At 64.4% G+C, this 57671-nt stretch carries 53 protein-coding genes, 1 tRNA gene and 1 pseudogene (1 of these 55 only partly in view); 41 read left to right on the top strand and 14 right to left on the bottom strand.

Annotated elements, in window-relative coordinates; genetic code table 11:
* Positions 1-33: 33 nt before the first annotated feature.
* Positions 34-735: an FKBP-type peptidyl-prolyl cis-trans isomerase N-terminal domain-containing protein gene (locus tag ABB29_RS11200; protein WP_057659019.1), complete on the bottom strand. Its 702-nt coding sequence runs from the start codon at positions 733-735 to the stop codon at positions 34-36.
* Positions 736-897: 162 nt separating this feature from the next.
* Between ABB29_RS11200 and ABB29_RS11205 the strand changes: the two genes are divergently transcribed.
* The 18 genes and pseudogenes from ABB29_RS11205 to ABB29_RS11280 all read left to right on the top strand — a co-directional run bounded on the left by ABB29_RS11205 (position 898) and on the right by ABB29_RS11280 (position 14751).
* On the top strand, positions 898-1677 hold the full coding sequence (locus ABB29_RS11205) for an enoyl-CoA hydratase/isomerase family protein (protein ID WP_057659021.1): 780 nt from the start codon (positions 898-900) through the stop codon (positions 1675-1677).
* 2 nt (positions 1678-1679) lie between these two features.
* Positions 1680-2099 (top strand): hypothetical protein, encoded by a 420-nt coding sequence (locus ABB29_RS11210; protein ID WP_083487819.1) that lies wholly within the window; start codon positions 1680-1682, stop codon positions 2097-2099.
* Positions 2100-2106: 7 nt separating this feature from the next.
* Positions 2107-2790 carry an endonuclease III gene (nth, locus tag ABB29_RS11215; protein ID WP_057659023.1) on the top strand — a complete coding sequence of 228 codons (684 nt, stop codon included), beginning with the start codon at positions 2107-2109 and terminating at the stop codon, positions 2788-2790.
* A gap of 88 nt (positions 2791-2878) precedes the next feature.
* The gene (locus tag ABB29_RS16150; RefSeq protein WP_425414767.1) at positions 2879-2959 is read left to right on the top strand and encodes a hypothetical protein; all 81 of its coding nucleotides are present in this window, start codon (positions 2879-2881) and stop codon (positions 2957-2959) included.
* A gap of 67 nt (positions 2960-3026) precedes the next feature.
* A pseudogene (locus ABB29_RS16155) lies at positions 3027-3128 on the top strand (endonuclease III); the annotation flags it as partial.
* 339 nt (positions 3129-3467) lie between these two features.
* Positions 3468-4634 carry an OprO/OprP family phosphate-selective porin gene (locus tag ABB29_RS11220; protein ID WP_057659025.1) on the top strand — a complete coding sequence of 389 codons (1167 nt, stop codon included), beginning with the start codon at positions 3468-3470 and terminating at the stop codon, positions 4632-4634.
* A gap of 203 nt (positions 4635-4837) precedes the next feature.
* Positions 4838-5881 carry a phosphate ABC transporter substrate-binding protein PstS gene (gene pstS, locus ABB29_RS11225; RefSeq protein WP_057659027.1) on the top strand — a complete coding sequence of 348 codons (1044 nt, stop codon included), beginning with the start codon at positions 4838-4840 and terminating at the stop codon, positions 5879-5881.
* A 182-nt stretch (positions 5882-6063) separates the two neighbouring features.
* Positions 6064-7161, top strand: coding sequence for a phosphate ABC transporter substrate-binding protein PstS (gene pstS / locus ABB29_RS11230; protein ID WP_057659029.1), 1098 nt, complete (start codon positions 6064-6066; stop codon positions 7159-7161).
* A gap of 84 nt (positions 7162-7245) precedes the next feature.
* Entirely contained in the window at positions 7246-8217 is a 972-nt protein-coding gene (gene pstC / locus ABB29_RS11235) for a phosphate ABC transporter permease subunit PstC (RefSeq protein WP_057659031.1), read from the top strand.
* On the top strand, positions 8217-9074 hold the full coding sequence (gene pstA, locus ABB29_RS11240; RefSeq protein ID WP_057659033.1) for a phosphate ABC transporter permease PstA: 858 nt from the start codon (positions 8217-8219) through the stop codon (positions 9072-9074). Before pstC ends, pstA begins: the two co-directional genes overlap by 1 nt.
* Complete coding sequence (gene pstB / locus ABB29_RS11245) at positions 9067-9885, top strand: phosphate ABC transporter ATP-binding protein PstB (protein WP_057659034.1); 819 nt, start codon at positions 9067-9069, stop codon at positions 9883-9885. Before pstA ends, pstB begins: the two co-directional genes overlap by 8 nt.
* A gap of 81 nt (positions 9886-9966) precedes the next feature.
* Complete coding sequence (gene phoU, locus ABB29_RS11250; protein ID WP_057659036.1) at positions 9967-10671, top strand: phosphate signaling complex protein PhoU; 705 nt, start codon at positions 9967-9969, stop codon at positions 10669-10671.
* 148 nt (positions 10672-10819) lie between these two features.
* Positions 10820-11332, top strand: coding sequence for an RNA polymerase sigma factor (locus tag ABB29_RS11255; RefSeq protein WP_057659038.1), 513 nt, complete (start codon positions 10820-10822; stop codon positions 11330-11332).
* Positions 11333-11406: 74 nt separating this feature from the next.
* Positions 11407-11799 carry an HvfA family oxazolone/thioamide-modified RiPP metallophore gene (locus ABB29_RS11260; protein WP_057659039.1) on the top strand — a complete coding sequence of 131 codons (393 nt, stop codon included), beginning with the start codon at positions 11407-11409 and terminating at the stop codon, positions 11797-11799.
* Between the two features lie 27 nt (positions 11800-11826).
* The gene (locus ABB29_RS11265) at positions 11827-12696 is read left to right on the top strand and encodes an HvfB family MNIO-type RiPP peptide maturase (protein WP_057659042.1); all 870 of its coding nucleotides are present in this window, start codon (positions 11827-11829) and stop codon (positions 12694-12696) included.
* Entirely contained in the window at positions 12680-13453 is a 774-nt protein-coding gene (locus tag ABB29_RS11270; protein WP_057659044.1) for an HvfC family RiPP maturation protein, read from the top strand. The genes ABB29_RS11265 and ABB29_RS11270 overlap by 17 nt, the downstream gene beginning before the upstream one ends.
* A gap of 101 nt (positions 13454-13554) precedes the next feature.
* Positions 13555-14184 carry a ribonuclease T gene (rnt, locus tag ABB29_RS11275; RefSeq protein WP_057659045.1) on the top strand — a complete coding sequence of 210 codons (630 nt, stop codon included), beginning with the start codon at positions 13555-13557 and terminating at the stop codon, positions 14182-14184.
* A 111-nt stretch (positions 14185-14295) separates the two neighbouring features.
* Positions 14296-14751 carry a hypothetical protein gene (locus tag ABB29_RS11280; RefSeq protein ID WP_057659049.1) on the top strand — a complete coding sequence of 152 codons (456 nt, stop codon included), beginning with the start codon at positions 14296-14298 and terminating at the stop codon, positions 14749-14751.
* 82 nt (positions 14752-14833) lie between these two features.
* Here ABB29_RS11280 and ABB29_RS11285 read toward each other — a convergent pair whose 3' ends face one another.
* The 3 genes from ABB29_RS11285 to rnr form a co-directional block, all read right to left on the bottom strand.
* Positions 14834-15964: a DmpA family aminopeptidase gene (locus ABB29_RS11285; RefSeq protein WP_211260730.1), complete on the bottom strand. Its 1131-nt coding sequence runs from the start codon at positions 15962-15964 to the stop codon at positions 14834-14836.
* Between the two features lie 95 nt (positions 15965-16059).
* On the bottom strand, positions 16060-16803 hold the full coding sequence (rlmB, locus tag ABB29_RS11290) for a 23S rRNA (guanosine(2251)-2'-O)-methyltransferase RlmB (protein ID WP_057659052.1): 744 nt from the start codon (positions 16801-16803) through the stop codon (positions 16060-16062).
* A 90-nt stretch (positions 16804-16893) separates the two neighbouring features.
* A complete protein-coding gene (gene rnr, locus ABB29_RS11295; protein ID WP_057659472.1) occupies positions 16894-19335 on the bottom strand; it encodes a ribonuclease R in 2442 nt (813 codons plus the stop codon).
* Positions 19336-19426: 91 nt separating this feature from the next.
* On the opposite strand from rnr, the gene ABB29_RS11300 reads away from it, so the two are divergent.
* From ABB29_RS11300 to kch, 3 genes are all read left to right on the top strand, one after another.
* Positions 19427-19513 (top strand) — tRNA-Leu (locus tag ABB29_RS11300).
* A gap of 142 nt (positions 19514-19655) precedes the next feature.
* On the top strand, positions 19656-21908 hold the full coding sequence (parC, locus tag ABB29_RS11305; protein WP_057659055.1) for a DNA topoisomerase IV subunit A: 2253 nt from the start codon (positions 19656-19658) through the stop codon (positions 21906-21908).
* A gap of 648 nt (positions 21909-22556) precedes the next feature.
* Complete coding sequence (kch, locus tag ABB29_RS11310; protein WP_157062610.1) at positions 22557-23771, top strand: voltage-gated potassium channel protein; 1215 nt, start codon at positions 22557-22559, stop codon at positions 23769-23771.
* Between the two features lie 65 nt (positions 23772-23836).
* Here kch and ABB29_RS11315 read toward each other — a convergent pair whose 3' ends face one another.
* Together ABB29_RS11315 and bfr are read right to left on the bottom strand one after the other, a co-directional pair.
* Positions 23837-24523, bottom strand: a complete 687-nt coding sequence (locus ABB29_RS11315) for a thiopurine S-methyltransferase (RefSeq protein WP_057659057.1) — start codon at positions 24521-24523, stop codon at positions 23837-23839.
* 168 nt (positions 24524-24691) lie between these two features.
* The gene (gene bfr, locus ABB29_RS11320) at positions 24692-25180 is read right to left on the bottom strand and encodes a bacterioferritin (protein ID WP_057659059.1); all 489 of its coding nucleotides are present in this window, start codon (positions 25178-25180) and stop codon (positions 24692-24694) included.
* A 170-nt stretch (positions 25181-25350) separates the two neighbouring features.
* Between bfr and ABB29_RS11325 the strand changes: the two genes are divergently transcribed.
* From ABB29_RS11325 to ABB29_RS11340, 4 genes are all read left to right on the top strand, one after another.
* A complete protein-coding gene (locus tag ABB29_RS11325) occupies positions 25351-27741 on the top strand; it encodes a penicillin acylase family protein (RefSeq protein ID WP_057659061.1) in 2391 nt (796 codons plus the stop codon).
* Between the two features lie 192 nt (positions 27742-27933).
* On the top strand, positions 27934-28539 hold the full coding sequence (locus ABB29_RS11330; RefSeq protein WP_057659063.1) for a sulfite oxidase-like oxidoreductase: 606 nt from the start codon (positions 27934-27936) through the stop codon (positions 28537-28539).
* 32 nt (positions 28540-28571) lie between these two features.
* Positions 28572-29024, top strand: a complete 453-nt coding sequence (locus ABB29_RS11335) for a hypothetical protein (RefSeq protein WP_057659064.1) — start codon at positions 28572-28574, stop codon at positions 29022-29024.
* A 3-nt stretch (positions 29025-29027) separates the two neighbouring features.
* Positions 29028-29792 (top strand): FAD-binding oxidoreductase, encoded by a 765-nt coding sequence (locus ABB29_RS11340; protein WP_057659066.1) that lies wholly within the window; start codon positions 29028-29030, stop codon positions 29790-29792.
* Between the two features lie 155 nt (positions 29793-29947).
* Here the strand turns inward: ABB29_RS11340 and asnB are convergent, their stop codons facing one another.
* From asnB to map, 6 genes are all read right to left on the bottom strand, one after another.
* Positions 29948-31642 carry an asparagine synthase B gene (asnB, locus tag ABB29_RS11345; RefSeq protein ID WP_057659067.1) on the bottom strand — a complete coding sequence of 565 codons (1695 nt, stop codon included), beginning with the start codon at positions 31640-31642 and terminating at the stop codon, positions 29948-29950.
* Positions 31643-31893: 251 nt separating this feature from the next.
* A complete protein-coding gene (gene dapE, locus ABB29_RS11350) occupies positions 31894-33021 on the bottom strand; it encodes a succinyl-diaminopimelate desuccinylase (RefSeq protein WP_057659070.1) in 1128 nt (375 codons plus the stop codon).
* Positions 33018-33377, bottom strand: a complete 360-nt coding sequence (locus tag ABB29_RS11355; RefSeq protein ID WP_057659071.1) for a Spx/MgsR family RNA polymerase-binding regulatory protein — start codon at positions 33375-33377, stop codon at positions 33018-33020. Before ABB29_RS11355 ends, dapE begins: the two co-directional genes overlap by 4 nt.
* 64 nt (positions 33378-33441) lie before the next feature.
* A complete protein-coding gene (gene dapD / locus ABB29_RS11360) occupies positions 33442-34380 on the bottom strand; it encodes a 2,3,4,5-tetrahydropyridine-2,6-dicarboxylate N-succinyltransferase (protein WP_245622623.1) in 939 nt (312 codons plus the stop codon).
* Entirely contained in the window at positions 34335-36977 is a 2643-nt protein-coding gene (glnD, locus tag ABB29_RS11365) for a [protein-PII] uridylyltransferase (RefSeq protein ID WP_057659075.1), read from the bottom strand. Before glnD ends, dapD begins: the two co-directional genes overlap by 46 nt.
* Positions 36978-36987: 10 nt before the next feature.
* Positions 36988-37782, bottom strand: coding sequence for a type I methionyl aminopeptidase (gene map / locus ABB29_RS11370; RefSeq protein WP_057659078.1), 795 nt, complete (start codon positions 37780-37782; stop codon positions 36988-36990).
* Positions 37783-38184: 402 nt separating this feature from the next.
* Between map and rpsB the strand changes: the two genes are divergently transcribed.
* From rpsB to rnhB, 16 genes are all read left to right on the top strand, one after another.
* On the top strand, positions 38185-38994 hold the full coding sequence (rpsB, locus tag ABB29_RS11375) for a 30S ribosomal protein S2 (RefSeq protein ID WP_057659079.1): 810 nt from the start codon (positions 38185-38187) through the stop codon (positions 38992-38994).
* Positions 38995-39130: 136 nt separating this feature from the next.
* Positions 39131-40009 carry a translation elongation factor Ts gene (gene tsf, locus ABB29_RS11380; protein WP_057659081.1) on the top strand — a complete coding sequence of 293 codons (879 nt, stop codon included), beginning with the start codon at positions 39131-39133 and terminating at the stop codon, positions 40007-40009.
* 167 nt (positions 40010-40176) lie between these two features.
* Positions 40177-41661, top strand: a complete 1485-nt coding sequence (locus ABB29_RS11385; RefSeq protein WP_057659083.1) for a sensor domain-containing diguanylate cyclase — start codon at positions 40177-40179, stop codon at positions 41659-41661.
* Between the two features lie 103 nt (positions 41662-41764).
* Positions 41765-42493, top strand: coding sequence for a UMP kinase (gene pyrH / locus ABB29_RS11390; protein WP_057659085.1), 729 nt, complete (start codon positions 41765-41767; stop codon positions 42491-42493).
* A gap of 133 nt (positions 42494-42626) precedes the next feature.
* Positions 42627-43544, top strand: a complete 918-nt coding sequence (locus tag ABB29_RS11395) for a cation diffusion facilitator family transporter (RefSeq protein WP_057659087.1) — start codon at positions 42627-42629, stop codon at positions 43542-43544.
* A gap of 276 nt (positions 43545-43820) precedes the next feature.
* Positions 43821-44378 carry a ribosome recycling factor gene (frr, locus tag ABB29_RS11400; protein WP_057659477.1) on the top strand — a complete coding sequence of 186 codons (558 nt, stop codon included), beginning with the start codon at positions 43821-43823 and terminating at the stop codon, positions 44376-44378.
* Positions 44379-44386: 8 nt separating this feature from the next.
* The gene (gene uppS / locus ABB29_RS11405; RefSeq protein ID WP_057659089.1) at positions 44387-45145 is read left to right on the top strand and encodes a polyprenyl diphosphate synthase; all 759 of its coding nucleotides are present in this window, start codon (positions 44387-44389) and stop codon (positions 45143-45145) included.
* Positions 45142-45981 carry a phosphatidate cytidylyltransferase gene (locus ABB29_RS11410; protein WP_057659092.1) on the top strand — a complete coding sequence of 280 codons (840 nt, stop codon included), beginning with the start codon at positions 45142-45144 and terminating at the stop codon, positions 45979-45981. Before uppS ends, ABB29_RS11410 begins: the two co-directional genes overlap by 4 nt.
* A gap of 1 nt (position 45982) precedes the next feature.
* The gene (locus tag ABB29_RS11415) at positions 45983-47185 is read left to right on the top strand and encodes a 1-deoxy-D-xylulose-5-phosphate reductoisomerase (RefSeq protein WP_057659094.1); all 1203 of its coding nucleotides are present in this window, start codon (positions 45983-45985) and stop codon (positions 47183-47185) included.
* Between the two features lie 67 nt (positions 47186-47252).
* Positions 47253-48614: an RIP metalloprotease RseP gene (rseP, locus tag ABB29_RS11420; protein ID WP_057659096.1), complete on the top strand. Its 1362-nt coding sequence runs from the start codon at positions 47253-47255 to the stop codon at positions 48612-48614.
* Positions 48615-48721: 107 nt separating this feature from the next.
* Positions 48722-51250, top strand: coding sequence for an outer membrane protein assembly factor BamA (bamA, locus tag ABB29_RS11425; protein WP_057659098.1), 2529 nt, complete (start codon positions 48722-48724; stop codon positions 51248-51250).
* A gap of 141 nt (positions 51251-51391) precedes the next feature.
* Positions 51392-52411, top strand: a complete 1020-nt coding sequence (lpxD, locus tag ABB29_RS11430; RefSeq protein ID WP_057659100.1) for a UDP-3-O-(3-hydroxymyristoyl)glucosamine N-acyltransferase — start codon at positions 51392-51394, stop codon at positions 52409-52411.
* Complete coding sequence (gene fabZ, locus ABB29_RS11435; RefSeq protein ID WP_057659102.1) at positions 52411-52875, top strand: 3-hydroxyacyl-ACP dehydratase FabZ; 465 nt, start codon at positions 52411-52413, stop codon at positions 52873-52875. Before lpxD ends, fabZ begins: the two co-directional genes overlap by 1 nt.
* The gene (lpxA, locus tag ABB29_RS11440; protein ID WP_057659105.1) at positions 52872-53660 is read left to right on the top strand and encodes an acyl-ACP--UDP-N-acetylglucosamine O-acyltransferase; all 789 of its coding nucleotides are present in this window, start codon (positions 52872-52874) and stop codon (positions 53658-53660) included. The genes fabZ and lpxA overlap by 4 nt, the downstream gene beginning before the upstream one ends.
* Positions 53657-54880, top strand: a complete 1224-nt coding sequence (gene lpxB, locus ABB29_RS11445; protein ID WP_083487823.1) for a lipid-A-disaccharide synthase — start codon at positions 53657-53659, stop codon at positions 54878-54880. The genes lpxA and lpxB overlap by 4 nt, the downstream gene beginning before the upstream one ends.
* 1 nt (position 54881) lies before the next feature.
* Positions 54882-55487: a ribonuclease HII gene (gene rnhB / locus ABB29_RS11450; protein ID WP_083487825.1), complete on the top strand. Its 606-nt coding sequence runs from the start codon at positions 54882-54884 to the stop codon at positions 55485-55487.
* 9 nt (positions 55488-55496) lie between these two features.
* On the opposite strand, the gene ABB29_RS11455 is transcribed toward rnhB, so the two are convergent.
* Positions 55497-55979: a hypothetical protein gene (locus ABB29_RS11455; RefSeq protein WP_057659108.1), complete on the bottom strand. Its 483-nt coding sequence runs from the start codon at positions 55977-55979 to the stop codon at positions 55497-55499.
* Position 55980: 1 nt separating this feature from the next.
* Positions 55981-57671 carry the 3' portion of a winged helix-turn-helix domain-containing protein gene (locus ABB29_RS11460; RefSeq protein ID WP_057659110.1) on the bottom strand. 535 nt of this gene lie beyond the right edge of the window, so 1691 of the gene's 2226 nt are visible here — the last part of the coding sequence; its start codon lies off the right edge, out of view; its stop codon occupies positions 55981-55983.

The following is a 57671-nucleotide window of genomic DNA, read 5'->3' on the forward strand; positions in this document are numbered from 1 at the left end:
GCCGGCGTTTGCTGGATACCACTGGCAGCGGGATTACTTGACGCTGACCAGCTTGATTTCAAACTGCACGGCCACGTTCGGCGGGAAGCCGGTACGCGGGTCGGCGCCATACGCCTTGTCCGGCGGCAGGGTCACTTCCCACTTGGTGCCGGCCGGCATCTGGGTCAGCACTTCACGCATGGTCGGCATTTCGACTTCGCTGACCTTGATGCTGGGGATGCTGGTGGCCGGACGGGCTTCGGCCGGACGCTGGCCGTACGGGAACGGACCGGCGACTTCCAGCTGCACGGTGCTGGCCATGGTCGGCTTGGCACCCTTGCCGCTTTCAATCACGCGGTACTGCACACCGCTGGGCAGGGTCTGCACGCCGGCCTTGGCCTTGTTGCTGGCCAGGAACTGGTTGCTCTTGGTCAGATTGTCGGCGGCAGCCTTGTCATAATCGGCCTTGGCTTTGGCAGCGCGTGATTTTTCGCGGGTCTGGAAAGCTTCCAGTGCCGGCTTCAGCTGTTCGGCGGTCAATGCCGGCTTCTGCTTGCCATAGGCATCCTGCAGGCCCTTGACGACCGTGTTGATGTCGATCTGTTCGCCACGGGCGGTCAGTTCTGCCAGGTTGTTGCCGTAGTCATAGCCAAAGTAATAGCTCAACTTGCCTTTCTCGGACGAGGTGTCCTGAGCCAAGGCGTTACCAGCCAAGGCGAATGCCGCTACTGCGACCGCTAACGAACGAAACTTCATCAAACATTCTCCGGGGGTGGTGACAAGGCGGGCTTCGCCTTGGGTGGACGCGTTAGGATAGCCGTCGGAGCGGCTTATCGCTACTCACTTGGGCAGCCTTATGACAAGCGGGCGACAGGCAAGTTCCCTTTACCAAAATTTCACAAAAGGTCATCACGCATCATGAATTCGCCCATCAGCACCCGCCAGCAGGACGCTGTCCTGGTCATCGAAGTCAACCGGCCGGACAAGCTCAACGCCCTCAACGCGCAGACCCTGGATGCGCTGAAAGCCGCGTTCGAGCAGGCCGCTGGCGACGACACGGTACGGGTCGTGGTGCTGACCGGTGCTGGCCCCAAGGCATTCGTGGCCGGCGCTGACATCAGCGAGATGGCCGATCTGAGCCCGGCCCAGGCGCGGGATTTTTCCCTGCGTGGGCAAAAGATGATGCGGGCGATGGAAACCATGCCCAAGCCGGTGATCGGCATGATTAATGGTTTTGCACTCGGCGGCGGGCTGGAACTGGCCATGGCATGTCACATTCGGGTGGCTGCCGACACCGCCAAACTGGGACAACCGGAGATAAACCTCGGCCTGATTCCCGGCTTTGGCGGCACCCAGCGCCTGCTGCGGCTGGCCGGACGGGCGGCAACGCTTGAACTCTGCCTGCTCGGCGCACCGATCAGCGCCGCACGTGCATTGGAACTGGGCATCGTCAACCGGGTCGTCGCCGCGGACCAGCTGGAAAGTGAGACGTTTGCCATTGCCGCGCAACTGGCGGCCTCGGCGCCGCTGGCCCTGCGCGGCATGCTGGATGCGATCAATATCGGTGGCGAATGTGCGATCGAGGAAGGCCTGCAGTTCGAATCCAGTCAGTTCGGGCTGATGTTCTCCACCGAAGACATGCGCGAAGGTACCCAGGCCTTCCTGCAACGCCGCAAGCCTACCTTCAGCGGCAAATAATCATGGGCGAAGGCCAACATCCGGTGGAATCCCGCTGCACCTGTGCCAGCCAGGCCGATGCATTGCAACGGTTGTTGCTGCGGGACGATGTCGATACCGCCATCGACGCCGGCCTGATGGCGTTCATGCCCTGCCCTGACTGCGCTTCAATAACGCCGGCGCCGACCCGCATGGTCCTGATCGCGGACGCCCAGCAGCGATTACGGCGCGCCTGGGACGCACGCGACCGCTACCTGGCCCGACAGCAACGACTGCAGCGTCGAGCCGCCGAGCGCGAAGCCAAGCGTCGCCAGCCTCCGGTAGCGGCCACGAACGTCGGCGATGCCGCGGGCAACCCGGCAGCCTCTGCGCTGCCTGCCGCCGCCGCGGCACTGCTGGCGCGGGCCAAGGCCAAGGCCGCGCAACGCAATTCCAGATCCTGATCCGCTCATGACCCAGACCACCGTCCCGACGCGCGCACCGCGCCGCAGCCGCGCCCTCAAGCGCGACGAAATCATCGAAATGTTCTCGCGCCTGCGCGAACTCAACCCGCATCCGAAAACCGAGCTTGAGTACAGCACGCCGTTTGAGCTGCTGATCGCGGTGCTGCTGTCGGCGCAGGCGACCGATGTCGGCGTCAACAAATCGACCCGGCGCCTGTATCCGGTTGCCAACACGCCGGCGGCAATACTGGAACTGGGCGAAGAAAAGCTGAAGTCGTATATTTCGACGATTGGCTTGTTCAACGCCAAGGCCGGCAACGTGATCAAGACCTGCCAGATCCTGGTTGACCAGTACGGCGGTGAAGTGCCGGCCAGCCGTGAGGCACTGGAAGCGTTGCCGGGGGTCGGCCGCAAGACCGCCAACGTGGTCCTCAACACCGCGTTCGGACAGCCGACGATGGCGGTGGACACGCATATCTTCCGTGTCTCCAACCGCACCGGGCTGGCACCAGGCAAGGACGTGCGCGCGGTCGAGGACAAGCTGGTGAAGGTGATCCCGGACGAGTTCATCCATGACGCGCATCATTGGTTGATTCTGCACGGTCGCTATGTCTGCAAGGCGCGCAAACCGGATTGTCCGCAGTGCTTGATCCGCGACCTGTGCCGGTACCCAGACAAAACCGCCACCTGAGGCGGCATGACCACTTGCCGTGGGCAAGGCCTTACCCAGGCGGCGCCGGCTGGCTATCGGGGGCCGGTTGATCCTGCACGGTCGTTATGTGTGCAAGGCACGCAAACCGGATTGTCCGCAGTGCGTGTTCCTTGACCTGTGCCGGTACCCATACAAAACCACCACCTGAGGCGGCATGACCACTTGCCGTGGGCACGGCCTTACCCAGGCGGCGCCGGCTGGCTATCGGGGGCCGGTTGATTCTGCACGGTCGTTATGTGTGCAAGGCACGCAAACCGGATTGTCCGCAGTGCGTTATCCGCGATCTGTGCCGGTACCCAGACAAAACCGCCACCTGAGGCGGCATGATCACTTGCCGTGGGCACGGCCTTGCCCAGGCGGCGCCGGCTGGCTATCGGGGGCCGGTTGATCCTGCACGGTCGCTATGTGTGCAAGGCGCGCAAACCGGATTGTCCGTAGTGCGTGATCCGCGACATCTGCCGCTATCCGGACAAGACCGCCGGTTAGCTGGCCACGCTTCTGCCGGCAAGTCGCGGTTACCCTGCTACGCACCGGGACGAACGGCCGGGACGTCTTTTTTCTGTCATCGCAACGAAATAAGACAGTTTTGTCACAATAACGCAATCTTCACGCCCTAGTCTGCGCAACATCTTCCCGCTGCGCCCAAAGGGCTACCCATGAAACTCCTGCACTGCACGCTCGCTCTCGCCGTCGCCACCATCATCGCCGCCCCCGCCGCCAAGGCGGAAGTGGCCATAGACGTGGTCGGCGGTTCCGAGGTCAGCTTCGAAGGCCTCGTCCAGGCCGACGGCTACTGGTACGACAACGACCAGTTGAACCTGGATGCCGATCCCGGTGACGGCGACGACACCGATTTCGGCCTGCGCCGCGCCGAACTGGTGCTCAAGGGCAAGGGCCCGGGCAACATCGAATGGGTGCTGGGTTACGATGCATCGACCAGCGGCAACAAGTTCCTCGACACCAACATCAAGTACAAGTTCGGTGGCGACAAGAACAACTACCTGGTGCTGGGCCAGTTCAAGCAGCCTAACAGCATGGAAGAGCTGTCGTCGACCAAGAACAACGACTTCATCTCCAAGGCGCTGATCACCAACCTGTACGGCACCGGTCGCCGCCTGGGCGCCAGCTACAACTATGGCAGCGACGATTGGCAGGTGACCGCCAGCTACTTCGGCCGCGAACTGACCCGCGATCTCAATCACGGCAGCGGCTACGGCCTGCGCGGTGGCTGGGCGCCGTTGAACGAGTCTGGAAAAATCTTCTACATGGGCCTGTCCTACGTCAATCGTGACGTCGACGGCGACACCATCCGCCTGCGCAGCCGTCCGGCATCGGACCTGTCGCAGCGCCTGATCGACACCAACATCCGCAATGCCGATCGCTTGTGGACCACCGGCCTGGAAAGCTTCTTCGTCAGCGGCCCGTTCAAGCTGCAGGCAGAGTACATGACCACCACCGTCGATCGCTACGAAACCGGCTTCGCCGATGAGCCGGGCGGTGACTACACCACCGACGGTTACTACGTCAGCGCGCTGTGGAACGTCACCGGCGAGACCTGGAGCAACAAGGCCGGCACCCCCGGCACCGCAGGCGCCGAAAATCCGGCCGGCGGCATGTGGCAGCTGGGCCTGCGCTACGACAGCGTCGATCTGAACGACGGTGTCGAGCAACCGGGCAAGATGGATATCGTCACCGCTGGCGTCAATTACTACTGGCGCCAGAACTTCAAGCTGATGCTCGACTATTCGATGATCAGCGGCACCCGCAACGGCGTCAACGATGACCCCAACGTCATCGGTGCACGCGCGCAGTTCTACTGGTAAGCCTACCGGGCGTGGCCACGGCCACGCCCTTGCTCCGCATCACTGCACCCGGCGCATGCGCCGGCTGTCGCGACGCTGTAACCGTACTGACATCGCAGGGTCATCAACGTGTCCTGCAATGACCGCATGGCGCCGTCCGGCTGCTTTCCCATCCATCCCGCTGCCACCCAGACTTCACGGAGACTCACGTGTCCCAACATCGCATGCCCCAGAACAGCACGCACCAGAACCGCCTGTTCAAATCCGTTCCGCGCCTGGCCGTCCTGGCCCTGGGCGTGGCCCTGTCGGTCAACGCCTTTGCCGCCGACGTCACCGGCGCCGGTGCGTCGTTCGTCTACCCGGTCATGACCAAGTGGTCGGCCGATTACGCCAAGGCCACCGGCAAGAAGGTCAACTACCAGTCGATCGGCTCCGGCGGCGGTATCGCCCAGATCAAGGCCGGCACGGTCGACTTCGGCTCTTCCGACGCACCGCTCAAGCCGGACGAGCTGGCCAAGTTCAACCTGGCCCAGTTCCCGTCGGTGATCGGCGGCGTGGTGCCGGTGATCAACGTCCCGGGCGTGGCTTCCGGCGCGCTGAAGCTGGATGGTGAAACCCTGGCCAACATCTTCCTCGGCAAGATCAAGAAGTGGAACGACCCGGCCATCGCCGCCAGCAACGGCGGGGTGACCCTGCCTGACATGAAGATCACCGTGGTCCACCGTTCGGATGGTTCCGGTACCACCTTCAACTTCGTCAACTACCTGTCCAAGGTCAGCGGCGAGTGGAAGAGCAGCGTTGGCGAAGGCACCAGCGTGCAGTGGCCGGTCGGCATCGGCGGCAAGGGCAACGAGGGCGTGGCCGCCTATGTCAAGCAGATCAAGGGTGGCATCGGCTACGTCGAACTGTCCTACGCGCTGCAGAACAAGATGGCCTATTCGCGGGTGAAGAACGCCGCCGGCAACTACGTGCTGCCCAGCGACCAGACCTTCTCCAACGCCGCCGCCAGCGCCGACTGGGCCAACGCCAAGGATTTCTACCTGGTGATGACCAACGCACCGGGCGCGGAGTCGTGGCCGATTACCGCCACCAACTTCATCCTGGTCAGCAAAGCGCCGAAGAACCCCACCAGCGCCAAGCAGGCGCGCGAGTTCTTCAAATGGGTTTACGCCAACGGTGACGAGCAGGCCAAGGCACTGGACTACGTGCCCCTGCCAGACTCGTTGGTGCAGAGCATCGAAAGCTACTGGAGCAGCCAGCTGAAGTGACCAAGATGGCCTGTGCGCCCTCCCCCGCGCAGGCCATCCGGCCCACCCTGCACTCCGGATACGGGCCCTCGGGCCCGTATTTTTTTTGTTTTATGACAATTGCAGGTCGCCACTGTCATCACCGTGTAACAAAAACATCATTTCATAGCCGGACCAAGAATCCATCTTCCCTGGAGCTTTCCATGCGTGTGTCCCAGCCGGTCCGTATCGCCGCCCTCGCCCTGTCCGCCGCGTTGTTCGTGGCCGCCTGCAAACCCTCCAGCGACGCACCGGCGGCCGCCACCGGCAACCAGCCGGCTGCCGCCAGTGCGGAAAGTGGCAGCCGCCAGGATGTGCAGATCACCGGCGCCGGCGCCTCGTTCATCTACCCGCTGATGACCCGCTGGTCCGGCGACTACAACGCCAGCACCGGGGCCAAGATCAACTACCAGTCGATCGGCTCCGGCGGCGGCATTGCCCAGATCAAGGCCGCCACTGTCGATTTCGGTTCCTCCGACAAGCCGCTGGCACCCGAAGAACTGGCCCAGGCCGGCCTGGGCCAGTTCCCGTCGGTGATTGGCGGCGTGGTCCCGGTCATCAACGTCGAGGGCCTGGAGCCGGGCCAGCTCAAGCTCAACGGCGCGCTGCTGGCGGACATCTTCCTCGGCAAGATCAAGAAATGGAACGACCCGGCGATTGCCGCGCTCAACGCCGGTGTGACCCTGCCGGATGATGAAATCCACACCGTGCACCGCTCCGATGGCTCGGGCACGACCTTCAACTTCGTCAACTACCTGTCCAAGGTCAGCCCGGAGTGGAAGGAAAAGATTGGCGAAGGCACTTCGGTGAACTGGGTCGGTGGCGTCGGTGGCAAGGGCAATGAAGGCGTCGCCGCCTACGTGCGCCAGCTGAAGAACTCCATCGGTTACGTCGAGCTGGCCTACGCCGAACAGAACCACATGAGCTACGCCTCGATGCAGAATGCCGCCGGCAATTTCGTCAAGCCGACCGCCGAGGCGTTCGCCGCCGCCGCCGCCAGCGCCGACTGGGCCAGCGCCAAGGACTTCGATCTGGTCATCACCAACGCACCGGGTGACCAGGCCTGGCCGATCACCGCCACCAATTTCATCCTGGTCTACAAGCAGCCCAAGGACGCGGCCAAGGCGCAGAACACCCTGGACTTCTTCAAGTGGGCCTACGAGCAGGGCCAGGCGCAGGCCAAGGAACTGGACTACGTGCCGCTGCCGCCTGAACTGGTGACCCAGATCGAAGCCTACTGGGCCAGCGAGATCAAACGCTGATTGCCGCATTGACCGCAACGGACGCCCGCGCTGACGCGGGCGTCCTCCGAGTTACCGCCAGCATGATCCGGAAGCCCTAAGCCGATGAATACCGTTGTCATTCCCGCATCGCTGGTCGATCCGCGCAGCCAGCGCGACGCGCGCGCGGACCGGATGTTCCGCTGGTTGCTGACCGGCGCCGGGCTGTTCGTGCTGCTGTCGCTGATTGCCGCGGCGGTATCGATGTTGTGGGGCGGCCGCGAAGCCCTGCAGACCTTCGGCCTGGGCTTCTTCACCAGCACCGAGTGGAACGTCAGCACGCTGGAGTTCGGCGCGCTGGTGCCGATCTACGGCACCCTGGTCAGCGCCACCATCGCCATGTTGATCGCGGTGCCGGTGAGTTTCGGCATTGCGGTGTTCCTGACCGAGGTCGCGCCGCCCTGGCTGCGTGGACCGGTCGGCATGTCGATTGAACTGCTGGCCGGCATTCCGTCGATCATCTACGGCATGTGGGGTCTGTTCGTGCTGGCACCGCAGCTCAGCGAGCATGTGTATCCGTGGATCAACGACACCTTTGCCGACATCCCGCTGGTCGGTGCGCTGCTGTCCGGCCCGCCGCTCGGCATCGGCATGCTGACCGCCGGACTGGTACTGGCGATCATGGTCATCCCGTTCGTCTCCTCGGTGATGCGCGAGGTATTCCTGACCGTCCCCGGACGACTGAAGGAGTCGGCCTACGCGCTGGGCTCCACCAAGTGGGAAGTGGTCTGGGACATCGTCCTGCCGTACACCCGCTCGGCGGTGATTGGCGGCGTGTTCCTCGGCCTCGGCCGTGCCCTGGGTGAAACCATGGCGGTGACCTTCGTCATCGGCAACGCCTATGCGATCAAGGCCGCGCTGCTGGAACCGGGCACCTCGATTGCCGCCACCATCGCCAACGAGTTCGCCGAAGCCACCGACCCGCTGCATCGTGGTTCGCTGCTGCTGCTCGGCTTCACCCTGTTCGTCCTGACCTTCATCGTGCTGGCCGCCGCCCGCCTGATGCTGCGTCAACTGGCCAAGCGCGAGGGCAACTGATGGCTGGCACCGCACCGCTGTACACCTGGCGCCGGATCAAGAACGCGATCGCACTGACCTTGTCGGTGGCCGCGGCGATATTCGGCCTGCTGTGGCTGGTCTGGATCCTGTGGACGACGATCAGCAAGGGCATGGGCAGCCTGAATGCCGATCTGTTCACCATGATGACCCCGCCACCGAATGAACGCGGTGGCCTGCTCAACGCCATCTTCGGCAGCGCTGTGATCAGCCTGCTGGCGATCGTCATGGGCACGCCGATCGGCATCGCCGCGGGCACTTATCTGGCCGAGTACGCCAACAAGCACTGGCTGGGCGAGACCATCCGCTTCGTCAACGACATTCTGCTGTCGGCACCGTCCATCGTGCTCGGACTTTTCATCTACACGGTGATGGTGGCGCAGATGGGCCACTATTCGGCCTGGGCCGGTGCGGTGGCACTGGCCTTCATCGCCCTGCCGGTCATCGTCCGCACCACCGACGAGATGCTGCGGCTGGTACCGCAGCAGATGCGCGAGGCGGCATTGTCGCTGGGCGTGCCGCAGTGGAAGGTCACCACCCAGATCCTGATGCGCTCGGCGCTGCCGGGCGTGGTCACCGGCGTGCTGCTGGCGCTGGCGCGGATCAGCGGTGAAACCGCACCGCTGCTGTTCACCGCGTTCAACAACCAGTTCTGGAGCACCGACCTCAACCAGTCGATGGCCAACCTGCCGATGGTGATCTTCCAGTACGCGATGAGTCCCTACGATTCCTGGAACTCGCTGGCCTGGGCCGGTGCGTTGCTGGTGACTGTCATGGTGCTGCTGCTGAGCCTGATCGCACGCACCGTCCTTTTGCGAAACAAGGTGAATCATGAATGACGTGGCCCGCATCAACGTGGCAATGAACGATCGTGGCGCGGACACGCGCGCGCCCGCCGAAGTCAAACTCGCCGCCCGCGAGCTGAACTTCCACTACGGTGATTTCCATGCGTTGAAGAACATCAACCTGGATATCCCGGAGAAGCGCGTGACCGCGCTGATCGGACCGTCGGGCTGCGGCAAGTCGACCCTGCTGCGCATCTTCAACCGCATCTATTCGCTGTACCCCAAGCAGGTGGCCAGTGGTCAGATCCTGCTGGATGGCAACAACATCCTGGACCCGCGCTATCCGATGAACAGCCTGCGCAGCAAGGTCGGCATGGTGTTCCAGAAGCCTGTTCCATTTCCGATGACCATCTACGAAAACGTGGCCTACGGCATCCGCCACCACGAACGCCTCGGCAAGGCCGACATGGACGAGCGCGTCGAACAGGCCCTGCGCCAGGCGGCGTTGTGGGACGAAGCCAAGGACAAGCTGAAGAAGAGCGCGCTGGGTTTGTCCGGTGGCCAGCAGCAGCGCCTGTGCATCGCCCGCGCTATCGCGCTGCGGCCTGACGTGCTGTTGCTGGATGAGCCGACCTCGGCACTGGATCCGATTTCGACCAGCAAGATCGAGCAGCTGATTGAGGAACTGAAGGACCATTACACCATCGCCATCGTCACCCACAACATGCAGCAGGCCGCGCGCGTGTCCGACTACACCGCCTTCATGTACCTGGGCGAACTGATCGAACACGATGCGACCAGCACCATTTTCTCCAACCCCGGCAAGCAGCAGACCGAGGACTACATCACCGGTCGGTTCGGCTGATCCAGCCGTGCCGAAGCCGGCATTGCCGCGCCGGCGAGCAGCATAGTCAAAGAACGCATTGATCATCCGCAGAGACCACCCATGAACACCCATGAGCACATCGTGAAAAGCTACGACGAAGAGCAACGCCATCTGTCCGGCGAGATCGTTCGCATGTGCGACATGGCCATCGCCCAGCTGGAGGCCGCGCTGGACGTGGTCGAGCGCCGCGACGACCGTGCCGCCGAACGCATCATCGCCAATGACGAGGCCATCGACGCGCTCGAGAACAGCCTCAGCCACGACGTGATGCAGCTGGCCCTGCGCGGGCCGATGGCGCGTGACCTGCGTGAGATCCTGGCCGCACTGCGGATTCCGTCGGACATCGAGCGCATTGGCGACTATGCCGCCAACGTCGCCAAGCGCTCGATCGCCCTCAACCTGTCGCCGCCGATGCCGCACATCACCGGCCTGCGGGCACTGGGCAAGCTGGCGGTGCGGCAGCTGCGCGAGGTCATCATCGCCTACCGCGACAACGATGCGGTGCTGGCGCTGAAGGTCCGCGAGAACGATGCCGAGCTGGACGAGCAGTACACCGCCCTGTTCCGCGAACTGCTGACCTACATGATGGAAGACCCGCGCAACATCACCCCGTGCACCCATCTGCTGTTCATGGCCAAGAACCTGGAGCGGATTGGCGACCACGCCACCAACATCGCCGAGAACGTTTGGTTCCTGGTTCACGGCGAACAGCCGCTACCGCCCCGCGACAAACGTGACAGCACCAGCAGCGCGCTGCCGCTGTAAGCTCCCCGCGGCAATCAGCTGAACGATTTCTGACCCGGCGCGGCGGCGGTCCGACCCCGTTGCCCCGGCGACCTGCTCTTTAAGCGAAATTGAACGCCTGTCGGTCCATTGTGGCTGGCAGGGATTCGTCGCCCAGGGAGACAGGCCAATGAGCATCGCCGACGCGCAGGACATTCTTGCAGCCCGTGACGGGGACGTTGTTGCATTGCAACGCGTGCTCAGCGATTCGCGCCAGAACCTGCGCCGGTACGCCGAATATCACTGCGTGGTCAATGACGCCGAGGACGCCCTGCAGGAAAGCCTGCTGCAGGCCTCGCGGCATATCGGCAGCCTGCGTGCGGTCGAGGCCTTCGCCTCGTGGATGTTCCGCATCGTCAAACGTGAGTGCAACCGGCTCAAACGCGGCCTGCGTACCCTCAGCGGCGACGTTATTACCGACGATATCCTGCCGCCGGTTCAGTTCGAACCGGTCGAGATCGGCATGGATGTGGCTTGTGCGCTATCTTCGCTACCAAGCCACTATCGACAGATCATCCTGCTGCGCGACCTGCAGGGCATGACCATCCAGGAGATTGCCGACCAGCTCGGGGTGACCCGCGAGGCCACCAAGTCGCGCTTGCATCGCGCCCGCGCATTGGCCCGCGAATACCTGCTGGACTGAACATCATCGTTTGAACTTGCCGTTTGACCGGCAACCACCCGTGCATCAATGCACACATTGAAGGAGTAATACCCATGTCGAAGTCCAACAAGAAGCCCGTCACCATCGCCGCAGGCGCCGTCCTGGCGGGCGGTCTCGCCCTGGCCGGTTCGGCATTTGCCATGCAGCCGCTGCAGCAGGGCTACCTGCTGGCCGCCAGTGGCCAGGACCATGCCGCCGCCGACAAGAAAGCCGAAGGCAGCTGCGGTGCTGACAAGAAGGCCGAGGGCAGCTGCGGCGCCGACAAGAAAGCCGGTGCCGAAGGCAAGTGCGGTGAAGGCAAGTGTGGCGCCGACAAGAAGGCTGGCGAAGGCAAGTGCGGTGAAGGCAAATGCGGCGCCGACAAGAAGGCCGAACATGCTGACGCCGCCGACAAGGCCGGCAAGGAAGGCGTGTGCGGCGAAGGCAAGTGCGGCGGCAGCCTGTAAGCGGGCCGACTCGGACGGAGTACACGCATGAGCGAACGTCCCACCCGATACAGCGCCGGCCTGGGTCTGCGACGCGGCCTGATGGACGCATTGTTGCAGGCCCCGGAGGGCGCATTCGATTTCCTTGAATGCGCACCGGACAACTGGATCGGCGTGGGCGGACGCTACGGGGACGCGCTGGCACGACTGTCAGCGCGCCACCCCCTGACCTGCCACGGTCTGTCACTGTCGCTGGGCGGAGTGGAACCACTGGATGAAACCTTCCTGGTCCGCACCCGGCGCTTCCTCGATCAGCACCAGGTCGCACTTTACAGCGAGCACCTGAGTTACTGCACCGACGACGGTCATCTGTACGACCTGATGCCGATCCCGTTCACCGAAGAAGCCGTCGGCCACGTCGCCGCCCGCATCGGCCAGGTCCAGGACATTCTCGGCCGGCGCATCGCGGTGGAGAACGTTTCCTATTACGCCGCGCCGTTCCAGGCCATGGACGAAGTCGATTTCGTCAACGCGGTACTGCAGGAGGCCGACTGCGACCTGCTGCTGGACGTCAACAACATCTACGTCAATGCCATCAACCACGGCTATGACGCGCACCAGTTCCTGCAACGGATGCCGTCATCGCGCATCGTTTCGTACCACATCGCCGGCCACTACGACGAGGCCGGGGATCTGAAGGTCGATACCCATGGCGCCGCGGTCAAGGACGATGTCTGGTCGTTGCTGCAGGCAGCCTACGCACAACACGGCGTGCAGCCGACGCTGCTGGAGCGCGATTTCAATTTCCCGCCGTTGGCCGAGCTGCTGGTGGAAGTACAGCGCATCCGTCAGCTGCAAGCCGATGCATCACAGGCCAACCACGCCGGCCAGCAGGTGAGTCATGCCGCACGCGCCTGAGCAGTTGCGCCAGCAGCAGCTGCAACTGGCCAGCCACCTGCGCGACCCGGCCCGCCATGCAGCGCCGGCGGGACTGGAAGATCGCCGGCTGGCGATTTACCGCAGCCTGTTTTTCAACAATATCGAAGCATTGCTGGCCGGCAACTTTCCGGTCATCCGCAAGACCCTGGGCGAGGCCGGCTGGCAGCAGTTGGTGCGTGCGTTCTATGCCGATTACCGCTGCCACACGCCACTGTTCACCGAAATCGGTCGCGAGTTCATCCAGTTCCTGCAGCAACGCGGCGAACAGCAGCCGGCACCGGACCCGGAATGGCTGGCCGAACTGGCGCATTACGAGTGGGTAGAGCTGGCGCTGCAGATTTCCGATGAGCCGACACCGGCACATGACCCCGATGGCGATTTGCTTGCCGGCACGCCACTGTTGTCACCGACGGCCTGGGCGCTGGCCTACCGCTGGCCGGTGCAGCAGATTGGTCCGGACTTCCAGCCCACGCAGGCGCCTGCCGCGCCGACGCTGCTGCTGGTGCGGCGCGACGCCGATTACCGCATCCATTTCGCCGCCATATCAGCACTGGTGTACCGGTTGCTGGAGCTGCTGGGCGAAGACCAGCGCAGCGGTCGCGAGCTACTCGAGCAACTGGCTACGGAGGCTGCCAGCGAGGATCTGGCCAGCTTCGTCCGCGATGGCGGCGCCATGCTCGAACAACTGCGCCAGCAAGGCACCTTGCTGGGCACTGACGACCGGAGCAGCGCCTGAAGCGCGCACACCGCGGTGCCGATGCTCCTGAGCAAGCGCGCAAGCCGTTGATCCGGCAGGTCCTGCCGGGCTCCCCCGGGCCGCTCTGCTAACCTTCCGCCATGACCGATGCCGCCCAACTCCCCACGATCACCCCGATGGCCCGCCGTTTCCGCGGCTACCTGCCGGTGGTGGTGGACGTGGAAACCGGCGGCTTCGACTGGAACCGCCATGCGCTGCTGGAAATCGCGGTGGTGCCGATTGATCTGGACGAGGCCGGCGAGCTAATCCTGGGCGACACCGCCAGCGCCCACCTGATTCCCGCGCCGGGCACCGAAATCGACCCCAAGTCGCTGGAAATCACCGGCATCGTCCTCGATCATCCGTTCCGCTTCGCCAAGGCCGAGCGCGACGCACTGGATCATGTGTTCGCACCGGTCCGCGCCGCGCTCAAGAAACACGGCTGCCAGCGCGCGATCCTGGTCGGCCACAACGCCCATTTCGACCTCAATTTCCTCAATGCCGCGGTGGCCCGGACCGGCCACAAGCGCAATCCGTTCCATCCCTTCAGCGTGTTCGACACGGTCAGCCTGGCCGGTGTCGCCTACGGCCAGACCGTGCTGGCCCGTGCGGTCCAGGCCGCCGGCATGGAATGGAATGCCGAAGACGCGCATTCGGCGGTCTACGACACCGAGCAGACCGCGCGGCTGTTCTGCAAGATTGTCAACGCCTGGCCGCGGCCGGCCGGCTGATTGCCCGCGCCGGCGATCCGGCGTCGCTGTCATCGCCGTGTCATGCAAGGATCATCGCGCTGCCACCAGCTGGCGCCATCCTGAGCCGTGTGCCATCGCGGAGATCCGGTGATGCTGTCCCCTGCCCTGCAAGATTCCACCCTGCCCGAGCCCCTGCCGGCGATGCGTTCGCGCTGGCGCGAACATGCCATTCATATCGGTGCGGTCGCCGATGTCGAGGCGCTGGATGAGCTGGCCCGGCGCGTGTCGGCCGCCTGCGCGCATGACGGTCATTCCGCCCATCTGGTGGTAATCGCCGATGCCCAGGCCTGCCAGCGCCCGGCGCATTCGGCAATCGACTGGACCGACTGGTCAATCGGTGGTCGCTGGCTGCGCTACCAGCACCAGGCCGGTCGCCTGTTCGAGCCGGGCCATCACGAGGTATTCGGCAACGTGGTGTTGTTCGCGCTGGCCACTGGCGTGCCGCTGTCGGCGCTGAACCTGCGCGCCTGCGACCCGCAACGACCGCTGCCCGCGGCGTGGACCAGCCATGCACGGCCACAGGTCTACCTGCACCTGCGTCACTGACATTCAAGCAATCGGCGGCTTTGCCGCTCGACAGACAGCGCGTCCAGTTTGCGACCGGCCACACTGCGGCAATGACAGCCAATCAGTGCTTCGGCGGTGCGATGCCGTAGCGCTGCAGGACCTCGCGTACGCGGTCGAGCGGGATCGCCTCGACGGTCTTGCCGTTACCGCTGACCGTGGTCGCCATGAAAATCGAGTTGTAGATCGCTTCTTCCACCGCCTCCACGCTGGCCTGGAAAACGCCACTCATCTGTTCGTTCGCCAGTTCCGAGGTCTCCAGGCGGGTGGCATCGAAAGCACGCCGCACGGATGCTGCAGTGGAAAAAGCCAGCACATAGTCGCCGCTGCCGTTGGATGCGGAGCTGCCGGTGCGACCCAGCCCCATCATGCCGCGTGATGCCAAGCGGCGCAGGTTACGGTCACCGAGAGGCGCATCGGTGGCGATGATGATGATGATGGAACCATCGCCGCGATCATCAGCCGCGCCTGGCTGGCCATTGCCCTGCAAGGCAACAGCATTCTGGAAGGCATAGCGCTCCAGTTCACGCCCGACGGGTGCTCCGGACACCTGCAACACGCCACCAAAATTGCTCTGCACCAGGACACCGACCGTCCAGCCGCCCAGTGACGCAGGCAGTACCCGTGAGGAGGTACCGATGCCACCCTTCCAGCCAAAAGCCACCGTGCCGGTGCCAGCACCCACGCTTCCTTCCTGCACGGCACCGCTGGCAGCGGATTCCAGCGCAGTGCGTACCGCAGCGGCGGTGACCGGACGTGCGCGGATGTCATTGAGTCCACCGTCGTTGGTTTCGCCAACCACCACGTTGAGCGAGCGCACCTGATGCATGTCTGGCTGGTCCAGCATCCAGGCGGCCATTGCATCGGCCGCCTTCCACACGCAGAGCGTGCAGGTCAGCAGGATGGGCGTCTCCAACTCGCCCAGCTCATTGACCTGCGTGCTGCCAATGAACTTGCCGAATCCATTGCCCACATGCACCGCCGCGGGTACACGTGACCGGTAGGCATTGCCGGAGTGCGGAAAGATCGCGGTAACACCGGTACGCACGGTATCCCCTTCCTTCAGAGTCACCTGGCCGACGCGCACGTCGGCCACGTCGGTAATGGCGTTGTGCTTGCCGGGCGCGAAGATACCGGGCGCGACACCGAGGTCACGAGCACGCAGGCGCGTGTCATCGCGTGCCGTGGCCGGCAACGAACAGGACAGTAGAAGGAGCGGACCCAGGACGTGACGGGCCCAGGAGAATATCCGGCGGCATCCAGTGCTCATACAAGATCCCTGTTAGCGCATTAGCGGCGCTGGCGGACCGCTTCGAACAGGGTCACGCCGGTGGCGACCGACACGTTCAGGCTTTCGATATCGCCGGGCATCGGAATTTTGACCAGGCCATCGCAATGTTCGCGGGTCAGACGGCGCATGCCGTCACCTTCGCCGCCCAGCACCAGCGCGATGTTGCCGCGCAGGTCGGTGGCGTACAGGCTGGCGTCGGCTTCGCCGGCCAGTCCGTAGATCCAGACCCCAAGTTTCTGCAGGTCTTTCAGGCAACGGGCCAGATTGGTCACCGCGACCACCGGGATGCGGTCGGCGGCGCCGGCCGACGTCTTGCGCACGGTGGCATTGATGCCAACCGACTTGTCCTTCGGAATGATCACCGCGGTCACCCCGGCGGCAGCGGCGCTGCGCAGGCAGGCGCCCAGGTTGTGCGGATCCTGGACACCGTCGAGCACCAGTACCAGCGCCTTGCCTTCGGCGGCTTCGACCAGCCCCTGCAGTTCGCTCTCGTCCCAGGTACGGGCAGCGGCATAGCGCGCGGCCACGCCCTGGTGGCGGACCGAACCGCCGACACCATCCAGCGCCTGGCCATTGACCCGGCGCACCTCGATACCCTTGCGGCGGGCGTTCTCCTCGATTTCGGTCAGGCGGGTGTTCTTGCTGCCGCCTTCGACCAGCACCTCGCGCACGTTGTCGGCATCGTTCTCGATCGCCGAGGCCACGGCGTTGACGCCGACAATCCACTGGTTCTGCTTGCTCATGGGCACTTCATTGTTGGATGCGGCAGCGTGCCCACCCGTGCCCCGCCGACAGGCGGCCGGGGCGCGGCGGACCACTCCCGCAGGGAGGGATCAGTATTTCTGCTTCTTGCGCTTGGCCGGCTGTCCACGCGGCGGCGGCGCAGCGGCCGTCTCCTGCGCATCCTCCACCAGCTTGAAGTCGATCTTGCGCTCTTCCAGGCTCGCCTTCATCACGATCACCCGGACCGGATCGCCCAGCCGGAACTCGCGCCCGCGGCGTTCGCCGGACAGGGTTTTGCGGATGGGGTCGAAATGATAGTAGTCATTCGGCAGCTGGGTCACATGGACCAGGCCGTTGACCTTGGATTCGTTCAGCTCGACGAACAGGCCAAAGCTGGTGACCCCGCTGATGACGCCGTCGAACTGGCCACCGACGTGTTTTTCCATCCACGCCGCGCGATAGCGATCGTCGACCTCGCGCTCGGCCTCGTCGGCACGACGCTCGCGTTCGGAGCATTGCAGCGCCAGCGCGGTCATCTGGTGCGGCGTGTACTGGAAGTTCTCCAGCTTGCCGCCACTGAGCCCGTACTTGATCGCCCGGTGCACCAGCAGGTCGGGATAGCGCCGGATCGGCGAGGTGAAGTGCGCGTACGCCTCCAGTGCCAGGCCGAAGTGGCCGGCATTATCCGGTGAATACACGGCCATTGACTGGCTGCGCAGCAATACCGATTCCAGCAGCGTGGCGTCGACCCGGTCGCGCACCTTCTTCAGCAACTGGGTGAAATCCTTCGGCTGCACCTTGCTCCAGGCCGGCATGCTGAGCTTGAATTCCTTGAGGAATTCCAGCAGGTCGGCGTACTTGGATTCCGGCGGCTTGTCGTGCACGCGGTACGGGGCCGGGATATGCCGTGCCAGCAGATAGCGCGCCGCCTCGACATTGGCGGCGATCATGCATTCCTCGATCAGCTTGTGGGCGTCGTTCCGCTGCAGCATGCCGGCCTGGGTCACTTCGCCGGTGTTGTCGAGCACGAAGCGCACTTCCGAGGATTCGAACTCGATGGCACCGCGCTTGGCCCGCGCCTTGGCCAGCACCTGGTACAGCTGGTGCAGGCGTTCGACCTGCGGTTGCTGCTCACCCAGGGTCACTCGCTCCTCGCCTTCCAGCCCGACCGCATTCCAGACCTGGGTATAGGTCAGCCGCGCGTGCGAGTTCATCACCGCCTCGTAGAAACGCGAGCGGGTCACCTGGCCATCGCGGTCCACCTGCATGTCGCAGACAAAGCACATGCGGTTGACCCTGGGATTGAGCGAACAGATGCCGTTGGACAATGTCTCCGGCAGCATCGGCACCACGAAACCGGGAAAGTACACCGAGGTCGCGCGCTTCTGCGCTTCGTCGTCCAGTGGCGTGCCCGGACGCACGTAATGCGAGACATCGGCAATCGCCACCACCAGCCGGAAACCTTCCGCATTGGTTTCGCAATAGACCGCGTCATCGAAGTCCTTGGCGTCCTCACCGTCGATGGTCACCAGCGGCATGCTGCGCAGGTCGACGCGGTCGCCGAACATCGACTCGTCCACCTGCAACGGCACCGCGGTCGCCTCGCCCAGCACTTCCGGCGGGAACTCATGCGGCAGGTCGTGGCCATGGATGGCCGCTTCCACCACCAGCGACGGGGTCAGCTTGTCACCCAGCACGGTCAGGATGCGGCCAATCGGCGGGCGCCGCGAGTCCGGTGCCTGGGTCAGCTCGCAGACCACCAGTTGGCCGTCGCGCGCGCCCATGGTGGCGTCCGGCGGTATCTGGATGTTGCGCTGGATCCGCTTGTCGTCGGGCTCGACGTAGGCAATGCCACCCTCGAAGCCGAAGCGGCCGATCAGGCGGTTGAGGCGCCGTTCCAGCACCCGCACGATGCGGCCTTCGCCGCGGCCGCGGTTGTCGACGCCATTCAAGTTGGCCAGCACCCGGTCGCCGTGCATGACCTTGCGCATTTCATAGGGCGGCAGGAACAGGTCGTCGCCGCCGGCCTCCGGGCGCAGGAAGCCGAAGCCGTCCGGGTTGGCGATCACCACGCCGGGGACCAGGTTCATCTGTTGCGACGGCGCATACGCACCGCGGCGGTTCTGCACCAGCTGGCCGTCACGCAGCATCGCCGACAGCCGCTTGCTCAGCGCCTCGAAACGATCCTCGGCGACCAGCTGCAGCGCGCCGGCCAGTTCTTCCGCGGTCTGCGGACCATCGCAGGACTCCAGCAGCTCGAGGATGGCCTCGCGGCTGGCAATCGGATTCTCATAGCGCGCCGCCTCGCGGTTGGCATGCGGGTCGCGGAACTCACCGGCCGGCTTGCGTGGGGGCGCCGGCTTGCCGCCGCGACCGGGCAACGGCGGCAATACTTCCGGCATCCACGGCGGCCGCGCCGACTTGCCCGCCGGCTTGGCGCCCCTGGCGGGCGGCTTGCCACCGGATTTGGCGGCGGCGCCCTTGCCGGACGCGCTCTTGCGCGGCTTGGCGGTGGCGGACTTGCTGGCGCTTTTCTTGGTTTTTTTTGTCATGCCGGCATGGTACACCCCGACTGAATCCACAACGCGTGAGCAAAAGTGTTTGACATTTTTTTTTCGCCCCCCCAAAATGCGCGCCTCACCTGCCCAGGTGGCGGAATTGGTAGACGCACTAGCTTCAGGTGCTAGCGGGGGCAACTTCGTGGAGGTTCGAGTCCTCTTCTGGGCACCATCTTGAAAATGCGACGGTCTTCGGGCCTTCGAAAGATGACATCAAACCCCGCTCTGGCGGGGTTTTTTGTTGCCTGTCGCATGCGCCGAGACCGGCGCGGGTAGAATTACGGTCAGGTTTTTACCAGCGAATGACTGCCCTGATGAGCGATACCCCCGACACCGTACGCGGCACCTTCCACGGCTTCGAACAGATTCCGCTGCGCGAGTACGCCGAACGCGCCTACCTGGACTACTCGATGTACGTGGTGCTGGACCGCGCACTGCCCTTCATCGGCGACGGGCTCAAGCCGGTGCAACGGCGCATCATCTATTCGATGAGCGAGCTGGGCCTGAACGCCAGCGCCAAGCCGAAGAAATCGGCGCGTACCGTCGGCGACGTCATCGGTAAATTCCATCCGCATGGCGACAGCGCGTGCTACGAGGCGCTGGTGCTGATGGCGCAGCCGTTTTCCTATCGCTATCCGCTGATCGAAGGCCAGGGCAACTTCGGTTCCACCGACGACCCCAAGTCGTTCGCGGCGATGCGCTACACCGAGTCCAAGTTGACCCCGATTGCCGAGGTCCTGCTCGGCGAACTCGGCCACGGCACGGTCGACTGGACCGCCAATTTCGATGGCACCCTGCAGGAGCCGACCTGGATGCCGGCACGGCTGCCGCACCTGCTGCTCAACGGCACCACCGGCATCGCGGTCGGCATGGCCACCGACGTTCCGCCGCACAATCTCAATGAAGTGGTCAGCGCCTGCATCCGCCTGCTCGACGATCCCGACTGCACGGTAGCCGACCTGTGCGAGCACGTGCGCGGTCCGGACTACCCCAGCCAGGCCGAGATCATCACCCCGGCCGATGACCTGCGCGCCATCTACGAAACCGGCCACGGCAGCGTCCGCGCCCGCGCCACCTTCGTTCGCGAAGCCGCCAACATCGTCATCCATGCGCTGCCCTACCAGGTCTCGCCATCCAAGGTCATCGAACAGATCGCCGCGCAGATGCGGGCCAAGAAGCTGCCGTGGCTGGAAGACATCCGCGACGAGTCCGACCACCGCAATCCGGTGCGGGTGGTGTTGATCCCGCGCTCCAACCGGGTCGACGCCGAGCAGCTGATGGGCCATTTGTTCGCCACCACCGACCTGGAAAAGAGCTACCGGGTCAACATGAACATCATCGGCCTGGACGGGCGACCGCAGGTCAAGAACCTGAAAGTCCTGCTCGACGAATGGCTGACCTTCCGCCACGACACCGTGGTGCGCAGGCTCAAGCATCGCCTGGACAAGGTCGAACGTCGCCTGCACCTGTTGGAAGGCCTGCTGGTCGCGTTCCTCAACCTGGACGAAGTGATCCGCATCATCCGCAGCGAAGACGAGCCCAAGCCGGTGCTGATGGCCCGCTTCAAGCTCAGCGAGGACCAGACCGACTACATCCTCGACACCAAGCTGCGCCAGCTGGCACGGCTGGAAGAAATGAAGATCCGCGGCGAACAGGATGAACTGGATGCCGAACGCGACCGCCTGATCAGCACCCTCGGTTCGAAAGCCAAGCTGAAGAAGCTGATCAAGGACGAGTTGATCGCCGACGCCAAGAAATTTGGCGACGCACGGATGTCGCCGCTGGTGCAACGCGAAGCCGCCCAGGCGCTGGATGAAACCGAACTGCTGTCCAGCGAGCCGATGACCGTGGTGGTGTCGGAGAAAGGCTGGGTACGCGCGGCCAAGGGTCATGATGTCGATGCGTCCAGCCTGTCCTACCGCGAGGGCGATGGATTGCTGGCCGCGGTTCGCAGCCGCAGCACCCAGCAGGTCGCCTTCATCGATTCCAATGGCCGCAGCTATTCCACTGCCGTACACACCCTGCCTTCGGCCCGCGGCAACGGCGAGCCGCTGACCGGCCGCTTCTCGCCAGCCGCTGGCGCCGGCTTCCAGGCCCTGGCCAGCGGCGGCAACGATGACCGCTTCGTGCTGGCGTCCTCGCATGGCTATGGCTTCGTCACCCGCTTCGAGAACCTCACCGGGCGCCAGAAAGCCGGCAAGGCGATGCTCAACCTGACCACCAATGCCAAGGTGCTGCAGCCGGCCGCGGTCGCCAATCTGGAAACCGATCGCATCGTCGCCGTCACCAGCGCCGGCCACCTGCTGGCGTTCGCGATCAGCGAGCTGCCGGAACTGGACAAAGGCAAGGGCAACAAGATCATCGAGATTCCCAAGGCCAAGCTGGGCACCGAACGGGTGGTCGCGGTGGCGGCGGTGGCGCCCGGTTCAACCCTGCTGGTGCGCAGCGGCCAGCGGACGATGTCGCTGTCGTTCAAGGATCTGGACACCTATCTGGGCGCGCGAGCCTCGCGCGGTGGCTTATTGCCGCGAGGGTGGCAGAAAGTCGACGGTCTGGACGTGGAGTAAACACCGATCGTTGCACCAGGCTTTTCATTATCCGGGCGCGTGGCGACGCGTTCGTCAATGTCGCCACGTCCTGTTAGCCGGGGCGCGGCCTGGACGTGGAGTAAGCACCGCTCGTTGCACCAGGCTTTTCATTATCCGGACGCGTGGCGACGCGTTCATCGATATCGCCACGTCCTGTTGGCCGGGGCGCGGCCTGGACGTAAAGTAAGCAACGCTATCCCCGCATCAGGTTTTTCACTATCCGGGCGCGTGGCGACGCGTTCGTCGATGTCGCCACGTCCTGTTGGCCGGGGCGCGGCTTGGACGTGGAGTAAGCAACGCTATCCCCGCATCAGGTTTTTCACTATCCGGGCGCGTGGCGACGCGTTCGTCGATACCGGAGCGTCTATTCACCGCGGCGCGCCTCGATGCCGCACGCTGTGTGCACGGCGGCGGCACCCAACAACGCCGAATCAGGTATTTGTCACCTGGTTAACGTAGCTATCCTGCTGCGGTGCATGCAAGATGCTGGACCTCGACTTCGCTGTACACCAAGCCGTCTTCAAGCTCAGGTAAGGGCTTCAACGGATTGCTTGCGTGTGCATTACCCAGCCATTAGTCGTACCTTGGCCGGAAGGCGCGGCCAACGCGGCACCCATCATTGCCACCATGCCCCATATCAGAAAGCTGAAAAACAAAGTTCTATCGCTGTTCAAGCCCGCATGGAGCCTGGCGGCGCTGGTCGCCGTCAGTGGTTATTTCTTCCTGTCTCCGGTCCTGCCGCAGCTGTGGCGGATGCTTCCGGAGATGATGCAGTCCAGCCACAGCTGGGGCCAGATTTTCACCGATCTGGGCTTGCTGAAGCTGCCACGGGTGATCATCGGCAGCGGGATGATGCTGATTGCCGTCGGACTGCTGCTGCGCGCAAGAATTGCCTGGGCATTCTCGCTGCTGCTGCTGGCTTCGATGGCCTTTCTGAGCCTGGTGGAACCGCACCAGACCCTGCTTCCCTTCGTTTCCTCGATACCGCTGCTGTTGGCGCTGGTGTACTACTGGCGGGTCTTCGACCGGGCCAGCCTGGCCGCAAGCACTCTGTTTGCGGTCATCAGCCTTGTTTCACTGCTGCTGTACTCGGTGTTTGGTGCGTTGTTCCTGGGCCAGGAGTTCTCCCAGCCGATTACCGACTTGTCCACCGCTTTCTATTTTTCGATTGTCAGCATGTCCACGGTCGGCTACGGCGACATCACTCCGGTGAGTGATTCGGCAAGGCTGTTCACTGCCTCGATCATCATCATGGGCATTACCGTGTTCGCAACCTCGGCCAGCGCAATCATCGGCCCGATGATCGGGGGCAATCTCAAACAGATCATTACCGGCAGGATTTCTCACGTGATGCACAAGAACCATTTCATCATCGTTGGCGCCACTCCGCTGGCTGTCAGCGTCTTCCGCGGGCTCAAGGAACGGGGCGAGACAGTCACCTGTATTGTTCCGCATGGGGTTGACCACCGCTATCCCGCGGAAACCGACGTGATCATCGGCGACCCCACCAACACCGAGACGTTGCTGCAGGCCGGCGCCAACAAGGCCAAGTACGTCATGGCCCTGCGTGATGACGACGCCGAGAACGCCTTCATCATCCTGGCCGCCAAGGAGGTCATTGGCCCGGATACCAAGACGGTGTCCGTGGTCAATGCCAGCCAGCACCTGCAGAAGATCAAGCGGGTCCAGCCGGACATGGTGTTTTCGCTACAGTTGCTCGGCAGCGAATTGCTGGTGAGGACCCTCAGCGGCGAAGCCATCGACAACCAGTTGATCACCTCCCTGTTCTTCGGCGACAGGCAGGACCTGGAAACCACCCAGGCCGGACCGGAAACTACCTGAGGCATGCCTTGAAGATCGATTGCTGATCGTTGCCTTCCAGCGCTTCGCCCGCTCGAACAGCGGCGTTAGCCTGCCGATGGAACGGCGACGGGATCCTGGAGATGATCCAGCCGATACAGCGTGGTGGACAGGTCGGTAACGCCATCGGCAATGAAAGCAGGTTCTCTGGACAGAATGTCCTGATGCTCCTGCCGCTCGACACGCCATTGTGGCTGGAACAGTTGGTCAACCGCATCCGCTGTCACCGAGAACGGCGGCCCGGACTTTTCATGCTGCGGATATTCCAGAGTAATCAGCAGTCCGCGGCAATCCCGTGGCAACTGTCCGTAGACGTGTCGCACGTAACGCTGACGCAGGTCCTCGGGCAAAGCAATCAATGCCGCGCGATCATAGACACCACGGCAATCCGCCAGCATCTGCATGTCCAGATCAAACACGTCGCCGCAGATCAGTTCGATATTGCCTGCGTGGTGGTGCACGCCGTAACGGGACCGGCTGATGCGAGGAACAAGATCGTTCTCGGCAAAGAACTGCGCCACCGCCAACGCCGAAAGTTCCACGCCCAGCACCTGGTGGCCGCACGCGGCCAGCCATATCATGTCCAGCGATTTGCCGGCCAGCGGTACCAGCACGCGACTGCCGTCCGGCATCCGTAGGGCTGGCCAATGGCGCTGCAGCAATGGCATCACCCTGTCCTGGTGAAACCCAGTCTTCCCTTGCTGCCAACGTTGCAGCCAGAACTCCGCTTCCATAGTCCGCTCACCGCTGAATGACCAGCCTGCACGATAGCGCGCTTTGCCACCGCAGGCGTGGCTGCTGTTTCCACCTGCGGCCGCCGGGATGGGCCGCGGGCGGCTGGCTGACGCTGGAAAAACAAAGGGCCCGACGGGCCCTTTGCTGGATCCGGCGATGCAGGCGGGTCAATCGGCCGATACGCCCTCGCCTTTCATCTTTGACAGCTGGTAGCGCTCGATGCCGATGCGCTTGATCAGCGACAGCTGCTGTTCCAGCCACCAGGCGTGATCTTCTTCGGTGTCTTTCAGCTGTGCCAGCAGGATGTCGCGACTGACGTAATCCTGGTGGCTTTCGCACAGCTTCATGCCGGCAGCCAGATTGGCGCGCACTTCGTATTCGACTTCCAGATCCCGGGCCAGCATCTCCTCGACGCTACGTCCCTGTGTGAACGCGGTCGGCGTCATCTCAGGATCGGCTTCCAGGAACAGCAGGCGACGCAGGATGGCGTCGGCGTGTTCGGTTTCTTCCTGCATCTCGTGATTGATGCGCTCGTACAGGGCATGCAGGCCCAGATCCTCGTAGCGACGGGAATGGATGAAGTACTGGTCGCGGGCCGCCAGCTCGCCACGCAGCAGTTGCTTCAGGCAATCGATGACTTCGGGGTGGCCTTTCATGGCGGATACTCGTTGGGGATGGACGCATGATGCACGATCCGGCGTATCGCCGATGAAATCGGAATCAGTATCAGTTGCGGTCCAGATCCGGCGCCTGACGGTGTCCTAGGAAGCCCCTTCGGTCATGTCCGCATGGAATAATCGGCCAAGGGGACTCTCCGGGAACATCCATGCTGAAGTGGCTCAAACGCATCATTCTGGGATCGCTGTTGTTGCTGGCGGTGTTGTTGCTCACCGCGACCTGGCTGCTGCGTGGCAGCCTGCCGCAGCTGCAAGGCGAGCATGCGCTGACCGGCCTGGATGCGGGCGTCAGCGTGCAACGCGATGCGCTGGGCGTGGTCACTATCGATGCCGCCAGTCGCGACGACGCGATGCGGGCCCTGGGCTATGTACACGCACAGGAACGCTACTTCGAAATGGACCTGATGCGGCGGACCGCGGCCGGCGAGCTGTCCGAACTTTTCGGTCCGGCGGCGCTGGATCTTGATCGCAGCCACCGCGTGCACAGGCTGCGTGCCCGGCTGAGCGGCCATCTGGATGCCTTCATGGGCCAGCAGGCACCGCAGCTGCAGGCGTACACCGACGGCGTCAACCAGGGACTGGCCGGCCTGCGGGTGCGGCCTTGGCCCTATCTGCTGCTGCGACAGGCACCGCGGCCATGGCAGCGGATCGATTCGGCATTGGCCGGCTATGCGATGTACTTCGATCTACAGGACGCCTCCAACCAGCGCGAGCTGGCCCTGCAGCAGCTGCGCGAAAACCTGCCGCCAGCGTTGTACGCCCTGCTCAGCCAGGCGGGCAGCGAATGGGATGCTCCATTGCTCGGCCCGGCCATCGGCAATGCCGTGCTTCCCGATGCCACGCAGGTGGACCTGCGCAGGTTGCCCACGGCCGACGGCCATGCCGGGATACCCGCGACCGATGCCGCGCCGGGCAGCAACAACTGGGCAGTCGGCGGGGCGCTGACCGCTGACGGCCGCGCGATCATTGCCGATGACATGCACCTGGGCCTGCGCGCGCCCAATATCTGGTTCCGCGTGCGCCTGCGTTTCCCTGATCCGCTGGCACCGGGCGGCAAGGTCGATGTATCCGGTTTCAGCCTGCCCGGCCTGCCTGCGATCATCGTCGGCAGCAATGGTCACATCGCCTGGGGTTTCACCAACGCCTACGCCGATACCGCCGACTTCTACCGGGTGCGCCCATGTCCCGACGGGCAGCCGGCGGACACCTGCGAGCCGGTGCGGCGTCACCGCGAAATCCTCCGGATAAAGGACGCGCCGGCGCAGACGCTGGTGGTGGAAGACACCCGCTTCGGGCCGATTACCGCGCATGCCGGCAACGGCGACGCGTTGGCGTTGCGCTGGGTCGCGCAGTTGCCCGGATCGCTGAATCTGGAGCTGGGCAGGTTCGACCGCGTCGCCGACCTGACGCAGGCCATCGAGATCGCCGATGGTACCGCCACGCCCGCGCAGAACCTGGTGCTGGGAGACGCCAGCGGCAGCATCGGCTGGCGCATCCTCGGTCCGCTGCCACAGCGCGCCCCCGGTTGCGCGGGCGCTGACCACATCCAGGACATGCCACGCTACGCCGATGCATCGACCAGCCAGCCGTCGTGTCCGCCCTGGCCGATCCGCAGTGACAGTTCGCCGTGGTTCAGCGCTGATGCCAATCACCGTATCTGGACCGCCAATGCGCGCACCGTCGATGGCCAGACGCTGGCACGGATCGGCGATGCCGGCTACGCACTGGGTGCGCGCGCCGCGCAGATTCGCGATGGCCTGTTTCGCCAGGACCAGTTCGACGAACAGAAAATGCTGGCGCTGCAACTCGATGACCGGGCAGTTTTCCTGCAGCGCTGGTGGGCGCTGTTGAATGCTTCGGCAAAGGCGCCGGGTGCCGGGCCGGCCATCAAGCAACTGGCCGCGGCAGCCGGCCACTGGGACGGGCGCGCCAGTACCGATTCGGTCAGCTACCGCATCGTGCGCGGCTGGCGGCTGGCGGTCCACCAGCGCATCGAAGCCGGCCTTGTCGGGCCGGCGCGACGTGCATTGGGCGATGAACTGATCATGCCCAGGCTGCCGCAACTGGAAGCGATTGCCTGGCCGTTGCTGCAGCAGCGGCCGCTGCATCTGCTGTCACCGGATTACGCCGACTGGGATGAGCTGCTGGAAAGCGCGGCCCGCGAGGTCGGCGATGAGCTGGTTGCGGCCGGGCCGCTCGCGCAACGCAGCTGGGGCGAACGCAATACCGCCAACATCTGTCATCCGTTGGCGCGTGCGCTGCCGGACGTCCTGCACCGGTATCTGTGCATGCCGGCCGAGCCACTGGCGGGCGACACCGACATGCCGCGGGTGCAGGGCCCGGCATTCGGGGCGTCAGAACGCATGGTGGTTTCGCCCGGCCATGAAGCCGACGGCATCATCCATATGCCGGGCGGACAAAGCGGGCATCCATTGTCGCCATTCTGGGGCGCCGGCCACGACGACTGGGTCCATGGACGTGCCACGCCATTCCTTCCAGGCGAGCCGGTTTACCGCATGCAGTTGCAGCCCGGGCATTGAATGCCTGCTGCAGCGCGTCTGCCCTTTCAAGACGGCATCGAAGCGATGTTCGTCTGATGTCCGCTTGATTGTGAGACAACTCTTTATTAACTCGATTGTCCGGAAACAAAACCGCGCTGCGGTATCCTGACCCGGGCTGACAGCCTCGGCGCCTGCGCCGCGTGCTGCAGAAAACGCATACAGGGAGGCCGCATGGCGACGCGTGGATTCAGTGGACGGGGGCGTAACAAAGAGCAACGGGAGCGATTGCCACCCGGCCAGTCATTGGTCAGCGGATTTCCCGTGCTCAGCGCCGGGCCGACGCCGGTCGTCGATCTCAACCACTGGAAGCTGGAACTCAAACATGGTCCGCGCCTGCTCGCCAGCTGGGACTGGCAGCAGTTCAATGCCTTGCCGCAGACCCGCCAGACGGTGGATATCCATTGCGTCACCACCTGGTCCAAGTTCGACACGGTCTGGCAGGGCGTACTGATCGAGGACCTGCTGTCTGCCGCCGGCATTGAAGCTCCCAGCAAGCATCTGCTGGCGCATTGCTTCGATGATTACAGCACCAACGTGCGGCTGGCCGATCTGCAGACCGGCAAGGCGATGGTGGCCACACATTACGACGACCAACCGCTGACCGCCGAACACGGTGGCCCGGCGCGCCTGCTGGTCCCGCACCTGTATTTCTGGAAGTCCGCCAAATGGCTCAACAAGCTGCAGTTCGTGCAGATCGAAACCGCCGGTTTCTGGGAGCTGCGCGGTTACCACCTGCGTGGTGATCCGTTCGAGGAACAGCGCTACGGCGGCCCCTGATTTCCATTCCCCATCATCCAACAAGGTAATACATGAAGACTTTCGACAAGCACCAGATCCGCGCCCGCATGCTTGAACTGGAACAGCTTTCCATTGATGAAGCAGAGAGCGAAACCGAAAAGCTGGTCAGCGGCGCGATGATTGATCGCAGCATGCCCCACGATGCGGACGGGCGTGCGCAGTCGGTGATCAGCGCCAACCTGGCGCAGCAGATCATCGGCCAGGTGCACGCACACGAACAGCACCTGCAACTCCTGGAAAGCATCGACTTTGCCGCCACCGACAGTGTCGACCGCGGTGCGCTGGTCAAGCTCAACGACCGCTGGCTGGTGGTGGCGGTGCCGACCCCGCGCTTCGAGGTCGATGGCGAATCCATGCTTGGCATCTCCTGCGAAGCACCGCTGGTCAAGGCGATGGTCGGCAAGCGTGCTGGCGAGAAGTTCTGCTTCAACGGCCGCGAGTTCAACATCCAGCAGGTGCTGTGAGCCATGGCGGTGTCGGCCGGCCAGACCGACCGCTGGCAATCGGCGCGCATCCTGCAGCTGCAGCCGCTGACCGGCAACATCCTGCGGGTGAGGCTGCAGTTGCAGCAGCCACGGCAGGCCCGAGCCGGCCAACACGTCGACATTCGCCTGACCGCCGACGACGGTTATCAGGCACAACGCAGTTACTCGCTACTATCGCCACCTGGCGACGATGACGTGATCGAGCTGGGGGTGGAGCGGATCACCGATGGCGAAGTGTCCGGCTGGCTGCATGACATTGCCGAAGTCGGCGATGAAGTTGAATTGCTGGGTCCAATTGGTGGTCATTTTGTCTGGGATGCGCAACATCCGACTCCGGCCCTGCTGATCGGTGGCGGATCCGGAGTAGTGCCGCTGCTGTCTATCGCAGCGCATCACCACGCCCAACACGGCAACACCGCGATGACCCTGGTCGCTGCAAGTCGTCTGCGCAGCGAGGTCGTGCTGGCCCCATCGCTGCAGACCTGGGCCCAGGCCAACCCGCAATTCCGTTATCAACTGGCACTGTCACGGGAAACCGTGGTCAGCGAACCTCACCAGCAGGCCGGGCATATCGACCTTGCCTTGCTGGCCGGCGCGATCGAGGCCATGGCGGTGGCAAAAGATCAGCTCATTTGCTACCTCTGCGGCAGCAACCGCTTCGTCGAAGCGATGGTACCGCTGCTGCGACAACTGGGCATCAACGACAGCGCGATCCGCACCGAGCGTTTTGGCGATGCGGTGTCGTAGCGCCGAGCTTGCCCGGCTGCGGTTGGTTTGAGGGCCGCTTGGCCAGGTATTGCTTGCACTTGGGTAAAAGCAGCGGAGCAAGCTCCGCTCTACCAGTAGGAGCAGCGGAGCGAGCTCCGCTCTATGGGCAGCGGTTAGCGGTTAGCGGTTAGCCGTCAGGATGGGCTGGTCTGGTAGGCGGTGTTATGGACGCCTGCAATAGCGCGGCCTGAAGGGTCGGCGGCAGCGGCGAAACTGGCATCCCAGGCAATCGCGACTGGTGACGAGCAGGCGATCGACTTGCCGCCCGGCACGGTTTCGGCCGCACCCGGGGTCGGGAAAAACTGCTCGAACAGGCTGCGGTAGTAATACGCTTCCTTGCTCTGTGGCGGATTGACCGGAAATCGCTTGGCTGCGGCCGCCAGTTCGCGATCACTGACGTGCTGGTCGGCGTGTGCCTTCAGCCCGTCAATCCAGCCATAGCCGACACCATCGCTGAACTGCTCTTTCTGCCGCCACAGGATCGATTCGGGCAGATAACCGGCAAAAGCCTCGCGCAATACCGCTTTCTCGATGCGTCCGTTGGCCTTGTCGACCATCTTGGCCTGCGCATCCATCTTCATCGCCACGTCCATGAATTCCACATCGAGGAAAGGCACCCGCGGCTCCACACCCCAGGCCATCATCGACTTGTTGGCACGCAGGCAATCATAGTTGTGCAGGGCATCCAGCTTGCGCACCAGTTCTTCATGGAATTCGCGTGGGTTCGGCGCCTTGTGGAAATACAGATAGCCACCGAATATCTCGTCGCTGCCCTCGCCCGACAGCACCATCTTCACCCCCATCGCCTTGATCCGGCGGGCCAGCAGGTACATCGGCGTCGAGGCGCGGATGGTGGTGACGTCGTAAGTCTCGATATGGCGGATGACTTCGGGCAAGGCATCCAGGCCTTCCTCGAAGGTGTATTCGAATCCGTGATGGACGGTCCCCAGCGCTTCGGCGGCGATCGCGGCAGCGGCGAGATCCGGCGAACCTTTCAAGCCGATCGCGAATGAATGCAAGCGCGGCCACCAGGCTTCCACTTCGTCATTCTCTTCCACCCGCTTGCGCGCGAACCGGGCCGCGACCGCGGCGACCAGCGAGGAATCCAGTCCGCCCGACAGCAGCACGCCGTAGGGCACATCGGTCATCAATTGCCGGTGCACCGCCTGCTCGAACGCCTCGCGCAATTCGCTGGCACCGACCTGCACGCCTTCGACCGCGGCGTATTCGCGCCATGGCTTGTGGTAATACCGGCTGAGCTGGCTGGTCGAGCTGTCGTAATAATGACCCGGTGGAAACTGGGCGACGTCGGCACAGGTGTCGACCAGCGATTTCATTTCCGAGGCCACGCACAGACGACCTTCGCGGTCGTGGCCCCAGTACAGCGGACACACCCCCATCGGGTCACGCGCGATCAGCACCCGCTTGCGCCGCGCATCCCATAGCGCAAAGGCGAAAATACCGTTGAGCCGGTTCAAAAGTTCGTCGATGCCGACTTCGGCATACAACGCGTTGATTACTTCGCAGTCGGAGCCGGTCTGGAATTCATACGGCTGGCTCAACGACTGCTTCAGTTCGCGGTGATTGTAGATTTCGCCGTTGACCGCCAGTGCCAGCCCGCCATCGGCCGAACGCAAGGGCTGCGAACCACCGGCCGGATCGACGATCGCCAGGCGCTCGTGCACCAGGATGGCGCCATCATCGACGTACACGCCGCTCCAGTCCGGGCCGCGGTGCCGCTGGCGCTGGGAAAGCTCGAGTGCCTGCCGGCGCAGCAGCGAAAGATCATCACCGGTCTGCAAGCCAAAAATGCCGAAAATGGAACACATGCGGAAAGCTCCTGGATGGGGTGCTGCAAATGAATCGGTGGGTGGACAGTCGGATAACAAAAAACCCGCACCTTGCGATGCGGGTTTCTGGTTTTCGGCTGGTGTTGCTTTTGCCTAGTCGCAGTCCCGCAAGTGACGCGCACGATTATTGGCCCGGGTATTGATACCCAGGTTGCGAATAATCACGGCGGCGGCGGAATGCGACGGCATGCAGGGAAGCTAACCGGTTTTGGCCGGGGCTGGCAAGGGGGTCAGGCCAGCAATTCGTGGATCAGCGCGTGATACAGGCCAGGCAGGCGTTCCAGATCCGCCAGCCGGATGTGCTCGTTGACCTGATGGATGCTGGCGTTGACCGGGCCTACTTCAATGCACTGCGCTCCCAGCGGCGCGATGAAACGCGCATCCGAGGTGCCGCCACCGGTGCTTTCTTCCGGTGCCGCGCCCGCAAACTCGGCCAGCACCCGGCGGGCGGTGGTACGCAAATGGCCTTCCGGGGTGTAGAACGGTTCGCCACTGCGATGCCAGCGCAGTTCGTATTGCAGCCCGTGCCGGTCCAGCAGCGCACTGATCTCCGCTTCCAGTTGTGGCGCGCTCCAGCTCGGGTTGTAGCGCAGGTTGAACAGCACCTCCAGCGAGCCGGGGATGACGTTGCTGGCACCGGTACCGGCATGGATGTTGGAGATCTGCAGGCTGGTCGGCGGGAAGCTCTCGTAACCGTCGTCCCAGTGGCGCGCGCTCAACTCGTGCAGGGCCGCCATGGCCTGATGGATGGGGTTGCGTGCCTTGTCCGGATAGGCGACGTGGCCTTGCACGCCGTGCACCTGCAAGGTGCCGGTCAGGCTGCCGCGCCGGCCGACCCGCAGCAGGTCGCCCAGCGCCGCGGTCGATGACGGTTCACCGGTGATGCACCAGTCGATTGCCTGCCCGCGTGCGCGCAGCAGCTCGGCGACGCGGCGCACGCCATGCAGGGCATCGCCCTCCTCGTCCGAGGTCAACAGCAACGCCAGCGTGCCTTGGTGGTGCGGATGCGCGGCGACATAGTGTTCCAACGCCAGCACGCAGGCGGCCACGCTGCATTTCATGTCCGCGCTGCCACGTCCGTACAGATTGCCGTCGCGGATGGCCGGTTCGAACGGATCGCTGTCCCATGCGTCGCGCGGCCCGGCCGGCACCACGTCGGTATGGCCGAGCAACAACAGCACCGGCGATCCGCTGCCATGGGTCGCCCACAGATTGTCGACGCCCTCGAAATGCAGGTGTTCGCAGGCGAAACCGGCGTGTTGCAGGCGCTCGGCCAGCAGCGCCTGGCAACCTGCGTCGTCCGGCGTCACCGATGCGCGGCGGATGAGTTCACTCGACAGCGCCAGGATCTCACTCATCCGGCCACACCAAAGCGCTTCTTGAATCCGTTGTCGCTGAATCCCTGCGAGAAATCCCCGCGTTCGTCGATGACCAGCGGCCGCCGCACCAGTTGCGGATGCTCGCGCAGCAACAGCTTCCATTCCGCATCCGAGCCCGGCGTCTTGCGGTTGTCAGGCAGTTGCCGCCAGGTTGTCGATGACTTGTTGACCAGGGAATCCCAGCCGCCAGCCAGCCCCGCCCATTCGACAAACGTATCCGGGCTCGGCAACTGTTCGCGGTAATCGATGAATTGATGTTCCAGCTCGAATCGATCCAGCCACTTGCGGGCTTTCCTGCAGGTGTCGCAGTTCTTCAATCCGTACAACGTGATCATGCTCGGTCAGGCTCCTTGTGCGCGCGATAATGATGGTCCAGACGACGGACAGCCGCCATTGCCATCAGTCCGCCAGGCCGCGCAGCAATTCGTTGACGCTGGTCTTGCTGCGGGTTTTTTCGTCGACCTGCTTGACGATGACCGCGCAGTAAAGCGAATAGCTGCCGTCGGCCGATGGCAGCGAACCGGACACCACCACGCTGCCCGGCGGCACGTAACCGTAGCTGATCTCGCCGGTGGCGCGGTTGTAGATGCGGGTCGACTGGCCGATGAACACACCCATGCCGATCACGCTGTGATGGCCGATGACCACGCCTTCGACCACTTCCGAACGCGCACCGATGAAGCAATGGTCTTCGATGATCGTCGGCGATGCCTGCAGCGGTTCCAGCACGCCGCCGATGCCGGCGCCACCGGACAGATGGCAATGCTTGCCAATCTGCGCGCACGAGCCGACTGTGGCCCAGGTGTCGACCATGGTGCCTTCGCCGACGTGGGCACCGATGTTGGTGAAGCTGGGCATCAGCACCACGTCACGGCCGAAGTGGCTGCCACGCCGGGCAATCGCGCCGGGCACCACTCGCACCCCGAGCGAGCGGAACGAAAATTCATCGAAGCCCTCGAAGCGCGCCGGGATCTTGTCCCAGAACGGCGCCGGGTCGGCCTCGACCACTTCCATCTCATTGACCCGGAAGTACAGCAGCACCGCCTTCTTCAGCCATTCGTTGACCTTCCAGCCACCATTGCCATCGGGCTCGGCCACGCGCAACTCGCCTGATTCCAGGCCCTCGATGACCTTCTCGACCACCGGCCGGGTCGAGCCTTCGACTTCGGTGGCGGTCAGTTCAGTGCGGCGTTCGAAGGCGCTTTCAATGGCGGACTTGAGTTCTTCCAGCGGTGAGGCAAGTGGCGTCATGGGGGTGTGGATCCGGTTGCGGTTGTATTGGATGTTGCTGATCAGATGTTTTTTTCGAAGCAGGCGCGCATCGCCTCTCGCAGCGATTGCTGGCTGGCTTCGGTCAACGGCTGGTCGCCTTCGTCACTGAGCTCGAACACGTCTTCGGCGCGTTCGCCGAACGTGGCGATGCGCGCGTCATGCACGCGCAGGTGCTGCCCGCGCAGCACCTGGGCCACGTCCGACAGCAGCCCGGGACGGTCCGGGGCGACGAAATTGAACAGCGTGTGGCGGCCGTCGGCACTGCATTCGAATTCCATGCGCGGGGCGAACTTGAAGTGCTTCAACTGGCGTGGCGTGGCCCGACGCGAAGTGCGTATCTGATCCAGCGGTTGCGCCAGCACTTCGCGCAGCTTGCGCTCGACCTCAAGTGGGTTGCGCGAGGCCCAGCTGTCAGTCGGCAGCAGTTCGAAAGTATCGAAGATGGTACCGCCCGGGCCATCCAGCACGCGTGCCTGGTGGATGCCGTAGCCCATCCGGTCCAGGGTCGCGACGATGGCGGCGAACAGACCATCGCGATCCGGTGAATGCACGAATACCTCGAGCGCGTCGGCATCGTCGCTGATGAGCCGGGCGCGGACCCGGGTTTCGCCCGCGCCTGCGCCATCGATGGCTTCAATCTGCCAGGCCAGCTGTTCGGGACGGAACCGCAGGAAGCTGTCCTCCGGCATCGCCTCGCACAGTGCCTCGGCGGTCTGCGCATCGTAACCATGCAGATCCAGCAACAGCCGTACCGACTCGCGCGCCTCGGCCTGGCGCTCTTCGGCCAGCACCGGGTGCGACAAGCCTTCGCGCAGGACCCGGCGGGCGGCGAAGTAAAGATCGGCCAGCAGCCGGTCTTTCCAGGCATTCCACAGTTTCGGGCTGGTGCCGGCGATGTCGGCACAGGTCAGCAGGTACAGATAATCCAGGTGCTCGCGGTCCTCGACCAGGGTGGCGAAGGCGTGGATGACTTCCGGGTCGGCGATGTCCTGTTTCTGCGCGGTCACCGACATCCGCAGGTGCTGCTCGACCAGCCAGGCCACCAGCCGGGTATCGGCATCGCTGAGCGCATGGGCGGCGCAGAATTCGCGTGCATCGACCGCGCCGAGTTCGGAATGATCGCCACCGCGGCCCTTGGCGATGTCATGGAACAGGCCCGCCAGCAACAGCAGCTCCGGCTTGCGCAGCCGCGGCCAGACTTCGTGGGCGATGGAGAAGCGCTCGTCGGCACGTCCGGAGGCGAAGGCAGCGATATTGCGCAACACCATCAAGGTGTGTTGATCGACGGTATAGACATGGAACAGATCGAACTGCATCCGCCCGGACACCCGCGCGAACGCCGGAATCCACTGTCCCAGCACCCCGAGCCGGGCCATCCGGGTCAGTGATTCGACCGCGCGCGGACCGCGCAGCAGGGCCATGAAGGCGCCGCGTTGCTGTGGCGTCGACGCGTTGTAGGCAGGCAACGTGGCCAGCGCTTCGGCCAACGCCCGCGCAGTGCGCGAATGCAGGCCGCGGATCTGCGGGTTGCCAGCCCAGGTTTCGAACAGGGCGAATACCTGGCTGATGTCGCCATTGGGCCATTGGCGGTCGCGCGCGGCCAGATAACCGCGGCGCGAGGCAAACGCGTCGTTGAGCGGAGTCGGTAGCGCTTCGCCGTCGAACTGTTCCTCGAAGCGCTGCAGCAGCCTATCGCTGATCCGGCGTACCACCGCCGCGCTGCGGTAGAAGCCCTGCATCATTTTCTCGACCGCCAGGCTTTCGGCGTCGTCGACGAAACCCAGGCGCTGGGCCAGGGTCTTCTGGTAATCGAAACTCAGCCGTTCCTCGGGCCGGCCAGCGACCCGGTGCAGTCCATAGCGCAGGCGTCCCAGCGCCTTGCGTTCACGCGCCAGCGCGGCTGCCTCGTCCTGGCCCAGTTGTTCCATCCCGACCAGGGGTTCCAGATCGCGCACGCCAAAGGTACGCAGCGCCATCCAGCCGAGCGTGTGCAGGTCGCGCAGGCCGCCCGGACCGTCCTTGATGTTGGGTTCGAGATTGTCGGAGGTATCGCCGAAGCGGGCATGCCGGATTCGCAATTCTTCGCGCTTGGCAACGAAGAAATCACGCGGCGGCCATACCCGGGCCGGTGAGATCGCATCGATCAGTACGGCTTCGTCATGCTCGTCGGCGACCAGCGGCCGTGCCTCGATCAAAGCGGTCAGCACGGTCTGTTCGGCGCTGGCGGCTTCGCTGCATTGGCGCGGCGAACGCACCGCGTGGCTGATCGGCAGGCCGACATCCCACAGCACCGCGAAGAATCGCGCCAACGCGTCATGGTGTTCACGCTGCTGCTCGATCTCGGCCATCACCAGCAGGTCGACGTCCGAGGCCGGGAACAGTTCGCCGCGTCCATAGCCGCCAACCGCGAACAGCGCCATGTTGCTGGCCTCTGGCACGCAGCGCAGCCAGGCTTCCTTCAGCAACTGGTCCACGGCGCGGGCGCGCAGGGCCAGCACCCGGTCCATGTCGAAACCATGGTCGAAGCGCTTGTCCAGGCGCGCGTCGGTATGCGCCAGCAGGGTCCGCGCCGCCGCCGCCCAGGCGACATCATCAGCCGCCTCCGGGCCGATATCCGGCCACCGCGCAAGCGTCTCGTGGGCGGCGGTGGCGGCTTCACTCACGCGGGGTGGCTCACAGGTCGTTGTCGTCGCCGGGGACGCGGGTCAGGATTTCCACGCCGTCAGCGGTCACCGCGACCGTGTGCTCCCACTGCGCGGACAACTTGCGGTCCTTGGTCACCACGGTCCAAGCATCGGGCAGCAGCCGGGTATGGCGGGTGCCTTCGTTGATCATCGGCTCGATGGTGAAGGTCATCCCTTCCTTCAGCACCAGGCCGTCGCCGGCGCGGCCGTAATGCAGCACCTGCGGCTCATCGTGATAGACCTTGCCGATGCCGTGGCCGCAGTATTCGCGGACCACCGAGAAGCGCTCGCCTTCGGCATACGACTGGATGGCGTGGCCGATGTCGCCCAGGGTGGCGCCGGGCTTGACCGCGCGGATACCGCGGAACATCGCTTCGCGGGTGGTTTCCACCAGCCGCTTGGCCATCACCGAGGGCGTGCCGACGTAATACATGCGGCTGGTATCGCCATGCCAGCCATCCTTGATCACGGTGACATCGATATTGAGGATGTCGCCATCCTTCAGCACCTTGCCCTCGCTGGGCATGCCGTGGCAGATGACGTTGTTGACCGAGGTGCAGACAGTGAACGGGAACGGGATACGCCCGTGGCCGCCGCCATAGCCGACGTTGGCGGGAATGGCCTGCTGCACGTTGACGATATGATCGTGGCAGATGCGGTCCAGTTCAGCGGTGGTCACGCCGGGTTTGACGTACGGCGCCACCACTTGCAGCACCTCGGCCGCCAGCCGGCCGGCGACGCGCATCTTCTCCAGTTCTTGCGGGGTCTTGAGATTGATAGGCATGCCGCATTATCGCTCATTCCGGGGCCGGCATCCCAGCACCGGCGGCGCCCGTGCCGGTGCGCCGGGTCCGGCCAGTGCTGCGCTGGCGGCGCCCGCCCCCGGCAACCCGCAGCCACTGGCAACTTGCCGGGGCCGGCCGAAACCGCTATGATCCGCGGGCTTTGTCGGGCCTTGGCCTGTCAAGCGCGCCCACGCCGGGCGACACCGGCGAATCCACACTCGCAGCATCATCCCGTGCCGGGGTGCCCAGGAAAGGCCGCAATCGCGGCCGTTCACCGGGTTCGGTCACGGAAGCTGCGGGGAGGCCCAACCCCGGAACCTTGTCCATTCGGCGGCTTACGCCGGCTGGCATCGCCTGCAACCTCAGACCGCGGCGACCGGTTCCCCATCAGGAGTTTTGCAATGCCCCAAGTCACCATGCGTCAGATGCTGGAAGCCGGCGTCCACTTCGGCCACCAGACCCGCTACTGGAACCCCAAGATGGGCCCGTACATCTTCGGCGCCCGCGGCAAGATCCACATCATCAACCTGGAAAAGACCGTTCCGCTGTTCAACGACGCGATGAACTTCATTTCCGGTGTGGCCCAGAAGCGCGGCACCATCCTGTTCGTCGGCACCAAGCGCAGCGCGCGCGAGGCGATCAAGGAAGAAGCCATCCGTTGCGGCCAGCCGTACATGACCCAGCGCTGGCTGGGCGGCACCCTGACCAACTTCGCCACCGTGAAGAAGTCGGTTGCCCGCCTGAAGGAACTGGAAGCCGCTGAAACCGACGGCACCTTCGAAAAGCTGGTCAAGCACGAAGTGCTGGGCCTGCGCCGCGAACGCGACAAGCTGGAAGCCAGCCTCGGCGGCATCAAGGACATGAACCGTCTGCCCGACGCCCTGTTCGTGATCGACATCGGCCACGAAGACATCGCCATCAAGGAAGCCAAGAAGCTCGGCATTCCGGTGATCGCGGTCGTCGACTCCAACTACGACCCGGCCCTGGTCGATTACGCCATCCCGGGTAACGACGACGCCATCCGCGCCGTGCAGCTGTATGCCCGCGCCGCCGCCGACGCCGTGCTGGAAGGCAAGGCTGCTTCGCCGAACGCCGCCACCGTGCGCGAGGAAGAGTTTGCCGACGCCGCTGGCGAAGACGACAAGCCGCGCCGCGCACCGGCCAAGAAGGCCGCTGCCAAGAAGACCGACGAAGCCGCTGCTGCCGAATAAGCACGCGTCATCGGCTTGCAACACCGCCACGCCATGGTGCGTGGCGGTGCTTCAGCACCGCGTTGGCTGAAACCATCGGCGGTGTGTCATTGGTGGGCCGAAGCCCGCCGCAAACGAATTCAACGAGGTATTTACCGTGGAAATTACTGCTTCCCTGGTCAAGGAACTGCGCGAGCGCACCGGCGCCGGCATGATGGAGTGCAAGAAGGCGCTCAGCGAAACCAACGGCGACATCGACGCGGCTGCTGAAGCGCTGCGCAAGTCGGGCCTGGCCAAGGCCGACAAGAAAGCCGACCGCGTTGCCGCCGAAGGCCGCATCGCCGTGGCCCAGGACGGCGGCAAGGCCGTGCTGGTCGAAATCAACTCCGAGACCGACTTCGTCGCCAAGGACGAGAACTTCCTGGCCTTCACCGACGCCGTGGCCAAGGCTGCGCTGGCCTCCGGCGTGAGCGATGTCGAAGCCCTGAAGGCGGCCAAGCTGCCCAGCGGCCAGACCGTCGAGGAAGCCCGTGCCGCGGTCATCGCCAAAGTCGGTGAGAACGTGCAGGTCCGTCGCATGGTCGCCATCAACAGCGACAACAACGTGGCGGCCTACGTCCACGGTGGCCGCATTGGCGTGCTGGTCGAAGTCAAGGGTGGCGACAGCGACCTGGCCCGTGGCCTGGCCATGCACGTGGCAGCAATGAACCCGCCGCACATCAAGGCGTCCGACGTGCCGGCCGACTTCGTCGCCAAGGAAAAGGAAATCGAACTGGCCAAGATGTCCGACAAGGACAAGAACAAGCCGGCCGACATCCTCGAGAAGATCATCAGCGGCAAGATCGCCAAGATCGTCAACGAAGTCACCCTGTACGGCCAGCCGTACGTGCTGGACACCGACAAGAACGTCGAAGCGGTGCTCAAGGCCGCCGGCGCCGACGTCATCAGCAGCCAGCGTCTGGCCGTTGGCGAAGGCATCGAGAAGGTGGTCGAGGACTACGCCGCCGAAGTGATGAAGCAGGCCGGCCTGGCCTGATCCCCGCTTCAACCTGCGTCACTGGAAAGCCGCGCTTGTCGCGGCTTTCTTTTTGCCTGGCCGGCATCGGATGACGCCAGCAGCCATCCCCTGCGCACATCAAACAACTGGACAATTGTGACGATAGGCTTAATTCTAGTTGGCTGACATTCATTTTCAGTCATTCGATGCGCGCCGATATCCAAGCCCAGCTACAGCTTCCACGCAACCTGCCTTCACCACCGGGCGTGGCGCTGCGCATCCTGCAACTGGCCCAGGATCCGGACGTACAGATGGCCGCAGCGGCCGACGTCATCGCCATGGACGCGGCCCTGAGCGCACGCATGCTGCGCATCGCCAACTCACCGCTTTACGCCAGCCGGCGGCGGGTCGACAACCTGAGCCAGGCGCTGACCCTGCTCGGCCTCAACGCCACCTTGACGCTGGCGCTGGGCTTTTCCATCGCCCAGGGCATGCGCGAGGACAGCGCGCAGCAGCAGCAACGGCTGTGGCGTGGCAACGTCATCGCCGCGCTGGCCGCGCGCCTGCTCGGCGAGCACATGAAACTGCCACGGCTGGAAGAACTGATGCTGGCCGGCCTGCTGCAGGACATCGGCATGCTGTTGCTGCTGCGGCTGCTGCCCGAGGAATATCCGACGCTGCTGGCACAGGCACGTGATCAGGCCCACTTGCAGGCGCTGGAGCGCGAACAGCTGCAGTGCAGCCATGCCGAGCTCGGCGCGTGGCTGGCACGGGACTGGCAGTTGCCGGCGCTGCTGCAGTCGGCCATCGCCCACAGTGAGCCCGCCAGCGCCAGCACTCCGTTCGAGGCCTGTGTCGCCACCGCCGCCTGTTTTGCCCCGTTGTGGCTGGACGACGACGGCCCACGGGCGCACGAACAGCTGCTTGAAGTCGCGCGCGATCTGCTGCAACTGGACAGCAGCGCGGTCGATGCGCTGATTACCCAGGTCGATGCGCTTCTGCCAGACATCAGCCAGATGTTCGACGTCAGCATCCCGCAGCCGCAGGCGATCGAGGCGATCATCGAACAGGCCCGCGAGCTGCTGGTGGTCCGCAACCTGATTGAAATCCAGGGCGCTGCCCGGGCCCGCCAGGATGCCGACGAGCTGGCGCTGAAAGCCCAGCAACTGGACGAGGCCGCGCGCCGGGATCCGTTGACCGGGGTATTCAATCGCAGCCAGCTGGACAAGGTGCTGTCGCAGGAGTTCGAGGCGGCGCAGCGGCATGGCCGCCCACTCAGTGTGGCGTTCGTCGATCTGGACGACTTCAAGCTGATCAACGACCGTTGGGGTCATCTGGTCGGCGATCAGGTGCTGCAGAACTTCGCCCAGCTGCTGCAGAAGAACCTACGCGGCAGCGACGTGGTCGCACGCTATGGTGGCGAGGAATTCCTGGTGGTCCTGCCCGGTACCGACGACCAGTTGGCACTCAAGGTATTGCAACGGGTCCTGCGCCAGATCGCAGGCGAACCGATGGTGAAGGTGCAGCAGCAGCCGATCCACGTGACCTTTTCGGCCGGCCTGGCGACGCAGGGCACGGTGGAGCGCTTCGCCGACGCGCAGGCGCTGCTGAAGGCGGCAGACGAAGCGTTGTACGGCGCAAAGCGCGAGGGCCGCAACCGAGTGCGCGCGGTCACCAGCGACGGACAATGACCACAGCGCAGCGCAGGTCGGCGCCACCCGCGCGCAGGCGGGACTGACGTCCATGGCGCCGCTCGGCTAGAATTGCGCCAGTCCAGCCGCCCAAGAGTCCCCCATGACCGCTCCCCTCGCTTTCCGCCGCGTCCTGCTCAAACTGTCCGGCGAAGCGCTGATGGGGGACGAGGACTACGGCATCGACCCCAAGGTCATCAATCGGCTGGCCCATGAAGTCATCGAAGCCCAGCACGCCGGTGCCGAGGTGGCACTGGTGATCGGTGGCGGCAACATCTTCCGTGGCGCCGGGCTGGCCGCCGGCGGCATGGACCGGGTTACCGGCGACCAGATGGGCATGCTGGCCACCGTCATCAATGCGCTGGCGATGCAGGATGCGCTGGAAAAACTCGGCGCCAAGGCGCGGGTGATGAGCGCCATCAAGATCAATGACGTCTGCGAGGACTACATCCGTCGCCGCGCCATCCGCCATCTGGAAAAAGGCCGGCTGGTGATCTTCGCCGCCGGTGTCGGCAGTCCGTTCTTCACCACCGATTCGGGCGCTGCCCTGCGGGCGATCGAGATCGGCGCTGATCTGCTGTTGAAGGCGACCAAGGTCGACGGTGTCTACGACAAGGACCCGAAGAAGCACGACGACGCGGTCCGCTACGAGAGCCTGAGCTACGACGAAGTCATCGCCCGCAACCTGCAGGTCATGGACACCGCGGCGTTTGCACTGGCCCGCGACAGCGAACTGCCGCTGCGCATTTTCGACATGGACCAGCCGGGCATCCTGCTGCGCATCCTGCGTGGCGAGAAGATCGGCACCCTGGTGCAGGGCCGCGGCAACTGACCGTCGGCGCCGGCGACGCATTCGCAAAGGCGAATCCACGCGGTTCGCCTTTTTTGTACGCCGTGTGCAGCCGGTGATCGGCTCGCGCCGGATGTAATTGTGTTCGCCAAGCGCTTCTTGCAAGCTGCCGCGCATGGCCCATTCCCACGCTCATCCACCCACTGGCGCCGCCGCTTCGGCGACCCGCGTCTTCGCCATCACCACCCTGCTCAACCTGGCCTACACGGTGCTGGAGGCAGGCTACGGTTTCCATACCAATTCGCTGGCGCTGCTGTCCGATGCCCTGCACAACCTGGGTGACGTCCTCGGCCTGGGCCTGGCCTGGGGTGCGGCGGCGCTGGCACGCCGGCACCCGACCGGGCAGCACACCTATGGCTGGCGACGCGCCACCCTGCTTTCGCCACTGGCCAACGCGGTACTGCTGATGGTGTTTTCTGGCGCGCTGGGCTGGGAAGCCGTGCGCCGTTTCAGTGCCCCGCCCGGGATCCCGGCCGTACCGGTGATGGTGGTCGCGGCGATCGGCATCGCGGTCAATCTGTTCGGCGCCTGGCTGTGCCGCGACGGCCACTCGCACGATCTCAACAAGCGCGGTGCCTTCCTGCATCTGCTGGCCGATGCGGCAGTCTCGCTGGCCGCGGTGCTGGCCGGGCTGGGCATGTGGGCATTCGGCTGGTCCTGGCTGGACCCGGCCACCGCGTTGCTGGTCGGGGTGGTGATCGCGGTCGGCACTCTCGGCCTGCTGCGCGAGAGTTTCAACGCGGCCATGGATGCGGTCCCGGCCGGTATCGATCAGGCCGAAGTCAACGCTTTCCTGGCGGCGCTGCCAGGGGTACAGGCCGTGCATCACCTGCACGTCTGGTCACTGGGTGCCGGCGAGATTGCCCTGACCGCGCATCTGGTCCGGCCTCGCGAACAGAACGATGACGCCTTCCTCGACAGCACGGTCGAGGCGCTGGAACAGCGCTTCGGCATCAACCACCCGACCCTGCAGATCGAACGTGGCTCGGATTGCAGCCATGATCGCCACGATGCTGCGCCGCACCATGACTGATCGCCATCTTCCTGTTGGCTGCAGGTAGCGCGCATACCGCCCTCCCTTCCGACGCAGGTCCCCCTGCCGACGTACTGGCTTACGGCGCTTTGTGGCCGGCCCCTTCAATGCTCGATAGCGCGTTGGAGCGCCGCCGCCGCGGCCCGCAAGGGCAAGCCGGTTGGTGCTGTCCGGCAGCGCAACCATCACCTGGCCGGCCGCAAACAGGCCTGAGCCGCTCAAGATCGCCCGCTTGCCCCTATAATCGGGGATCTACGATTTGCCATGGAACCCGTGATGCTCAACGAGATCAAGAAAGACGCGCAGATGCGCATGAACAAGAGCATTGAGGCCTTGCGCCAGGACCTGACCAAGGTCCGCACCGGCCGCGCCAGCACTGCGCTGGTCGAACACCTGAAGGTCAATTACTACGGTTCGGACATGCCGTTGTCGCAGGTCGCCAGCGTGGTGGTCAGCGACGCCCGTTCGTTGACCATCACTCCCTGGGAAAAGCCGATGGTCGCCGCAGTGGAGAAGGCCATCATCTCCTCCGACCTGGGCCTGACCCCGAATACCGCCGGCACCACCATCCGCATCAACATCCCCGCCCTGACCGAGGAACGTCGCAAGGAACTTTCCAAGCACGTCCATGGCGAAGGCGAGAATGCGAAGGTCGCGATCCGCAACATCCGCCGCGACGCCAACCAGCAGGTCAAGGATCTGCTGAAGGAAAAGCAGATCACCGAAGACGACGAGCGCCAGGCGGCCGACGAGATCCAGAAGCTGACCGACAAGTCGATCAAGGACGTCGATGAAGTGGTCAAGGCCAAGGAACAGGAATTGATGGCGGTCTGAGGACTGCCATGTCCGCCGACACCACGCCTGCCGTTCCCCGCCACCTGGCCGTCATCATGGACGGCAATGGACGCTGGGCGCAGCGCCGCAAACGACCCCGCGCCATCGGCCACCGTGCCGGTGCACGGGCGGTCAACGTGTGCATCGACTTCTGCCTCGAAAAAGGCATTGGCGCGCTGACCTTGTTCGCCTTCTCCAGCGAGAACTGGGGACGGCCGCAGGACGAGGTCGGCGCGTTGATGAAGTTGTTCCTCAACGCACTGGACCGTGAAGTCGACGAACTGCACCGACGCGGCGTGCGGATCCGTTTCATCGGCCAGCGCGAGCGCTTTTCCGAAAGCCTGCGCGCACGCATGGCCCATGCCGAACAGCTCACCGCCGGCAACCGCAGGCTGCAACTGGTCATCGCGGCCAGCTACGGCGGCCGCCAGGACATCGCCGATGCCGCTCGTTCGCTGGCGACCGATGTCGCCAACGGCAAGCTGCAGCCGGAGGCCATCGACGAGCACGCGCTGGCGGCACGCATGTCGCTGGCCGACCTGCCGGCGCCGGATCTGTTCATCCGCACTGGCGGTGACCACCGCATCAGCAACTTCCTGCTGTGGCAACTGGCCTATACCGAACTCTGGTTCACCGAACTGCTATGGCCTGATCTGGACGTTGACGCGTTGCAGAAGGCCATTGACGATTACGCCGGGCGCGAACGCCGCTTCGGCCTGACCAGCGCCCAGGTCAATCCGGGCGCCGTGGAGAATTCACCCGCATGAGCAAGCCAGGCGGCACCCAAGTCCGCGTCATCGCCGCACTGATCATGGCGCCGGCCGCCATTGCGGCCATCCTGTTGTTGCCGACCCCTTGGCTGGCGGCACTGGCCGCGGTCGTGTTCCTGACCGGGCTGTGGGAATGGCTGAAGCTGGCCGAAATCGACGACACCCTGCCGCGCACCGTGTTGCTGACCAGCAACCTGTTGCTGATGGTCCTGCTGGTATGGGCATCGGCCGGATCGATGGTGCTGTTCCAGATCGTTACCCTGATCGGTGTCGTCTGGTGGCTGCTGGCGCTGCTGTGGCTGCGTTACTTCCATTTCGGCTCCGACCACCAGACCTACGCACGGGTCTTCAAGTTGATGGCCGGCACATTGGCCATCGTCCCGGCCTGGGCGGCGCTGTGCCTGATCCATGCCAGCCCCGACAACGGCCACCGCTGGCTGTTCGTCGCACTGGCGATCGTCTGGGCCGCCGACAGTGGCGCCTATTTCGCTGGCCGTACCTTCGGCCGCCATAAACTGGCGCCGCGGATCAGCCCCAACAAGACCATCGAAGGCCTGCTCGGTGGACTGCTGGCCGGTTTGCTGGTCGCGGTGGCAGGCACCTATTTCGCCGGCAGTGGAACGGCGCAGTTGCCCGGCGTATTGCTGGTCGCGGCGTTCACCGTGCTGGCCTCGGTGGTCGGCGATCTGTTCGAAAGCCTGATCAAGCGGCATGTCGGCGCCAAGGATTCGGGCAACCTGATCCCCGGCCATGGCGGCATCCTGGACCGCATCGACGGGGTCCTGGCGGCGCTGCCGATCTTTGCCCTGGGCAAGGAAATCTTCGGCTTCTGACATGTCCGTTGTGCATCCCCATGAATCTCGACGGCAGGTGGCCGTGTTGGGCGCTACCGGCTCCATCGGTGCTTCGGCACTGGATGTCATCGCCCGCCACCGGCAACGGCTGCGCGCCAGCGTGCTGGCCGCCGGCAGTAATGTCGACGCGCTGATCGCGCTGTGCCGCACCCATCAGCCGGATCACGCGGTCATTGCCGACCCCGGCAGCCACGCGCGTCTGCGTGACGGTCTGCACCAGGCCGGGCTGAAAACCCAGGCCCACGCCGGTGGCCATGCACTCGACGCACTGGTCGCCAGCGATGCCTGCGACACCGTGGTGGCCGCGATTGTCGGCGCCGCCGGGCTGCCATCGACGCTGGCAGCGGCCCGCGCCGGCAAGCGTTTGTTGCTGGCCAACAAGGAATCACTGGTGTTGGCCGGCGACCTGCTGATGGCAGCGGCCAACCGGTCGAATGCGGAAATAATCCCTATCGACAGCGAACACAACGCCATCTTCCAGTGCCTGCGTTCACGCCAGACTCAGGGCGATGTCCGCCGCGTGCTGTTGACCGCCTCCGGCGGTCCGTTCCGTGGGCGCAGCCGCGCGCAACTGGCCGATGTCACCGTGCAGCAGGCGGTCGCCCATCCCAAGTGGTCGATGGGCCCCAAGATTTCGGTCGACTCGGCGACCCTGATGAACAAGGGACTGGAGCTGATCGAAGCCCACCATCTGTTCGACCTGCCGCGTGCAAAGCTGGACGTGCTGGTGCATCCGCAGAGCCTGGTGCACTCGCTGGTCGAGTTCGTCGACGGCTCGACCCTGGCCCAGATGGGGTTGCCGGACATGCGCACCTCGCTGGCGGTCGGCCTGGGCTGGCCACAGCGCATCGACTCCGGGGTTGCCGGGCTGGATCTGCTGCAACATGGCCGGCTTGAATTCGAGGCGCCGGATACCGATGCCTTCCCCTGCCTGCGGCTGGCATGGTCGGCGCTGGAGAGCGGCGGCACCGCGCCAGCAGTCCTCAACGCCGCCAACGAGATTGCCGTTTCAGCCTTTCTTCAGGGCAAAATCGGTTTCCTATCGATTCCTGCGCTGGTGGAAAGCACACTCTCCGCGCTGCCTGCCGCGCCTGCCGACTCACTGGAGGCGTTGCTGGAGGTGGATGCGCAGGCCCGTTCCCTCACCCGCAATGCCATCGCAGGCCACGCCATCCGTGCATGAACGCTTTCACCGCCAATCACGCCATTGACGCGCACGCCGGGCCCGGCCCGGCGATGGTGGCGCGCGCATGACCGAGATACTCGGCTCCATCTGGTGGATGATCGTGGCGTTGGGCGTGCTGGTCACCTTCCACGAATTCGGTCATTTCTGGGTCGCACGCCGGTGCGGGGTCAAGGTACTGCGCTTCTCGGTCGGTTTCGGCAAGCCGCTATGGTCGCGTCGCGATCGCCACGGTACCGAGTTCGCGATAGCCGCGATTCCGCTGGGCGGCTACGTCAAGATGCTGGACGAGGCCGAGGGCAACGTGCCCGCTGGGCAGTTGGATCAGGCGTTCAATCGCAAGTCCGTGCTCCAGCGCATCGCCATCGTCGCTGCCGGCCCGATTGCCAACCTGCTGCTGTGTGTCGCGCTGCTGTGGGCGATGTTCGTGATTGGCCGGCCGGATTATTCGGCGACCCTGGGCCAGGTCAGCGGACTGGCCGCGCAGGCCGGCTTCCAGACCGGGGATCGCATCGACCGTATCGACGAACGTGAGATCCGGACCTGGATGGAAGCCATCCAGATGCTGACCACCGCGGCCATGGACGGTCATGACGCCAGCGTCGAGGTCAGCACCGCACGCGGCAGCCATGTCAGTCGAACCTTGCCATTGTCACAATTGCCCGCCGGCTTCAATCAGGAAAATGTCGGTGGCCAGGCCGGTCTGAGCTGGTTGCACCAGATGCTGCCAGCCAAGGTCGGGGCGGTGCCGGCCGGTTCGGCGGCCGATGGCCAGATCCTGCCGGGCGATGTCATCACCGCAATCGACGGCAAGCCGGTGGCATTTTTCAACGAAATTGGTCCCGAGGTGCAGGCGCTGGGCAAGCGCGGCGGCGCGGCCATGGTCGAGGTCGACCGCCAGGGCGCCCGCCTGGCGCTGGAAATCACCCCGCGCCTGACACGGCCTCCGGCTGGCGGCGCGGCTTACTACGCACTCGGCGTCGCACCGCCCACGGAGATCAGCGCGGCGCCCTACGATGCGCTGCAGCGCTATGGTCCGGTGGCAGCGGTGCCGATGGCGTTGCGCGAGACCGCACGCATGACCGCCGATTCGCTGGGCATGATCCGGCGCATGTTCACCGGCCATGCCTCGGTCAAGAACGTCTCCGGCCCGATCACCATCGCCCAGGTCGCCAATGCCACCGCCAAGCGTGGCGTGGCCTGGTTCCTGTTTTTCCTCGCCCTGGTGTCGCTGAGCCTGGCGATCATCAACCTGCTGCCGATTCCCGTCTTGGACGGCGGACACTTGCTGTATTACCTTATAGAGTTGGTCAAAGGGAGTCCGCTGAGCGAACGCAGCATGGCCGCCGGGCAATACGTAGGCTTGGCGATGCTGGCGGGATTGATGGGATTGGCGTTTTACAACGACATCCTGCGCTTGGTGACTTGATGACCCTGAACTTTTTTTCGCTGGTCTGCTCAAAGCCTGCCAGGTGCCCGACAGCCCCAACCCGGTCCCAGCCCCCAATCAGGGCAGGCCAACAATCGGATGTAAAGATGACGCGACTGCCCTCCCGCCGCCTGCTTGCCCTCGCCATGGCCTCGGCCCTTTCGGCCCCCGCCTGGTCGCAGACGACGGAGCCCGGGACCATCCCCGGCTTCAATGCACCCGCCCCGCAGAGCCCCGAGCGGGCCTCGACTCCGCTGAGCACCGACAGCTTTGTCGCCAGCGACATCCGTATCGATGGCCTGCAGCGCATCTCGGTCGGTACCGTGCTGACCTACCTGCCGATCGAGCGCGGCGACACGGTCACTCATACCAACACCAGTGAAGCGCTGCGCGCCCTGTACAAGACCGGCTTCTTCCAGGACGTACGCCTGGATCGCCAGGGCGACATCCTGGTGGTGACGGTGGCCGAGCGACCGGCCATCAACAAGCTGACCGTGACCGGCAACAAGGACATCAAGAGCGAACAGCTGCTGCAGGGCCTGAAGGACATCGGCTTGTCCGAAGGCGAGACCTTCGACCGCCTCAGCCTCGACCGCGTCACCCAGGAGCTGACCCGCCAGTACAACAACCGCGGCAAGTACAACGTCGACATCAAGCCGACGGTCAGCCAGCTGGACCGCAACCGGGTCGACGTGACCATCGCGATCAAGGAAGGCAAGGCCGCCAAGATCCGCCACGTCAACCTGATTGGCGCGGAGAAGTTCGACAACGAAGACATCATGGCCGGCTGGGAATCGCGCGAGCACAACTGGCTGTCCTGGTATCGCCGCGACGACCAGTACTCCAAGGAAAAGCTCTCCGGCGACATGGAAAAGCTCAACTCCTGGTACCTGGACCGCGGTTACGTCGACTTCAACATGGACTCGACCCAGGTCGCGATCAGCGGTGACAAGCAGGACATGTTCATCACCGCCGGCATCAGCGAAGGCGAGCAGTACAAGATTTCCGACGTCAAGGTCAGCGGCGATACCGTGCTGCCGCTGGAAAACGTCGAGAAGCTGGTCATCGTCAAGCCGGACCAGATTTTCTCGCGTCGCCTGCTGGAGATTTCCTCGGACTCGATCACCGCTACCCTCAGCAACATCGGCTACGCATTCGCGCAGGTCAATCCGATCCCGACCATCGACCGCGAAAAGCGTACCGTCGGCATCAATTTCCAGGTGGTGCCGGGGCCGCGCGTCAACGTCCGCCGGATCATCTTCAAGGGCAATACCCGCACCTCCGACGAAGTGCTGCGCCGTGAAATGCGCCAGTTCGAAAGCGCCTGGTATTCGCAGGCGGCGATCGACCGTTCCAAGATCCGCCTGCAGCGCCTGGGCTACTTCGAAACCGTGGATGTCGAAACCCCGGCGGTACCCGGCAGCAGTGACCAGGTCGACGTGGTCTACAACGTCAAGGAAACCACCTCCGGCAGCTTCGTGTTCGGCCTGGGCTATTCGCAGCTGTCGGGCCTGACCACCAGCGTGCAGCTGTCGCAGAACAACTTCCTCGGCGGCGGCAACCGGGTCTCGGTCGAAGCCCAGCGCAGCGATTATCTGCAGCGCTATTCGTTCTCGTTCCTGAATCCGTTCTTCACCGACGAAGGCATGTCGCTGGGCTACAACCTGTGGTGGCGTGAATTCGATTATTCCGACTTCAACACCGCGTCCTACTCCACCACCAACGCTGCGGCGCAGGCGGTACTGGGCCTGCCGATCAGCGAAACCGACAGCGTCTCGCTGCTGTTCGGCATCGACTCCAACCAGATCCAGCCGTATCCAAGCACACCGCAGTCGATCATCGACTACCTCAACGCGGTCGGCTCATACACCTTCCATGCCTGGCGCACCGAACTGGGCTGGGCACGCGACACCCGCAACGATTACTTCATGCCGACCGCCGGTACCTACCAGCGCGTGTCGGCGGAACTGGCGCTGCCGGGTTCGACCGTCGAGTACTACAAGCTCAATTACGAATTCTCCAAGTACTGGCCGCTGAGCCCGTGGTTCGTGCTCAATACCCGTGCCGAGATCGGCTATGGTGACAGTTACGGCGACGATGTCAGCCGCAACATCTGCTATACCGCGCCAACACTGGTCGATGATGACAACGATCCAAAAACGCCCGGCGTGATCGTACAGCCGGATCCGAGCATGCCGTGCCTGGTCGACTCGCCCGATTACGACAAGACCGTTACCGCAAGTGGCCTGCCGTTCTTCGAGAACTTCTACGCCGGTGGTACCCGCTCGGTGCGTGGTTTCCGCGACAACACCCTCGGCCCGCGTTCGGACGACTTCGACTTCAACTATCGCGGCCAGCCGCTGGGTGGTTCGCTGAAGACCACCGGTTCGCTGGAAATGTATTTCCCGCGCCTGTTCGATTCCAATGCCGCGCGCATCTCGACCTTCGTCGACTTCGGCAACGTGTTCGACGGCATCGACAATTTCGAAACTTCCGAGCTGCGTGCCTCGGCCGGTGTCGCCCTGCTCTGGCGTGCCCCGGTGGGTCCGATTTCGATCAGCTATGCCCTGCCCCTGCGCAAGGAAGATGGCGATGAAATCGAGCGTCTGCAGTTCACCTTCGGCGGTGCCTTCTAAGCCGTATCCGTTACTGCGGAACAACCGCCGGCAGACCCGCCGAACCATAACCTGGCGTATGGTTCGGCGTTCTGTTTGAAGCACGGGCCCGCCGCTGCCGGCGGGTCAGGATCACGCCATCTGGGGTTACACTTACGCCCCATGACTTCCCCTTCGTTTACCGCTGCCACGCTGGCAGAACAGTTCGGCCTGTCCGTGCACGGTGATGCCGATGCCCGCGTCAGCGGCGTGGCCACGCTGGCACGCGCGGGCAGCGAGCAACTGGCATTCCTGGCCAACTCCCGCTACCGCAACCAGCTCGCCTCCAGTGGTGCCGGCATCGTGGTGCTGCGTGAGGAGGATGCCGATGCCGCGCCGGCCACGGCACTGATCGCCAAGGATCCCTACACCGCCTTCGCCAGGATTGCGGCATTGTTCGACCCCGCCGTACAGGCGAGCCCCGGCGTGCATCCCAGCGCGGTCATCGATCCGAGTGCACGCATTGCAACCTCGGCCAGCATCGGTCCATTCGTCAGCATCGGTGCCGGTTCCAGCATTGGCGAGGGCTGCGTGATCGGCCCCGGTTGCGTCATTGGCCAGGACTGCGAGGTTGGCGATGGCAGCGAGCTGATTGCGCGGGTCACCCTGGTCACCCGGGTCCGGCTTGGCAAGCGCGTGCGCATCCATCCGGGTGCGGTGCTGGGCGCGGACGGATTTGGCCTGGCGATGGATGCCGGCCGCTGGATCAAGGTCCCGCAACTGGGTGGCGTCAACATCGGCGACGACTGCGAAATCGGCGCCAACACCTGCATCGACCGTGGCGCCCTGGACGACACCGTGCTGGAAGAAGACGTGCGCCTGGACAACCAGATCCAGATTGGCCACAACGTGCATATCGGCGCGCATACCGCGATGGCAGGCTGCAGCGCCGCCGCCGGCAGCGCGCGGATTGGCCGCTACTGCCTGATTGGGGGCGCCGCCGGCGTACTTGGCCATCTGGAAATCTGCGACAAGGTGATGATCACCGCGATGTCACTGGTCACCAGCAGCATCCACGAGCCCGGCGAATACTCGTCGGGCACGCCGCTCACCGACAACAAGACCTGGCGCAAAAATGCCGCCCGGTTCAAGCAACTCGACGTACTCGCGCGCCGCATCAAGGCGGCCGACAAGGAATCATGATGACCTGTGAAGTAAAACTGCCGTTGGAAATCGCTGAAATCCAGAAGCTGCTGCCACACCGCTATCCGTTCCTGCTGGTGGATCGGGTGGTCGAACTGGAACCGCACAAGCGCATCCTGGCCTACAAGAACGTCAGCATCAACGAACACTTCTTCCTCGGCCATTTCCCCGACAAGCCGGTGATGCCGGGCGTGCTGGTGGTCGAGGCGATGGCACAGGCCGGTGGCATCCTGACCCAGGTATCGCGCGGGCTGTGCGGTGGCGATCGCCTGTTCTATCTGGTCAAGGTCGACAACGTGCGCTTCTCGCGCATGGTCGTGCCCGGTGACCGGCTGGAACTGCATTCTGAAATCAAGCGGGTGATCCGCAACATGACCCTGTACGCCTGCCGCGCCACGGTCGATGGCAAGGAAGTGGCCTCGGCCGACGTGCTGTGCGCCGAAACCGTCAAGGACACGCCGTGAACAGCGCCGCGCTCGTTCATCCCAGCGCGGTCGTCGACCCTGGCGCAAAGCTGGCCGAGGGTGTGCAGGTAGGTCCGTTCGTGGTCATCGGCGCCGATGTGGAAATCGGCGCGCGCACGATTGTCGGCGCCCATTGCAGCATCACCGGGCCGACCCGCATTGGCGAGGACAACCACTTCATCGGCCACGTCGCGGTCGGTGGCGACCCGCAGGACAAGAAGTTCAAGGGCGAGCGCACCGAGCTGATCATCGGCGATCGCAACGTGTTCCGTGAGTTCGTCACCCTCAACCGTGGCACCGGTGACGGCGGCGGCGTGACCCGGATCGGCAACGACAACCTGATGCTGGCCTATACCCACGTCGCTCATGACTGCATCGTTGGCAATCACTGCGTGTTTTCCAACAACACCACCCTGGCCGGCCACGTGCTGGTCGATGACTGGGTGATCATCAGCGGCTTTGCCGGTTCCCACCAGTTCTGCCGGATCGGTGCGCATGCCTTCATCGGCATGGGCGCATTGTGCGGTGGCGACGTGCCGCCCTACACCATGGTCGGCGGCAACTCGCAGGGGCGTCCGCGTGGCATCAACAGCGAAGGCCTCAAGCGGCGTGGTTTTGATGCCGACCGCATCGCCGCGATCAAACGTGCCTACCGCACCCTGTACGTGGCCGGCCTGCCGCTGGAAGAAGCCAAGCAGCAACTGGCCGAACAGGCGCAATCCAGCGATGACGTGCGCGCCCTGCTGGACTTCCTCGAAGGCGGACAGCGGCCGTTGCTGCGATGACCACTGCGCTGGCGTCCGGCGCGGTCAGCCAGCGCCTCGATAGCGAAGCCACGCATGTGCTGGCACCGCGTATCGCGCTGGTGGCCGGTGAAGCATCCGGCGATGCGTTGGGTGCCGGCCTGATCGAACAACTGCGGACGCTGTTCCCCGCTGCCGAATTCGCCGGTATCGGCGGTCCGTCGATGCGCGCGGCCGGCTTCGACGCCTGGTTCGACAGCAGCGAACTGGCGGTCATGGGCCTGACCGAGGTACTGCGCCACCTGCCGCGATTGCTCAAGCTGCGCAAGGCGTTCCGCCAGCAGGTGCTGGACTGGAAACCGGATGTATTCGTCGGCATCGATGCCCCTGACTTCAACCTGGGGGTCGAACGCTGGCTGAAGCAGCGCGACGTGCGCACCGTGCATTACGTCAGTCCGTCGGTCTGGGCCTGGCGCGAGAAACGTGCGGAAAAAATCGGTGCCAGCGCCGATTGCGTGTTGTGCCTGTTCCCGATGGAGCCGGCGATCTATGCGCGGCACGGTGTCGATGCGCGATTCGTCGGCCATCCGATGGCCGATGCGATGCCGATGCAGGTTGACCGCGCTGCCGCGCGGACCGCGTTGCGACTGCCGGCCGATGCGCCGGTGCTGGCGGTGCTGCCCGGTTCACGGATGGGTGAGGTATCGCGGCTGGCCGAGCCGTTCCTGCAGGCAGCCGCCCAGGTTGCGGATAGAATCCCGGCGCTGCAGGTGGTGATCCCGGCGGCCAATCCGGCATGTCACGAGGCATTGCAAGCGCTGCTGTCCAGCGGGCGTTTTCCGATCCGTCATTGCCATTTGCTGCATGGCCAGGCACGCGAGGCACTCAATGCCAGCGACGTGGTACTGCTCGCCTCCGGCACCGCCACCCTGGAGACCGCATTGGCCAAGCGACCGATGGTGGTTGGCTATCGGGTGGCGCCATTGACCTACCGCATCGTCAAGGCACTGGGATTGCTCAAGGTCGACCGTTACGCCCTGCCCAACGTGCTGGCTGGCGAAGATCTGGCCCCGGAGCTGATGCAGGACGACTGCAGCGCCGACAACCTGGCCGCCGAGATCCTGCGCTGGCTGCAGCACCCTGAAGCGGTACAGGCGCTGCAGCCCAAGTACCTGCAGATGCACGAAAGCCTGCGCAAGGATGCCTCGGCCAGCGCCGCCCGGGTCATCGCCAGTCTGGTCGACCCGGCCAGGTTCCGCTGACATGCTCGACGGATTGTTCCCGCCCCCGCGTTATTCGCGCATCGCCGGCGTTGATGAAGCCGGCCGTGGACCATTGGCCGGGCCGGTATCGGTGGCCGCGGTGATCCTGGACCCGGCACGGCCGATCGATGGCCTGGACGATTCCAAGAAGCTGACCGAGAAAAAGCGCGAAGCGCTGTTCCCGCTGATCATCGAACGGGCGATTGCCTGGCATGTCGAGTTCGTCGACGTCGACGAGATTGATCGGCTCAACATCCTGCACGCGACGATGGAGGGCATGCGGCGGGCGGTCCTGGCCCTGCGGCCGCTGGCGGACCTGGCCCGCATCGACGGCAACCGCATACCACCGCGGATGCCGTGCTCGGCGGAGGCGCTGATCGGCGGCGACGCATTGGAGCCGGCGATCATGGCGGCCTCGATCCTGGCCAAGGTCTCGCGCGACCGTGCCATGGTACGCCTGCATGAAACATTTCCGCATTACGGCTTTGCCGTGCACAAGGGCTATGCCACCGCCGCGCATATCGATGCGCTGCGCCAGCATGGCCCGTGCCTGCATCACCGGCGCAGTTTCGCACCGGTGCGCGAGGCCATGCTGGCGCCGCTTTGAGCAACCGCGTCACTCATCGTCGAGCGACATCCGCGGTGGCTTGACGATGATGATGGCCTGCGACGTGCCACCACCTGGCGGCAAGGGATCCTCGCCCTTTGGCCATACCCCGCGCATCATGTAGGTCTGGTTCGTCTGCGCCATCTCCAGGCCGAGTTGCAGGATCGCAGTCTGCCGCGGACGCGACAACATCGGTGCCGCCGCCGAGGTGGCATCTGCCATCGAAGAACGTTCCCTGCCGAGCACGTTCTTCGTCGCCGGGTCGGCGGCCCCGGCATCGTCGAGCAACTGGATGCTGAATTCTTCATTGCAGTCTGGATCAGTGAACCAGACGATGGTGTCACCGGCATGGACGATGGCGACGCGTGGATGGGCATGCGGTACACCATCGACGAATTCGATATGAATCAACGAGGCTACCGGTGGCGCCTGCGCGGAGTCCGGATCATCGCTGGTTGGGGTCGGGTCGGGGGTGTCGGGCGAGTCATTCATGTCATAGCTCCTGATGGGTGCTCGTTCCGTTGAGCCAGGGGTCCTGGGCATTGCCGCCGGCGACGCCGGCAAAACGATAGGGCGTGCGCACATCGAGCAACGGATTGGCGCGCAGGCGTTTGCCGCTCAGGCCCGCACGTTGCGCATCGGCGATGCGCTGCCTGGCCGCCTGGACCTGGCCCAGGGCCAGATAGGCCTGGGCGTTGAACACCGCGACATCGACGTTGGCCTGGCCGGTCCGGGCCGAGCGTCGGGTCAGCTCCAGCGCCAACCGCTGATCACCCAGCATGGCCCGATACCAGCCAAGTGCCGCTTGCGCGATCACGTCGGCGTCATCCTTCTGCAGATAGGCGGCGGCTCGCCGCGAGGCTTCGGCGTAGGCAAGCAGGGCGGCGTCGCGCTGCGCAGGCTGCACCAGCAAGGCATCGGCCAGGTTGCCCCAGACCAGGAAATCACCGCTCTCCAGCTGGATCGCCTGCTGGTACAACTGCACCGCGCCGGGATAGTTACCGGCATCGAACTCCATCACCCCCAGATTGGTCAGCACGGTGAAAGTGGGCTTGATCTTCAACGACTGGCCGTAGGCATTCATCGCCAGGGTGTCGTCGCCATTCTGCTGGTACATGCCGCCGAGGTTGGCCCAGCTGTCGGCGTCGCCGGCGTCCAGCCGTATCGACTTGCGCTGCGCGTCTATCGCGCCATCCAGATCGCCGAGCATGTATTTCATGTAACTGACATGGGCATAGATCCGGGCATCGCCCGGACGCAGTTCCAGTGCCTGTTCGAAGTAGTCCAACGCCTGCGTGTTGCGCTCCTGCTTCAGCGCCACCAACGCCTGGCCAATCAAGGCATCCGCGCGCCGCGCAGGGTCGCGGGCGGCCTTGCGATAGGAGGCGATGGCGCGCTGCCAGGATTGGTTGATGCGATGCAGGTCGCCCATCGCCAGTTCGATATCAGCCCGCCCCGGTGCCATCCGCCCGGCCTGCTGGCATGCCTGTTGTGCACGGTCGTGGGCCGCCGCTTCGCGCAGGCGATCGAAGCGTGAAATCTCCGAGCGGCAGATGCCCAGCTGTGCCAGTACGAAGCCCTTGTCGCTGGCCAGCGCCTGGTTGAAGAAACTGATTGCCAGTTCCGGATGCGCCTGGCCGGCCAGGGGATCCAGTTGCTGCACGCCCCTCAGGTAGGCGTCGTAGGCCCGCACGTCGCGCGTCGGCGTCAACCGCTGGTGCAGGCCGGCACCCGCGTCGGGCAACACCCCCATCAGCTGCGTGGCCACGTCGCTGGCGATCCGCGACTGGGTCGCGAAGACGTCGGCCATCGACTGGTCATATGCCTGGTTCCAGACCGTATAACCGGTCCGGCTGTTGATCAGCCGCGCATTGATGCGGATGCGGGAGCCGTCACGACGGACCGTGGCTTCCAGCACGTTGGCCACCCCCAGGGTCTGGCCCAATGTGCGCGCATCCAGATCATGCAGGCCCGCATCGCCGGCGGTCATCCGCGCCGCGACCTTCAGCCCTTCGACACTGGCCAGTGCGTCATGCATCTCGACCGCAAGCCCCTCGGCAAAATAGTTGTCGTCGGCATTGCTGCTCAGGTTGACGAACGGCATGACCGCAATCGAAGCGCCCGCCGGCGGCTGACGCCATGGCGCGCGTGTCCAGATCAGCAGCCCCAGCGCCAGCAGCATGG

This window comes from Pseudoxanthomonas dokdonensis, assembly GCF_001431405.1.
Taxonomy (GTDB): domain Bacteria; phylum Pseudomonadota; class Gammaproteobacteria; order Xanthomonadales; family Xanthomonadaceae; genus Pseudoxanthomonas_A; species Pseudoxanthomonas_A dokdonensis.

Coding starts and splice junctions, on each gene's coding strand:
- ABB29_RS11255 (WP_057659038.1), top strand. CDS start 10,820: ATGAGCATCGCCGACGCGCAGGACATTCTTGCAGCCCGTGACGGGGAC.
- pstC (WP_057659031.1), top strand. CDS start 7,246: ATGAATACCGTTGTCATTCCCGCATCGCTGGTCGATCCGCGCAGCCAG.
- lpxB (WP_083487823.1), top strand. CDS start 53,657: ATGACCACTGCGCTGGCGTCCGGCGCGGTCAGCCAGCGCCTCGATAGC.
- pstB (WP_057659034.1), top strand. CDS start 9,067: ATGAATGACGTGGCCCGCATCAACGTGGCAATGAACGATCGTGGCGCG.
- lpxD (WP_057659100.1), top strand. CDS start 51,392: ATGACTTCCCCTTCGTTTACCGCTGCCACGCTGGCAGAACAGTTCGGC.
- pyrH (WP_057659085.1), top strand. CDS start 41,765: ATGACCGCTCCCCTCGCTTTCCGCCGCGTCCTGCTCAAACTGTCCGGC.
- rseP (WP_057659096.1), top strand. CDS start 47,253: ATGACCGAGATACTCGGCTCCATCTGGTGGATGATCGTGGCGTTGGGC.
- phoU (WP_057659036.1), top strand. CDS start 9,967: ATGAACACCCATGAGCACATCGTGAAAAGCTACGACGAAGAGCAACGC.
- dapE (WP_057659070.1), bottom strand. CDS start 33,021: ATGAGTGAGATCCTGGCGCTGTCGAGTGAACTCATCCGCCGCGCATCG.
- ABB29_RS11210 (WP_083487819.1), top strand. CDS start 1,680: ATGGGCGAAGGCCAACATCCGGTGGAATCCCGCTGCACCTGTGCCAGC.
- ABB29_RS11410 (WP_057659092.1), top strand. CDS start 45,142: ATGAGCAAGCCAGGCGGCACCCAAGTCCGCGTCATCGCCGCACTGATC.
- parC (WP_057659055.1), top strand. CDS start 19,656: ATGAGCGATACCCCCGACACCGTACGCGGCACCTTCCACGGCTTCGAA.
- ABB29_RS11270 (WP_057659044.1), top strand. CDS start 12,680: ATGCCGCACGCGCCTGAGCAGTTGCGCCAGCAGCAGCTGCAACTGGCC.
- rnhB (WP_083487825.1), top strand. CDS start 54,882: ATGCTCGACGGATTGTTCCCGCCCCCGCGTTATTCGCGCATCGCCGGC.
- nth (WP_057659023.1), top strand. CDS start 2,107: ATGACCCAGACCACCGTCCCGACGCGCGCACCGCGCCGCAGCCGCGCC.
- rnt (WP_057659045.1), top strand. CDS start 13,555: ATGACCGATGCCGCCCAACTCCCCACGATCACCCCGATGGCCCGCCGT.
- ABB29_RS11200 (WP_057659019.1), bottom strand. CDS start 735: ATGAAGTTTCGTTCGTTAGCGGTCGCAGTAGCGGCATTCGCCTTGGCT.
- ABB29_RS11395 (WP_057659087.1), top strand. CDS start 42,627: ATGGCCCATTCCCACGCTCATCCACCCACTGGCGCCGCCGCTTCGGCG.
- bfr (WP_057659059.1), bottom strand. CDS start 25,180: ATGAAAGGCCACCCCGAAGTCATCGATTGCCTGAAGCAACTGCTGCGT.
- rpsB (WP_057659079.1), top strand. CDS start 38,185: ATGCCCCAAGTCACCATGCGTCAGATGCTGGAAGCCGGCGTCCACTTC.
- ABB29_RS11340 (WP_057659066.1), top strand. CDS start 29,028: ATGGCGGTGTCGGCCGGCCAGACCGACCGCTGGCAATCGGCGCGCATC.
- ABB29_RS11265 (WP_057659042.1), top strand. CDS start 11,827: ATGAGCGAACGTCCCACCCGATACAGCGCCGGCCTGGGTCTGCGACGC.
- ABB29_RS11260 (WP_057659039.1), top strand. CDS start 11,407: ATGTCGAAGTCCAACAAGAAGCCCGTCACCATCGCCGCAGGCGCCGTC.
- ABB29_RS11455 (WP_057659108.1), bottom strand. CDS start 55,979: ATGAATGACTCGCCCGACACCCCCGACCCGACCCCAACCAGCGATGAT.
- bamA (WP_057659098.1), top strand. CDS start 48,722: ATGACGCGACTGCCCTCCCGCCGCCTGCTTGCCCTCGCCATGGCCTCG.
- ABB29_RS11385 (WP_057659083.1), top strand. CDS start 40,177: ATGCGCGCCGATATCCAAGCCCAGCTACAGCTTCCACGCAACCTGCCT.
- frr (WP_057659477.1), top strand. CDS start 43,821: ATGCTCAACGAGATCAAGAAAGACGCGCAGATGCGCATGAACAAGAGC.
- ABB29_RS11330 (WP_057659063.1), top strand. CDS start 27,934: ATGGCGACGCGTGGATTCAGTGGACGGGGGCGTAACAAAGAGCAACGG.
- pstS (WP_057659027.1), top strand. CDS start 4,838: ATGCCCCAGAACAGCACGCACCAGAACCGCCTGTTCAAATCCGTTCCG.
- ABB29_RS11335 (WP_057659064.1), top strand. CDS start 28,572: ATGAAGACTTTCGACAAGCACCAGATCCGCGCCCGCATGCTTGAACTG.
- pstA (WP_057659033.1), top strand. CDS start 8,217: ATGGCTGGCACCGCACCGCTGTACACCTGGCGCCGGATCAAGAACGCG.
- kch (WP_157062610.1), top strand. CDS start 22,557: ATGCCCCATATCAGAAAGCTGAAAAACAAAGTTCTATCGCTGTTCAAG.
- asnB (WP_057659067.1), bottom strand. CDS start 31,642: ATGTGTTCCATTTTCGGCATTTTTGGCTTGCAGACCGGTGATGATCTT.
- rnr (WP_057659472.1), bottom strand. CDS start 19,335: ATGACAAAAAAAACCAAGAAAAGCGCCAGCAAGTCCGCCACCGCCAAG.
- pstS (WP_057659029.1), top strand. CDS start 6,064: ATGCGTGTGTCCCAGCCGGTCCGTATCGCCGCCCTCGCCCTGTCCGCC.
- fabZ (WP_057659102.1), top strand. CDS start 52,411: ATGACCTGTGAAGTAAAACTGCCGTTGGAAATCGCTGAAATCCAGAAG.
- ABB29_RS11220 (WP_057659025.1), top strand. CDS start 3,468: ATGAAACTCCTGCACTGCACGCTCGCTCTCGCCGTCGCCACCATCATC.
- map (WP_057659078.1), bottom strand. CDS start 37,782: ATGCCTATCAATCTCAAGACCCCGCAAGAACTGGAGAAGATGCGCGTC.
- ABB29_RS11415 (WP_057659094.1), top strand. CDS start 45,983: ATGTCCGTTGTGCATCCCCATGAATCTCGACGGCAGGTGGCCGTGTTG.
- ABB29_RS11325 (WP_057659061.1), top strand. CDS start 25,351: ATGCTGAAGTGGCTCAAACGCATCATTCTGGGATCGCTGTTGTTGCTG.
- uppS (WP_057659089.1), top strand. CDS start 44,387: ATGTCCGCCGACACCACGCCTGCCGTTCCCCGCCACCTGGCCGTCATC.
- ABB29_RS11315 (WP_057659057.1), bottom strand. CDS start 24,523: ATGGAAGCGGAGTTCTGGCTGCAACGTTGGCAGCAAGGGAAGACTGGG.
- ABB29_RS11280 (WP_057659049.1), top strand. CDS start 14,296: ATGCTGTCCCCTGCCCTGCAAGATTCCACCCTGCCCGAGCCCCTGCCG.
- rlmB (WP_057659052.1), bottom strand. CDS start 16,803: ATGAGCAAGCAGAACCAGTGGATTGTCGGCGTCAACGCCGTGGCCTCG.
- ABB29_RS11205 (WP_057659021.1), top strand. CDS start 898: ATGAATTCGCCCATCAGCACCCGCCAGCAGGACGCTGTCCTGGTCATC.
- ABB29_RS11355 (WP_057659071.1), bottom strand. CDS start 33,377: ATGATCACGTTGTACGGATTGAAGAACTGCGACACCTGCAGGAAAGCC.